Source organism: Pseudomonas sp. MF08875 (genome assembly GCF_059862525.1).
Genome location: NZ_JCBCUW010000028.1, coordinates 1 through 56137 on the forward strand (window position 1 = coordinate 1; position 56137 = coordinate 56137).

Sequence of the window (56137 nt, forward strand, 5' to 3'; positions counted from 1 at the left end):
GTTCGCGGCGTGTCTGCTTGCGCTTGCCGGCGTATTCGAAATCGGAAAAGCTCATCTGGCTCATAGGCGGCTCGGATCAGGTGGTCAGGCGTATTTCAGCACATTTGAAAACTTGTTCGGAGATTCCCTAAGCATAAGCAATCACAGGGTGGCGCTATGAAAATCGACGCACATGCAGCCGAACATACTCCGGTCTACCCGGCGAATCTTCGCAGGAGACGTTGTTATCTAGTCATTAGCGGGGATGTGAAGCGGCTAAGCGATGACGGTATGGCGCTGGATCCTCGGAGTGTCGACCTGTCTGATAAAGGAGTTCGTCAGGCCCGAGAGCTCTCGGTGATGATGCAACATGTGGCTTTCGATCGGGCTGTGTGCTCCGATTATTCTTGTGCTCGACAAACCGCAAATATCTTGCTGGACGAGCAGGAAAGCATGCTTGAGCAAGCTAAAGCGTTTAGCGATATAAAAGCAGGTTGCTTCAGTAAAATCACCCCACAGCACCCTGATGACCGAGTATGCCAGGCCTACGAAACCATAGGCGAAGGTGATGGCACATTTTTGGGGGGAGAGCATTGGGACAGCTTTGAAAATCGGGTGCTTGAGCAATTTTTTCGGCTCATTGGCGAGCCAGCATGGAGATCGCTTCTACTCGTCAGCCACGACGCGGTTGGCCGTGTGTTGCTGGCCTGGGCTATGGGTTCAGATCGTCATATCATGAGTTCTCTGAAGCAGGACTCTGCATGCCTCAATATCATTGACCTCGACGTAGTGGGTACTCAGGTATTGAAGCGACTGGTGCGAGGAATCAACATAACGCCCTACGACCTTTGCAAAATCGCCGACTCACAGACGGTATTGACGGTTAGCTGACCACACCCGCGTTACTTATTGACGTCCGGTTCAAACTTGGCCCAAGCACCGTTCTAAGGCAAGTAGCCTGCATCACAGCACAGATAAGCTTTGTCCACCTGCGGCTATGTTGCTCAAAGCCGGATATCCTCTGTTCCTTGGATAAGCGCTTCAATGTGCGTGCCCGTCGCGCGTTCTTCGTTGCTGAACCCGTCATAGTCGGCCAAGTTGGCAAGACGAATACAGGCCATTTGCTCGATTTGCAACACGCTGCGGCGGTAGGTTCTGAGTTGGCCAAACACCGAGTCCAACTGATCGAGGTGACGGCTCTGGTCGATCATATAAGCGCTAGCGGAAGGTTTGCCGTCATCCCCCAAATAGGCCACCACTTTCCAGAATGCTTTGGGGATTTTGACACCACGGTAAACACGGTCATCTTCAGCCAGCACCGGGCTTGTAAATACAGTGGCTCGGGCCTTCCAGCGCCGTGTATTGTCGAGAATGTACTCCTCAAGTTCCAACCAGGTCTTCTGGTTGAACGCGCTCATCTGCGGCGAGCAGTTAGTGAAGTGAAAAGTGTCGAGGTTGGCGATGGTCGCTTCTTCGCCCCTATAGGGTCTTGCCTGCGCACCAAATGGCCACGGTCCAGGCCGTTGCTCGCGTAGAGCTCGTTGCCCACCTGGGCGCTTATAGGCACACGACCATCATAGCATTCAGGCTAGGTCATTGATGGCCTTATCAAATCGCGAGCAGGATCAATATTTGACGACTTGCGCTTCTGCTAAGCTCGTATCCATAACGCTTCAAAGAGATGACTGCATGTCCTTCGTTGACGAGTTCGTTGCTGAGATACTGACCCTTCAGATCGCCCTGTATCACTCCCGTGCACGGTTGGAAGCGAGGACTGACAGCGAGGCTTTGCATGACCTCAGAATATCTGTGAGGCGCATCCGGAGCCTACTCCGACCGATGCGTTCGATTAGCGAAGTCATGGCGCTGAATAATGTTGCGGCGGAAGTCGGAAGGCTAACCACGCCGGCGCGCGATCTTGAGGTGTTGATTGAGGAGCTAGAGGAAAGGGGCTTTCCTGACCTTGCGCAGTTCCGCAAAGCGCACTTGGATTATGACTATTCAAAGATTCTAAAAAGCCCGGCCCTCAAGAATCTGTTCACTCAGTTGGATGAGTGGCCTTCAATCTTTCGCTTGGCTGAGATCAACGGCGGTTTGCAGCACGTCCAGTCTCAAATTGAAAAATCACTGACTAAGCAGATCGACCGATTGCATGCGGCGGTAGATGACGCTGAATCTGATCGGCACGAGTTGAGAATCCTGGTCAAGCGAACTCGCTACCTGACAGAGGCTTTTCCCAAGCTGTCACCGCTTTCGGGTAAGGCGGCAAGCTCTCTCAAGGCCCTTCAATCGGCCCTGGGTGCCTGGCACGACCATTATCAGTGGTGTCAAAAAGCATTGGTCGAATCAGATCTACACCAGCTGGAAGAGGTCTGGCGGCGATGCGCCGCGACGGCGCTCGAGAAAGCTGACGCTCAGTTAGCTGACCTGGAGAAATTGCTGCCAAAGTCCTCAGGCAAAAAAAAGCCGCCTAATGTGGCAGCAGAAAAAACAGCAGGCGTTGAATAGACGCAGTATTACGGCTGGAGGGTTACAAAGCGATGACGTTTTTTGATCTGGCAACGAATTCTCTTCAAGACACTTCAGCCATAGGTCTACTTATGCTGATAGGTAAAGGGTGGGCTGCATTTATGCGACCCTCCAGCCTTTTGACGAAGGCTTCGGCTTCGGCATAACTGTGAAACTTAACGCGCCATGCATTCATCCACACGAGCCAGTCTTCGGGCGTCTCTGCCTCTTCGATTTTGATCAGCATCACGAGAATCCTTTCATGAGGTATCGATTCTCAAGCGATACAGAGAATGAGTAACTAGGTTTCATTTGGCGGTTTCTCTCGGTGGTTCAATGCCCTTTCTGACGGACTCGGCATTCAATTCGAGCGTGGTGATACCACCGAGGGCGGTGCTGGAAACGCCGATGGATCCCCTCTGATCTATCCACATTGCTATCGACTCAATGGCGTCGGCAAGCGCGAGTTCGTTTTCGTGGAGGGTTTCAAGTATGTCCGGTAATTGGGGAGGGGCTGACATGTCGACATTTCCTCGGAGTGAACTGGAAGACTAGCAGCGTCAGGTAGGGTGTGCTTAATCATCAACCTATCCCTTGTAGGTGGTGCAGCCGAGAGTAATCGGCCCAAGACGTGTTGGCCACTTCGGACGTGGTACAGTCACTGGGTCTTGTTAGAAAAACGCCATAAATTTGTAGGTAGTGCCATAAAGCGTACTGCCCTTTGGAGACCGTTGTGACCAAGCTTCGTAATTATGATGGTGCCCCTGGGTGCTCTATAGAGGCCGCACTGCACATCATGGGTGGAAAGTGGAAGGGCGTAATCCTTTATCACCTGCTACTGGATGGCACACACCGTTTCAACCAATTGCAGCGACGTCTCACTGGAGTGCCGCCTAGGTTGCTGATCAAGCAGCTTCGGGATATGGAAGAAGACGGTCTCCTAGTGCGAACTGTCTACCCAGTAGTACCGCCCAAGGTCGAATACGCACTTAGTGATGAGGGCCGAAGCCTTGAGCCTTTTATCCTGGGACTATGTGACTGGGGAGATGCGTGGTTGAAGCGTCGGGGCATGACCACTGCCGCTCAGATGAGGGCGGACGAGCAGCCACCTGGCGGAAAGTCCGACATCGCCCCCATGATTAGCTAGAAGCTTAAGGCCAGTTGCTCGGCCTCTTGCAGTACGCTTAAGCGTACTATATGCAAATTTTTGCAGTATTTACGTTTTTATTATCTTCGATAGCCTTGTTCAAAACGCGTAGAGAGCAGAAGCACGTGCCCCGCGCATTCTTGAGCAAACTATTGGAGTATCTGAATTTTGGCCGCAAAACTTTTTGAACCCGTAACCATTGGTGGGTTAACACTTCGCAACCGAATTGCAATGTCTCCAATGTGCATGCACTCGGCAAGCGAAGACGGATGCGTCACTGATTTTCATACCGTGCATTACGGTGCTCGAGCATTGGGCGGCGCAGGGCTCGTTTTTTTGGAAACCACAGCCATCCTTTGCAACGGCGTTATTGGCCCCGGCGATATCGGTATCTGGGACGATGCACAAGTTGAGGGGCTGGCAAGGCTGGTCAAAACCATTCAACGCTTTGACGCCAAGGCAGGCTGTCAGCTGGGCCACGCAGGTCGTCAGTTGGGCGTTCCGGGGCCGTCTATTGCCCCATCGGCTATTCCGTTTACCAAGGATTCGCAAGTACCTCAGGCGCTCGACCTATACGGCATCAAAGGCGTCGTTGAGGCATTCCGCCAAGGCGCACGTCGCGCCCGCGAAGCTGGTTTCGATGTTGTAGAAGTACATACCGCACATGGCTACCTCCTGAACGAGTTTCTCTCTCCGCTGGCTAACCATCGCACCGACGAATATGGCGGCAGTCACGAGAATCGTTATCGTATCGTCCGAGAAGTAATTGACGCTGTTCGCTCCGAATGGAAAGGCCCGTTGTTTGTCCGTATTTCTTCGACCGATTACACCGAAGGCGGCAATACTCCTGAAGATTTCCTGATCTACGGCAAGTGGATGAAAGAGCAGGGAGTTGACCTCATCGACTGTTCATCGGGTGGCATTGCAATGGTCAAAGTGAACGCTTTTCCTGCCTACCAGGTTCCTGCGGCTGAATTGCTGCGTCGTGAACTGGGCATCATGACGGGGGCGGTGGGCCTGATCGAAAGTGGTCGTCAGGCGGAAGAGATCGTCCAGAACGGTAGGGCAGACATAGTGCTGGTTGGCCGAGATATGTTGCGAGATCCCTTCTGGGCTCGCACTGCCGCCGATGAGTTGCGCACAGCTATCCCTGTGCCTCCGCAATACACCCGCTACGGTTCGGTGTGGCAGCGCAGTCAGCCGCCGTTGCCAGCAGCTCCTTTGACCGAAAACTGATGCGCCTAAAAACATAAAGGCTTGTTAAATTTACCCCTGATGCGCCACGCAGCGTCAGGGGTTTTACGATCCGTTTCTGCTCAGGCGAGGCGGTCAATCTTAGTCTGTTCAGTTTTACTGGGTATAGCGCCATCTTCGAGATCGGGCTCCAGGGATATTCAGTGTTTGAGGCTGTCAGCAATTACAGGCGTACGGATTTTGACGTGTGGGTAAGAAAGTCCATCACAGCTCTGATAGGAACCGAGCGTTTCAAATCGTGGTGAACCACTAGCCAGACGTCCCTTGAAAAGGGTGCGCCGTCATATTCGATGCGTTTCAGTCCTGGTTGTGCATCGCCGAGAAATCTTGGTGATCCAGCAATCCCAGCTCCAGAGCATGCAACCACCAATTGACTACTAACATCGCTTAGATCACATCCAATTCGACGCTCGCCAGCAATGTTCAGAAGCCACTGCTGTTGCGGCAGATCCACAAATTGTGCGTCGTAAACGATGAATGCCCACCTGTCTGGACTATCAAAGAATGTGTAGTTGGGACTGGCATGCAAGGCATACGGAATATGGCCAATTTTGCGCACAACATCATTGGGTTCTTCGGGACGGGTCAGGCGTAATGCCACCTAGCTTCGCGTCGGCTCAACGATACCTGTTGAGGCTGTGCAGACATCTAAAGTGTGATTTCTGGATATTTGGCCCGGAATTCAGGCAAGCGATGGGCGAGCAAATGGGCTATCAATATCGTTTCCAGCTCAAATCTTTTGATTGTTTTCGCTGTGTCGTCAGTCTTTCCTCACTTGAGCTGCGTTGTGCCGCAGTTGGTCTAGGTAGTCAGCCCATTGTTGAGCCGCCTCCCGGCGCTGTACCAGCAGTTGCGCGCGCGCATACACAGCTCCCAACGCGCCTGGCATACGGTGGGATAACGACAGTTCGAGCACGATGGGGTCTATACCCAAGTGCTCGTGGGCAATGGTCCGGTAGGTAGCGCGAAAGCCGTGGGCAGTGATGTCGTACTCAGGCCAGATACGCTGGAAGGACTTGAGCATGGAGGTAGGATTAATGGGGCGGCCTGGATAGACCGGCGAGACGAACACCCAGCCTTTGCCGTCTTCATCCACCACGCGGGTTTTATGTAGCTCTCGTAACAGGACCAACGCTTGCTCAGGCAGCGGCACGATGTGTTTGCTCTTGTCCAGGTGCTTGGTCTTGCTCACCACATAACGCCAATCGGCGCCCACCAAGTCGACATCTTCCCAGCGCATCTGCACCAGTTCGCCTGGGCGAACCGGCAACATGACCAGCAGCCGCATTGCTGCGGCTACGCTGCCGTCGTTGCAGTCATCAAGGCGTAGAAGAAACCTGCCTAGGTCGGACGGCCTTTCGATCGCCGGGTTGCTGGTCACGATGTGGCGAATCTTCAACTCCTCAATGTTGCTGAGCGCCACGTTGCGCTCCACCCAGCCGCGACCTTCGGCAAATCCCAGAACGGCACGTATGATGGTGCGCACGCGCCGGGCCATGGCCATGGTCCGCTGGCGGCGCAACTCAGTGATGATCGTAGTGATGTGCTCCAACTTGATCTCGCTGATCGGTTTTTTGCCAATGGCAGGCAAGATGTGGTTGTTCAGCGCTCCGGTAAAGCCCGAGATGGATTTGGTCACCAGTTCGGCAGACTTGAATGCCAACCATTGCTCGGCCACGTAAGCGAAGGTGCGCTCTTCATTGAGCAACTGTGCCTCGATCTTGGCGGTCTTGGCCTTGAGCGGAGCGGTGTGGTTAGCCACGTCGCGGCGTGCGCCGCGGGCAATGTCGCGCGCCTCCTTGAGGCTAATCTCGGGGTAAGCGCCGATGGAGAAGCGGTTTTCCTTCCCATGCAGCCGATACTTCAATCGCCAAACCTTGGAAGGAGATTTGCCGACCTTACTCGACGCCCTCACCTCCAAGTAGAGGCCAGGAACTTCGCCATCGGCGTGTTTGCCAGGTTCGGTCAGTGACCGGATCAAGGCATCGCTGAGTTTTCGTTTGAAAACAACCGCATTATCTGGGCGCATCGGTGGGGGCATCGGTGGGGGCATCCTTTTTAAGGAACCGAAATTTGCCCCCAATTATGCCCCCATGAGTCGTGGAATCCATTGGATTTAGACAGGCGGCTATGGACTTAAATAACCAATAACTTTTTGTTATTAAACGGTTTTATGGAATTTAGTGGAATTCCGTTACAGGCTATCGGGGTCCCCAAAAAACATCTGAATCCGCGAACGCAGCCAGCGCTCACCGGGGTCGTTGTCCTGGGAACCGCGCCAGGCCATGTGCAGCTCGAAGCTGCGTACCGGCAGGGGCGGGTCGTCGGCGCGCAGGCCGCCGGCGGCGGTGAGGGCTTGTGCGGTGTAGTCGGGTACGGTAGCGAGGATGTCGGTGCCGGCCAGCAGGGTGCCCAGGCCGTTGAACTGCGGTACGGCGAGTACGACATGGCGCTTGCGGCCGAGTTTTTCCAGTTCTTCATCGATGAACCCGCTCAGGTCGCCGGCGAATGACACCAAGGCGTGAGGGCGGGCGCAGAAGTCGTCCAGGCTCAGGGCGCCGGGCACGCTGTCGGCACGCAGCATCTTGGGCAGGCTGCGGCGCAGGATCTTGCGCTTGGCGTTGGCCGGCAGGTCGGTGGTGTAGCTCACGCCGATGGAAATTTCCCCTGAGGCCAATAAGCCGGGCATCAGGATGTAGTTGACCCGGCGCACGACCAACACGATGCCCGGCGCTTCGGCGCGCAGGCGCTTGAGCAGCATGGGCAGCAGGGCGAACTCCACATCGTCCGATAGGCCAATGCGAAATACCGCGGTGCTGGTGGCCGGGTCGAACTCGGCGGCGCGGCTGACAGCGGTGGAAATCGAGTCCAGGGCCGGGGAGAGCAGGGCGAAGATTTCCACTGCTCGGGCGGTGGGTTCCATGCTGCGCCCAGTGCGCACGAACAGCGGGTCGTCGAACAGCCCGCGCAGGCGCGAGAGGGCCGCGCTGATGGCCGGTTGGCCGAGGAACAGTTTTTCCGCAGCTCGGGTCACACTGCGCTCGTGCATCAGTGTTTCGAACACAATCAACAGGTTAAGGTCGACTCGACGCAGGTCGTTACGGTTCATCGGGTGTCCTGGCAAAATCGGCCAAGCGTGGCGGTACGCTTGACGAGAGCTGCCCGTTGAGAACAACGGTCGGCGTGAATCTTACGGGCAAAGGCTGCTACTCTGCACCGGCTAATTCATTTTTCCTACGTTGATGGTTCTGTTTTCTGGTCTGTATGCGTCGCGGAATCGATGACAGACATGTCGACTATTAATAGCCACGGGTAGTCTTGGCCAGAAAGCCCGGATAAAGTTCAGGGCATTAGAGGTTACTTTTGACGAGGTTTGCGATGTCCCGCACGATCCGTTTTCACAAGTTTGGCGCAGCCGACGTGCTCAAATGCGAAGAGCATGCGCCCGCGTTGCCCGCACCGGGTGAAGTGCAGGTGCGTGTCGAAGCGATCGGCATCAGTTGGTACGACGTTCTCTGGCGGCAGAACCTGGCGTCTTCCCACGCCCGTTTGCCTTCGGGCCTGGGCCATGAAATGGCCGGGGTGGTGACGGCGGTCGGCGAGGGCGTCGAGGACTTGGCGGTGGGTGACAAGGTCGCCAGTTTTCCGGCCGAAAGCCCCAATGATTACCCGGTGTACGGCGAAGTGATCGTGCTGCCGCGCAGCGCCTTGACCCGTTACCCCGATGTGTTGAGCCCCATCCAAGCCAGCGTGCACTACACGCCGCTGTTGATCGCTTACTTTGCCTACGTTGACCTGGCGCGGGTCAAACCGGGGCAGTTCGCCCTGGTCACCGACGCCAGCCACTGTGCCGGGCCCTCCTTCGTACAACTGGGCAAGGCCCTGGGCGTGCGGGTGATTGCCGCGACCAAGACCGCCGAAGAGCGCGAATACCTGCTGAGCCTGGGGGCCGAGAAGGTCATCGTCACCGAAGAGCAGGACCTGCTCATGCAGGTCAACAAGTTCACCGACAACCGCGGCGTCGACGTGGTGTTCGATGGCCTCGGCGGGCCGCAGATGTCGATGTTGGGCGACGTCTTGGCGCCCCGTGGCAGCCTGGTGCTCTATGGGTTGCAGGGCGGTAACCAGACACCGTTCCCGGCCTGCGCGGCGTTCCAGAAGAACATCCAGTTTTTTGTGCACTGCATCGGTAACTTTACCGGCAAGCCGGAACTGGGCATTGCCCAGGACCAGGTGGCGCTGCAACGAGCCTTACGCGACATCAACCAGCTCACCGCCGACCGCGTGCTGGTGCCGCTCAAGACCACCGTGTTCGCCTTCGACGAGTTCGTGAAGGCCCACCGCTACATGGACGAGTGCCCTTGCCGCGAACGGGTGGCGCTGCACATCGTCGCACGCTGAAGGTGGTTCCCAGCGCCAGCGCCCGAACCTGCGGCGCTGGCGTTTTTTTGCTCGCAGTTTGGGGCCGCGTAGTTAGCTGACGTTGCGCCCCATCCTTATTATTTGATCCGCGCATCCGCGCATTGTCGTTAGTCTTGAAGGGCGAACGAGTGGGCGGGCCTTTGACGATCTATTAACGACAACTTTTTCATGCAGATATGCTGGTCTGAGTATCTGAACTGGTTTTTCGCGTAAATCTGTATCTTCCATTCATTAAGTAAGCCTTGATAATTGAATTATCACTTTCATCTCAAGGAATGAGTCATGACTGACGAGCTTGTTTTATATCGGCGCAGCACTGCTCTAGTTCGTGAAGAGCTTGCAGGGCAAGGGTTGCGGCCGAGGTTTAAGGAAATCATGGTGGGCCGGTTAGTTGGCTTGAGTGTGCGGTATAAGTGCTGTCTAAAAAACAATGTAATCATTGGTTGTAGGTTGTTGTAGGAATATTCTTAGGCAACTTTAGTTCCTTCCTGGTAAGGCTGCTAGTTTGGTGCAGTGTTAATATTTGGTAACTGAATGCCCCCCACCTGGGCGCACACTTTAACTTTAGCGGCAACCCACGACTCAAATCGAGGTTGTTCGCTTGCCACTGATATTTTGCAAATTCAGGTACATCGACCATGACTACTATTCACGATCAAGCCATGAACTATGTGTACCAGCAGGTGCTGCATCGCTTGCTGGGCTTCTTCTCCCGGGGTGAGCGCACCGCGTTGCAGCTGTTTATCCAGCGCCTGGTGGTCGAGGCCGGCGGGATGGAGCACATTGGCGGGCACAAGGTGCTGGTGACCCACTCCGGCACCCGCGAAAGCAGCTACACCCTGGCCTTCCTGCGGGCCGCCCAGTTGAGCATCGCCGGGCGCGCGCCCGCGACCTTCAACCTGCGGGTGGCCACCCTGCGTCATCCCGGCCAGGAGCAGGCGACGCTGAACAATATCCATCGCAGCTTCAGCGCATTGTTCGTCTACGACGATCCGCGGGTGGAAGTGTTGATGCTTGATGGTGCCGAGGTACTGGCGTTCAACCATCAGGCCCCGCTGTCGCCCCAAGGTCGTGAGTTGTACCGGCGCAATGTATTGATGAGCGGCCACCTGGCAGCCAGTGACCGGCACTTGGAAATGGGGGACAGCCATCGCCTGGCCTCGGGTAATTTTCTGGGCAAAGTGGCGTACTGGAACGAGGCCGTCGATACCCTGGTCAGCAGCCACAGCCCCCGTGAGCAGCGCCAGTACTTGCAAGCCTTTGTGGTGGCGGCGCGACAGCTTGGCCAGCGCGGCGAGAGCCGCGCAGTGCTGGACTTCGGTGATCTGTTCCGGGCCCTGAATGACTTTGGCCAGGACTACTATCGCCAGCTCTGCCCACAATTGAGCGAAACCTGCGACCACGCCCCTGGGCACTTCGAGGTACGCCGCCCGGTGTCCTACTTGGGCCTGCACGACTTGGTCAGCGAGAGCGAAGGGGCGCGTGAATCCCTGCTATGCGAGTTCCTCGGCATGCACTGGGACACCCCCTGCGAAAACCTCTACGCCAGCCCGCTGTTGATGACCCATGCCTATGGCTTGCAGGCGCGCTACGTCAATGGCTTGAGCTACGAAGAAGGGGTGCGTCAGTACCTGCAGTTGACCACGGTGCTGATGCGCAAGAAAAACCTCTGCGAGAACCTGATCCAGTTGACCTTGAGCGACTACAGCACTCCCGAGCGCATCGAAGATCGGCGCTTGCAGGCCGACCTGCTACTCAGCCAAAGCCTAGGCTTGAGCGAGGTGCAACTGGTGTGCCTGCTGTTCGCGCCGTTCGTCAATGGCGCGGCGGGCCTGGAGCGGTTCATGCGCGCCTGCCACCCGCAGATGTTGGTGGGCCTGGCAGAGGTGCATAAGGCGTTGCGCGGCGAGCCGGCGATGGACCAAGTGGTCCAGTGGCTGGGAGACGTCAGCGGTTTGCCACTGCCGTTGTTGGGCAAGCTGTACACCTTGCCTGCCCACGACAGCAACCTCCCGCCGCTGCCGGAAACTGGCGTGGCCCGGCACCTGGGTGAGCGTAGCGACGTGGCGCTTGAAGAGCCGATCGGGCGTTGAAACCCATGTGTAATGCCTGCAAACCGGCCCGGCTTCGTCAGGGATGGTTTTGCACCTGTGCTCCCTGGGCTGGCGGTGGTTGCCCATGAGAGGCGTGCGCCAGACGGACTTCGCCTATCAGGCGGTCTACCGTTACCTGACCAACCTCATCAGCGAAGTTGGCACCGATGCGCGGGTCAAGTTGCCTTCCCTGCGCCATTTGGCTGATCGCCTGAATGTCTCGATCTCAACGATCCAGTACGCCTATTCGCTATTGGAAAAGGAAGGGCGGGTGTATTCGGTGGCCAAGTCCGGCTATTACGCGCTCCCCGTCTCCACCTACAGCGCCTACAGCAGCGGCGCCGACTTATTGGAAATTCTCTACGTCAGCACACGCCGCCCCGACATGCTGGTGCTGTGCAACGACGAACCGGCCCTGCTGCAATCGCTGGACAGCCCCTTGCTGCTGCTCGAGCGCGAACTGGTGCGCCAATACCCGCGCCAGTCGCAAAGCCTGTCCCAACCGTGCGGCGAACTGGAACTGCGCACCGCCCTGGCGGCGCGTTACACCACATCGCCCCTGCGTTGCTGGCACGCCGACGACGTCTACATCGGCGCAGACCTGCGCGGGGTACTGGAAATCCTTATCAACGTGCTGGCCCTCAAGGGCGCCACCGTGTTGGTGGAGTCGCCCTGTGACTGGGCGATCCTGCGCCTGCTGCAAAGCGCCGGGGTGCAGGTGATCGAATTGCCCCTCAAGGACGACGGCTGCCTCGACCTGGCGAACCTGGTGCACCTGTTCGACATCCAGGACGTACGCCTGGTGCTCTTGTCCTCGGACATCAACATGCCCACCGGCGCCCGCATGCCGGTCAACGAGCGGCGGCGCCTGGCCCACCTGCTGGAGGTCAGTGGCTGCTGGGTGCTGGAAAACGACACCTACGGCGAACTGGCCTTCCAGCCGGCGCAGTGGCGCCTGCGCGACCTGGTCAGCGCCGATCGCCTGATCGTGTTCTCCACTTTCGAGAAAACCATCGGCCCGGAGGCGCCTTACGGCTACCTGCTGTCGCGCCAGTTGAGCGTCGAGCTGCAGCGCCACTTCCTGTTGCGGGCCTTTCGCCTGTCGCCGATCCGCCAAAAGGCGATCGCCCGCCTGTACGCCAATGGCCGCCTCGACCAGCACCTGTCGATCCTGCGGCGCATGCTCAAGGAACGTATGCAGCAAATGGTGCAACTGCTGCAAGAGCGCTTCGCCGATTCGCTGCAATGGTCGCTGCCGGCCGGTGGCGCCACGCTGTGGGTGCGCTCGGTGCGCCCGGTGGACGTGCGTCGGGTGTTCCAGCGCCTCCTCAAACAGCGCATTGTCGTGGCGCCGGGGGAGTTGTTCAGTATCTGCGGTTTCCACACCCAGAGCTTGCGCCTGAGCCACACCTACAGCGGCCCCCACAATTTGGAAGCGGCGTTGGGCAGCCTGGCCGACGCCCTGCGCCTGGAATGGCTGGACTGAACCGCCGGGTGCGGCAAAACAACTTGCAGGGCAGGGGATAGATACGGTCGCCGGGTGGTCAAAGTGCCAGTAAACTGCACGACTTTCCCCCGATCTCTCCTTTTCCCGAGGTTTTGCATGACAGTCAGTCCTTTGGCGGGCAAACCGGCACCAGCACATTTGTTGGTCGATATCCCGCGACTGGTGACGGCCTATTACACCGGCCAACCGGATGCCAGTGTGCCAACCCAACGCGTGGCCTTTGGCACCTCCGGCCATCGCGGCACCTCCTTTGAACTGAGCTTCAACGAATGGCATGTGCTGGCCATCAGCCAGGCGATCTGCCTGTACCGCCAGGCCCAAGGCATCGACGGGCCGCTGTTCGTCGGCATCGACACCCACGCCTTGTCCACGCCGGCCGGCACCAGTGCCCTGGAAGTGTTCGCTGCCAACGGCGTCACGGTGATGATCGCCGAGGGCGACGAGTACACGCCCACACCGGCCGTCTCCCACGCCATCCTGTGCTACAACCGCGGCCGCGTCTCGGGCCTGGCCGATGGCATCGTTATCACGCCGTCCCACAACCCGCCGCAGAGCGGTGGCTACAAGTACAACCCCACCAACGGCGGCCCGGCCGACACCCATATCACCAAGTGGATCGAGGCCAAGGCCAACGAACTGCTGGCCGCGCGGCTGGCCGGGGTCAAGCGCATCAGCTACGCCCAGGCCCTCAAGGCCGACACCACGCACCGCCACGACTACCTCAACACCTACGTGGCAGACCTGGCCAACGTCATCGACCTGGAGGCCATCCGCAACGCCGGCCTGCGTCTGGGCGTCGATCCGCTGGGCGGCGCCGGGGTGCGCTACTGGTCGGCGATTGCCGAGCACTATCGCCTGGACCTGGACGTGGTCAACACCAGCGTCGACCCGACGTTCCGCTTCATGTGCGTGGACTGGGACGGGCAGATCCGCATGGACCCGTCCTCCAGCCATGCCATGCAGGGCCTGATCGGCCTCAAGGACCGCTACGACGTGGCGTTCGCCTGTGACCCGGACCACGACCGCCACGGCATCGTCACTCCCAGTGGTGGCCTCTTGGCCCCCAATAACTACCTGGCGGTGTCCATCGACTACCTGTTCCAGAACCGCCCGCATTGGCGCGCCGATGCGGCCGTGGGCAAGACCGTGGTCAGCAGCGGCTTGATCGACCGCGTGGCTCGGCGCCTGGGGCGTCGCCTCTACGAAGTGCCGGTGGGGTTCAAGTGGTTTGCCGAAGGCCTGTTCGACGGCTCCCTGGGCTTTGGCGGCGAAGAAAGCGCCGGCGCCTCGTTCCTGCGCCGTGATGGCGGGGTCTGGAGCACCGACAAGGATGGCTTGATCCCGGCCCTGTTGGCCGCCGAAATGACCGCCCGCACCGGCCGCGACCCGAGCCAGGCCTACCGCGCCCTCACCGACGAGTTGGGCGAGCCCTTCGCCGTGCGCGTCGATGCCAAGGCCAACCCGCAGCAAAAAGCCCTGCTGGGCAAGCTGTCGCCGCAGCAGGTCACGTCCACCGAACTGGCGGGGGAGCCGATTCAAAGCATCCTCAGCCACGCCCCGGGCAACGATCAGGCCATTGGCGGTTTGAAGGTGATGACCGAAAACGGCTGGTTTGCCGCACGCCCCTCGGGCACCGAAGACATCTACAAGATCTACGCCGAAAGCTTCCTCGGCGACGCCCACCTCCAGCAACTGGTGCAAGAAGCCCAGGCCCTGGTCGATGGCGCGATCAGCGCGTAGGGGCAGGGCACCTCTGCATGCTTGCGCTCGGGCGCACAGCGGCCGTAAAAAACCGGCCAGGTGCTACACGCGAGGGGCGCTTTGCGCCCCCGCGCGGGCAAGCCCGCTTGCTACAACAACGGTGGCTAGGCGAGGTCGACCAGTACGACCTCGCTGTCTTGCAGCGCGGTGACGCGCAACACCCGCTCGTCTTCGATCGCCACCCCATCCCGGGCTTGAGCCCGTAACCCATTGACCTCGATTACCCCGGTGGCGGGCACCAGGTACGCCCGGCGCCCGGCGTCGAGGCTGTACTCGGCGCTTTCCCCGGCCTTGAGGTTGGCGGCCACCAGCCGTGCGTCGGCACGGATGCGCAGGCTCTGGTCATCGCCGTCCTTGCCGCTGGCCAGGGTCACAAACCCTTCGCGCAAGCCTTTGGGGAAAGGCTTGGCGCCCCACGACGGCGGCGAGCCGGCTTCGCTGGGCACAATCCAGATCTGGAAAATCCGCGTGGGCGTGGTTTCCAGGTTGTATTCGCTGTGGGCGATGCCAGTGCCGGCGCTCATCACCTGCACATCACCAGCCTCGGTGCGGCCTTTGTTGCCCAGGTTGTCGGCGTGGCTGATGGCGCCTTCACGCACATAGGTGATGATTTCCATGTCCCGGTGGGGGTGGGTCGGGAAGCCGCTGCCAGGGGCGATCACGTCGTCGTTCCACACCCGCAGGTTGCCCCAGTTCATGCGTTGGGGGTCGTAGTACTCGGCGAACGAAAAGTGATGATGGGCATCCAGCCAGCCGTGGTGGGCGCCGCCCAGGGAAGTGAAGGGTCGAAGTTGCAGCATGAGCGTCTCCTGTAGCGGCGTGCCAAAGGGCTGTCCGCGGTTGATGGGAGGCATCTTCCATCAGCCAAGCATCGATAAAAAGCGCAAAAAATCCGCTGAATCAATCTGGTTTGTCGATGTTTTTTTTGGCCAAACACTCAGTCGCCACCTTCAATGAATCGCCTAAGCCAATGAACCACAAGCATTTGACTAGAACTCACCAGCGAATGGCGCGACCATAGCGCCCCACCGCCTCACACCCAGGAGTCAGCGTGTCGCAGCACAACCCCCAACTTCCTCCCGAACTCGTGCCCCTGGCGCAAATGCCCCTGTTCAAACGCCTGATGGCCCGGTTTTTCGGCCATGGCCTGAGCCGCTTGCACGCCCAGCACCGCGCTTCGTGGCTGCACGGCCAGGCGGACGGCTTTCGCAGCGGCCACAGCGCAGGCGTGGAATACGGTTACCGCGAGGGGCACCAGGAAGGGCTGGAAGCGGGGCGCCAGGTGTTGTTGATCCGCGATTCGCGCTGCACAGAGCACCCGGCTCCTGGCGTGGACGATCACCTGTTCGACGACTGGCGCCTGCCCTTGGGGGCGGAGCTGAAAAAACGCATCAAGGCCGATGTGGCGCGGCAATTGCCCGAGCACAGCCAGCCCAGCGCCGCGCAGTGGAAAATGATCTTCAGCGACACGCCGTCCACCTCGGTAGTGGCCGGCGCGGGGGCGGGCAAATCAACGTCTCTGGTGCTGCGGGTGCTGGTGCTGCACCACTACCTGGGTTTCGAGCTCGATTCTCTGACCGTGGTGACCTTCACCCGTGAGTCGCGCAAGGACTTCATTCGCAAACTGATGGCCACCTTCGCCCTCTGGGGCCTGGCCCTGAGCCCGGCCCAGGGGCGCGACCTGGTGCGCACCTTTCACTCGCGCATCCTGCCCATGGTGCGCAGCCTGCCGGGGTTCGAGCGCTTGCAGGCGTTCGAGAACCTCAACGCCCGCGGCGGCGAGGAGGAGGCCGACAGCAACCCGTTCGACCTGCGTCTCAACGACACCCAGCGCCAGTACCTCAATGGCGCCTACCATCGCCTGTTCCAGAGCGAGGCGCGTTTTCGCGACCTCATCAAGCCGCTGTCGCGCCACGCCTTGCAGCTCAAGGAACTGGAGCGTGACCACCCGGACGTGCAAAAACGCGTGGCGGTGACCGAACTGGCGGCCCAGCGCGATGTGGAGCTGTGTGACAGCGTGGAAAACCTCTGGCGCCAGGCCAAGGCCTGGCCGATCAAGGGCATCGAAGCCAAGCGCCAAACCTTCCAGATTAACGGCGCTACTTTTCATTGCCACGGCTACTGCCGCGAGTTGGAGGCCTGGGTGATGCTCGGCTTCGATCCGGGGGAAAGCGCCCAACTGACGCGCCCCGGCGCCCGTCTGTCGGTGCGCGCGGAGTGGGCGGTTAAACGCACGCTGTTTCAAGCTTTCTGCGATAAACCTTTGATTTGGTTGGATAACTACCAATCAGGAAAACGTGTCTTAGCCACCCTGGGCGGCGATGCCAGCGCCGGGCCGGGTTTCGACTACAAGGTCAAGGGTGAGCTCAGTTCCGCGCCTTTGCTCGACTGCTTCGTAGCCGCCGCCAGTTTTATCGAAAACCTGGGGCTGGACGTGCCCATGGCCGTGGGCCGCATGCGCTTCGCCCAGGACGACCCGGACCGTTTCTTCTTCGAGGCCCTGAGCCTGTACTGGCGGGCCCTGGAAGACCACTTACTCGACCAGTCGCCGCCGATCATGTCCTATAACCGCATGTTCGCGCTGTTTAGCGAACATTCGCCGCAGAACTTCAAACTGCTCGGCGACGCCACCCTGCGGCCGTTGTCGCACCTGATGATCGACGAATTCCAGGACGTCTCGCCGCAGATCGTCTCGTGGCTGCGGGCCAGCCTGCGGGAAATCCGCAGCCGCGGCCCGGCCATGCACGTGGGGCGCGGCGCACAACGTTCGTCGCTGCTGTGCGTGGGGGACGACTGGCAGTCGATCTATGGTTGGCGCGGCAGTTCGCCCCAGTACTTCATGGCGTTCAACAAAGAGTTCCCGTCGCCTGCTACCACCCGGGTGATGCTCAGCGACAACTACCGCAGCCACCAGCACATCATCGATGCGGCAGAACACATCGTACGAGCGGCTGCGACCATCCCTGGGAAAAAGGCCAAGGCTTGCGGCGAACCCAAGGCCTTGGTGCCGGTCACCGTGCTGGAGCGCGATGGCCCGGCCCTGGCCCAGCGTTTGATCGAGCATTATCGCCAAGGCGATTCGATCTTGATGTTGTATCGAGGAATGAGCGATAAGCTATTGATTGAAGAGCATATTCAGTCTGTAGTTAATGTGGATTCTAGCTTGCCTCCCGAGCAGCGCCGCCTTAAACAGCTGACCTATCACAGCGCCAAGGGCCTACAGGCGGATGCGGTTTTTCTGCTGGGCGATTGCCAGCACTTGACCCGTTCGCCCTACAAGAACCAGGTGTACCCCTTGGCCGGCCTGGGCCGTGACGGCGACGCCGAGCCCTATGACAGCGCCCAGCAGGACGAAACCCTGCGCCTGGCCTACGTGGGCATTACCCGGGCGGTGAAGCACTGCTACTGGTATGTCGATGGGCCTGACGGGCGAGCTGCTCACCAGCCCAAGGCCTCGGACCGGGTGGCGGGGGATAAGCCGTTCTTCAATGACCTGCGGGGTGCAAAGGGCTGATGGGGCAGGCTGGGCTCACCCTGTGGGAGCGGGCTTGCCCGCGATGGCGATGTCTGATTCGACATACCTATCGACCGGAAAGCCCATCGCGGGCGAGCCCGACCCCACAACGACGCCGTCCTGCAATGTGATAAGTATTGTTTTAAATCAGTGGCTTAGCCAAAACTCTTAAGGCTCGATGGAGGTACAAAGCACTCAAGCTCAGCCTCGATGGCTTCGATGATCCGTTCCACATCGGTGGCGTTCATCACCGTCGCGCAAGGGATGCCGGCAATGGCGATCATGGTTTCGCCGCTCTCGCGGTCGAACAACCGGGCAATCAGGCTGCCGGGTGCGTCCATGCTGGCTTCGAAACCCACGGGGTGAAAATGCCAACGCATCAGCTGGCAAGCGTTGGGAAAGGTCACCTTGTTGGAAAACGTCTTGTTCATGGGGTGCCCACCTGTGTCATTGAGCGCTTCCTTTAGCTCGCGGTAGGAACGACAGGGCCTGCTTGGCCGTGCCCGTTGAGTGCTAACCCTAGCATCAGATTGCCGCTATTTAATCGGTTTTTTTAAACCCTTTCGCAATTGCCTGGCAAAAGTATGACGCGTGTCATGTATTTGTCGGGCAGGTGGCTGGAATAAGGTTTCCAGCCTTGGGAATGTCACGTTCGACCGTTCAAATGGAGCACCCCGTGGGTGCTGTCAATCAGCCTTGCGCACGGTGGCCACTTCGTCGGCCTTGACCCGCACTTTACGCCCGGAAATATCCTCGAACTCATAGAAACCGTCGGCGGTCTTGGTGTCCGGTACATCCCGGGTCAGGTACTGGGTGCCGTTCTGCAGGGTGACCACCGTCGGCGACGCACAACCGGCCAGCGCCGCCGTGGCGAGAACAGCCAGGGCCAGGGTCTTGATCTTCATGGATATGCCTCGTGCATGTGGAAAAACCATTGAGCATTGATGGCACTTTGTCCTGAAAAGTGTCAGAAAGTTCGCGGCGGCGAGGGAAAACTGTGAAGCCGTCCATCCATTTGGGTTTGCCAGGTACGGCGACAAACTGCTATCTGTATGTATAACCAGTATTCGACCCGTGGCGCTTTCGATCCGTGATGTCCAACCCTCTCGACCATCCGTTCTATTACCTGCACAACTTCCTGCAAGTGCTGGCCTGGCTGGAGCAGCGCTATGGCGACGTGCTCAGCGAAGCCGAGCGGCAATTCATCGCCGACTTCCAGCAATTGCCTCAACCGGCCCAGGGGTTGCTGGTGCGCATGGTGATGCGCAAGGGCGTGCACTTTCGTGCCAGCAAGCTCAGCTACAGCGAAATCGGCGACACCGCCACAGCCGTGGCGCCCTTGCTGGCCCTGGGTTGGGTCGATGAACAGGTGCCGCTGAGCCTGGCCGAGCTGTTCGAGGTATTGCTCAAACCCGAGATCCTCCAGTGCTTCAAGGAGGCCATCCCCCGGCCCAAGGGCAAAAAAAGCCAATGGCTGGCAGACCTGGAAGCTAGCTTCCACACCGCACAAACCTTCGGCCAATGGGCCCCGCAGGTGCAGGACCGGTTGTTTGGCCTGACCATCATGGCGCTGTGCGATCGCCTGCGGCTGATGTTCTTCGGCAACCTGCACCAGGACTGGTCCGAGTTCGTGTTGGCCGACCTTGGAGTGTTCGTCTACGAAAAGGTCGAATTTTGCAGCGAATCCCGGGGTTTGCGCTGCCGTGAAGACGTTGACGGCTACCTGCACCTGTACGAGCACCAGCGCCGCTTTGAAGAGGGCGCCTGCCTGGCGGAAGTGATCGAAGGGATAAACCGCTTGCACACCGCCAACCCCTGGCTGCAACGGCGCCAGGCCAAGTTGCTGTTCCAGGTCGGCCAGCACTGCGAGCGCCTGGCCGACTGGCCCGCCGCCGAGGCGCTGTACCGCGCCAGCAGTTACCCTGGGGCGCGGCTGCGCTTGATCCGCGTGCTAGAGCGCGGTGGCGAACCAGGCGCCGCGTTGGCCCTGGCCGAAGCCATCGCCGCCCAACCCCACAGCGGCGCCGAACAGCAGCAATTGCTGCGCACCTTGCCGCGCCTGCGGCGCAAACTGGGCGGCCCGCCCCAGCCGCGGCGCAAAACCCAGGCGGCCGAACGCCTGGACCTGTGCCTGCCCAGGAGCGAAGCGGGGCTGGCGGTGGAGTTCTGCGTGCAGGCTCACCTGGACGCTGCCGCCGCACCCGTGCATTACGTGGAAAACAGCCTTATCAACTCGCTGTTCGGCCTGCTGTGCTGGCCGGCGATTTTCGCCCCGGTGCCGGGGGCGTTCTTCCACCCGTTCCAGCGCGGCCCGGCAGACCTACTCAGCGAAGACTTCCATGAGCGGCGCAGTGAGTTGCTGCGCGCCTGCCTGGCGGAGCTGGACGATGGCCGCTATCTGGCCACTATCGGTGAACGCTACCGGCAGAAATTCGGCATCCAGTCGCCGTTCGTGTTCTGGGGCGCGCTCAGCGAAGCGCTGCTGGAGCAGGCCTTGGCGTGCCTGCCGGCTGAGCACCTGAAGCTGTGGTTCAATCGCCTGCTGCTGGATATCCGCGCCAACCGCGCCGGTATGCCGGACCTGATCCAGTTTTTCCCCGCGCAAAAAACCTATCGCATGATCGAAGTCAAGGGCCCCGGCGATCGCCTGCAAGACAACCAGCTGCGCTGGCTGGCGTTCTGCGAAGAACACGCCATGCCCGTGGCGGTGTGCTACGTGCAATGGGCGCCGGGGGCGCCATGAACTACAGCGTGGCGGTGCGCGCCCTGTGTGAATTCACCGCCAAGTGCGGCGACCTCGACCTGCGCTTCACGCCATCGCCCACGGCCCTGGAAGGCATGGCCGGGCACCGCACGGTGGCCTCGCGGCGGGCACCGGGCTATCAAAGCGAAATTGCTTTGGAGGGCCAGTACCAAGGCCTGCGGGTGCGGGGCCGGGCGGATGGCTACGACCCGCAGCAAAACCGCCTCGAAGAGGTGAAAACCTACCGCGGCGACCTGGCGGCCATGCCCGACAACCATCGGCAATTGCACTGGGCCCAGGCCCGGGTGTATGGCTGGTTGATGTGCCAGCAGCTGCAATTGCCCGACCTGCACCTGGCCCTGGTGTACTTCGATGTCACCAACGAGCGGGAAACCTGCTTGAGCGAACACTGCACGGCCCAGGCCCTGGAGGCATTCTTCAACCGCCAGTGCGCGGTGTTCCTGCACTGGGCCGCCCAGGAAAGCGACCACCGCGCCGCCCGTGACCGCGAAGCCGCCCACTTACGCTTCCCCCATGGCGATTTCCGCCCCGGCCAGCGCCACCTCGCCGAGTCGGTGTTCAAGGCTGTCAGCACCGGGCGCTGCCTGATGGCCCAGGCCACCACGGGCATTGGCAAGACCCTGGGCACGCTGTTCCCGATGCTCAAGGCCCTGGCGCCGCAGCGTCTGGACAAGGTGCTGTTCCTCACTGCCAAGACCCCGGGCCGGGCCCTGGCCCTGGACGCAGCGCAAGTGCTGTGCCACAGCCACCCGGCGTTGCCGCTGCGGGTGCTGGAACTGGTAGCCCGGGACAAGGCCTGTGAGCACCCGGATAAAGCCTGCCACGGTCAGTCCTGCCCCCTGGCCCGGGGCTTCTACGATCGGCTGCCCGCCGCCCGGCAAGCGGCCACCGCCAGCGGTTGCTGGGATCAGCCGGGGTTGCGGGCCATCGCCTTGGCGCATGAGGTCTGTCCCTATTACCTGAGCCAGGAAATGGCGCGTTGGGCCGACCTGGTGGTGGCGGACTACAACTACTACTTCGATTTCAGTGCCCTGTTGTTCGGCCTGGCCCAGCTCAACCAATGGCGCGTCGGGGTGCTGGTGGACGAGGCCCATAACCTGGTGGAGCGGGCGCGGCAGATGTACAGCGCGAGCCTCGATCAATCGAGCCTCGACCAGGTGCGGCGCAGTGCCCCCCAGGTGCTGAAAAAGCCTTTGCAGCGGCTGAACCGGGAATGGAACGCCCTGCACAAGGCGCAAATCGCGCCGTACCAGGCCTACCCCCAGGCGCCGGGCAAACTGCTGGCGGCGCTGGGCACTTGCGTGACGGCCATCGGCGACTACCAGAACGACCACCCCCAGGGCCTGGACAGCGCCCTGCAAGGGCTCTATTTCGAGGCGCTGCAATTTATCCGCGTGGGTGAGCTGTTCGACGGCCAGTTTCTGTTCGACATCAGCAAGCGCGACCTCAGCGCCAAGAAGAGCCTGTCGCGCCTGTGCCTGCGCAACGTGGTGCCGGCCGGGTTCATCGGCCCGCGGCTGAAAGCGGCGCGCAGTTGCGTGCTGTTTTCCGCCACCCTCAACCCTCGGCGCTATTACGCTGACCTGCTGGGCCTGCCCGCCGACACGGTGTGGATCGACGTCGAATCTCCGTTCAAGGCCGAGCAGTTGCAGGTGCAGGTCATCCGCCGTATTTCCACCCGCTATACCCACCGCCAGCAGTCCCTGGGGCCGATTGTCGAATTGATCGCCGAACGCTTTGGCCAGCGCCCGGGCAACTACCTGGCGTTTTTCAGCAGCTTCGATTACTTGCAACAGGTGGCCCAGCTACTGGCCGAGCGCTACCCCCATATCCCGTTGTGGCCGCAATCGCGGGGCATGGACGAGGGCCAGCGCCAGGTTTTTTTGCAGCAGTTCACCGCCAGCAGCCAAGGCGTGGGCTTCGCCGTGTTGGGTGGGGCGTTCGGCGAGGGCATCGACCTGCCGGGCGCGCGGTTGATCGGCGCCTTTATCGCTACCTTGGGGCTGGCCCAGGTCAACCCGGTCAACGAACAGTTGCGCCAGCGGATGACGGCAGTATTCGGTAACGGCTATGACTACACTTACCTCTATCCCGGCCTGCAAAAAGTGGTGCAGGCCGCCGGGCGGGTGATCCGCACGCCCGAGGACCAAGGCATGGTGATGTTGATCGACGACCGTTTTGCCGAACCCCGGGTGCGCCAGTTGCTACCCGATTGGTGGGCGGTTGACGTGGTCGGGTAGGGGGTCGATAGAAATTTCGTACATCGAGCGTCGAAAAAAGCCGATAGGCGGTGTAGGTTTGCCCGTCCAAGGCGTTTCGCCACTTTTTTCCTGCATCAGTCTCAGGGATGGGGTACATGCCACACGCAAGTTGCTTCCTGGCGGGCGACGACCCGCGTCGTCTCGGCGAAGGCCTGGTCTATCACGACCCGGCACTGGCGAAGGCCCCGGCCACCCATGTGCTGGTGGTGGGCGTGGCGGCATTGCGCTCGGCCAATTTTCCGCTTAACCTGACCACCGCCACCCTGTCGGCGCGTAACCTGGCCGACTGGTTCCTGGCCCCGGGCAAGGCGCGTTTCAGCAACGCTGGGCAGCCTCTGGGCAGCGTGGCGCTGTTGCTCTCGGAAACCACCCAACCCTCCCAAGCACCCCTGGCCACCTACGGCGGTGGCGAGGTGCCACGGGCCACCAGTGCCAGAGTCAAAGCAGCCCTGGGTAAATGGCTCAAGCGCCTGCACGGCCACCCGGACAACCTGGCGATCCTCTATGTGGCCAGCCATGGCCAGAGCCTGAACGGGCGCACCGCGTTCCTGTTGGAGGATTTCGGCAGTGCGCCGCAAAACGCCACCTTTGGCCTGGTCAATGTCGAGCAGTTGTTCGGCACCCTGGAGAACGCCTGGGCCACCCGTCAGTTGCTGCTGATCGACTGCTGCCGCAACGCCACGGACGTGAAACTGGCGGCTGAGGAAATGTTCGGCACGCCGTTGGTGGTCTTGCCGCGCGACCCCAAGGACCACGGCCAGCCGCGCAACCAATGGGGCATTTGCTCCACCACCCTGGGCCAGGTCGCCACGGGGCTGGCGGCGGGGCCGACGCTGTTCAACCTGGCCCTGCTCGATGCCCTCAACGGCGTGGCCAGCGACGTCAGCGCCGAAGGTTGGCCGGTGCGCCCCGGCACCCTGGTGGACCGGGTGACCCGCATCCTCGACCTGTACCGGCGCCCCGACGAGAGCGTGCAACTGCCGGCGGGGCGGATCAGCGGCAGTTTCGATATCACTTTGCCCGGGGAAAGCAGCGATGTGCCGGTGTACATCAGCCTGTACGACCCCAGCCTGTGGCCCGACAGCACCCTCACCGTGACGGTCGATGGCGTGGCCCAGGACACCATTGCCCACCAGGGCGGGGCCGGGCCGTTCTACCTGGCGCGTTATAAGGACCAAGCCGATGTTCGTGTCAGTGCCGAGCACGATGGCGAGTCCCTGGGCAGCAACACCGCCAGGGTTCGGGCGCCGGTGCTGTTTTTGCAGGTCTCACCGCCACGGGAAGACAAGCAACGGCCGCCCATGCTGGGCCTACAAAAATGGACGCCAACGCGCGATGACCTGTTCCAGGCGCTGAAATTCGGCACGGTCATTCGGCCCCGGGCCGGCGCGGGCAAGCCACCGCCGTCGTTGAGCGCCACCGTGCGGGTGGTGGGCGCGCTGTCCATGGGCCTTGACGAGGCTCGCCCCGCCAATGGCCATGCCACGCCAGCCTTCGACATTGGTCGCGAGCGCTCGAACACGGTCGCCTTGGGCGAGAACCAACTGGGGGACTTCGACAGCAGCGTGGCCCCGGGCACGCCGGTGTTCATTAAGGTCCGCCACGCCGACGGCTATGAGGAATACGCCGCCGTGCCCGCCCGCCAGCACATTGGCCCCTTGGGCGACAGCCGCTGGTGTGCCGAGGTGCGCATCGACCTGGGCGCGGCCCGTTACGAAGCGATGACCCGGGTGCATATCGACGACCGGCGCTGGAGCAAGCTGCTGGGCTGTGTGGCCGCCCGCAACTTTGTCGAGGGCGAAAAACTCCTCGACGAAGGCCTGGCCGAGGACGTCCTGGGCGCCATCCGCAACAAAGTCCTCAACAATGTGGCCGCCACCGCCGGGGCGCTGGTGGCGGTGGGGGCTGCCAGCCCGAAGGTGGAGGAGCACTGGGACCCCTGGCTGCGCAACCTGTGCCAGTGGTTCCCCGGGTTGCCCGACGGGCCGATCATCCTTGGCCGGCGCCTGATGAGCCGTGCCCGCAGCCAGGCACAGATCGACGAAGCCGGCGCCTGGTTCCTCGAAGGCTACCGCCGTGGCGTGCCCTATTACTCGCTGTCGCTGGACTGGTTGGCCCAGGGCCTGGAAAGCGTGCCCGGCAACAGCGCCGAACTCCTGGAAAAACGCCGCATCGCCCGGGAACTGTCGATCCGCGTCGACCCCGCCCGCACCTTTACCGTAATCCGTTTGCGCAACGCTGGAGCCTGAGCCCATGGCCACTTTCACCCTGACCTTGCACCCGGCGTCCGAAGGCGATGCCTTGATCCTCACCTGGGGCAAGGCCCCGGCCCTGCGCCATGCCCTGGTGGATCTGGGCCGTGGCGGCGACTACAAGCCCCTCAAGCCATTGCTGCAAGGCCTGGGGGAGGTCGAGCTGTTCGCGTTGAGCCACATCGACGCCGACCACATCGAAGGCGCCGTGAGCCTGTTCAAGGCCCCGGACCTGCCGTTCAAGGCCCGCGAGGTGTGGTTCAACGCCCGCGCCCAATTGCTGGCGGCCAATGCACGCCTGGCGCCGGAGCAACGGGTGCCGCTGGGCTCCAAACAGGCGGAAAAGGTCAGCGAGGGCCTGGCCGCCAGTGGTTGGCCGCTCAACAGCCGCTTTGCCAGCCGCGTGGTTTCGGTGGACAGCCCCGAAGGCGCGGCGCCGCTGACGTTTGCCGGTGGCCTGCAACTGACCTTGCTCTCGCCCACGGACCAGAGCCTGGCCAACCTGTTGCCGGTGTGGCTCAAGGAACTCATCCGCGCCGGCCTGCGCCTGGAAGATCTGGTGGCGCCGCCGCCACCGCCCGCTGACGGCCATGTGCACCTGGGCGGGTTGGACGTGGAAGCCTTGGCGGCGATGGACTTCAAACCCGATCAGACAAAGCCCAATGGTTCCAGCATCGCCTTCATCGCCCAATACAACGGCGCGCGGGTGCTGATGGCCGCGGATGCTTACTCCGATATCGTCGAGGCGTCCCTGCGCCGCCTCGGCGCCAGTGAAACCCAGCGCTACCGGTTGGCGTGCCTGAAAGTCGCCCACCACGGCAGCCAGGGCAACACCTCGCCAGGGCTGCTGGGCATCATCGACTGCACCTGCTTTGCCTTCTCCACCGACGGCTCGCGCCACGGCCACCCGGACCCGCAACTGATCGCCCGCATCCTCAAGGCCGACCCCCAGCGGCCCAAGACCCTGGTGTTCAACTTCCGCCAACCCCAGACCCTGTGCTGGAACGTGCCGGCGCTGATGCAGAAATGGAACTACCGTTGTGTCTTTCCCACGGTTGGGCAGGAGGGCCGCGTGGCGCTGGACCTGTTGGCGTGATACCTCTTACACCGCCAACCCCCCTGTGGGAGGGGACGCTGCCCGCGATGGCGGCCCCAAGATCGCCATCGCGGGCAGCGCCTGCTCCCACCGAGTTTGTGTCTATGATTGACTCTGTCGCCGCCCAAACCCTCGCCATCCTCACCACAGGCCTTTGCCCTCCATGACGTCCAACCCCCAGTGGATCATTTGCGAGCACTGTGACTCGGTCTACAGCCCGGTGCCCCTGGGCCAGGGCGAAATCGCCCGTTGCGTGCGGTGCGCGGCGATCCTGGAGCGGGGCGGGCAGATGAGCATCCAGCAACTGCTGGCGTTGTCTATCGGTGCGGCGCTGCTGTTCGTGCTCGCCAATGCGTTCCCGGTTATCACCATCAGCCTCAAGGGCCTGAGCAACCAGGCGACCCTGTGGCAATCGGTGCAGGCCCTGGCCCAGGGCGATATCAGCCCCATCGCCGCCGTGGCCGGGCTGACCATCATCCTCGCGCCCATGCTGCAAATCGCCTTGTTGTGCTGGCTGCTCAGCTACGCGCTGGTGGGCCGCGCCGCGCCGGGGTTCAAGGCGTGCATGCGCGCCCTGGAGCACCTGCGGCCGTGGAGCATGCTGGAGGTGTGCCTGCTGGGCATCCTCGTGGCGATCGTCAAGTTGGCCGGCATGCTCGACGTGCACCCCGGCCTGGGCCTGTGGGCGCTGGCGATGCTCACGGTGCTGATTATCCTGATCTCCGGCAAAGGCATCCGGCGCTTGTGGAAAGACCTGGAGGGCGTGATCCCGTGAACCTGCCGCCCTACGCCTCGCAACTGGGCCTGTTGCTATGCCACACCTGCGGCCAGGCTTGCCTGAGCGGCCAACTGCGCTGCCCGCGTTGCGACGCTATCGTCCACCGGCGCAAACCCGACAGCCTCAACCGTACCTGGGCGCTGTTGCTGGCCAGCCTGATCTGCTACATCCCGGCCAACCTGATGCCGGTGATGTTCACCGATATTTTTGGCAGCGGCAGTGAAAACACCATTTTCAGCGGTGTGCTGGAGTTCTGGCACGAAGGCGCCTGGGACCTGGCCGCGTTGATCTTTATCGCCAGCGTGGTGGTGCCATGCATGAAGTTCGTCGTGCTCGGCCTGTTGCTGGTGACCTGCCAGCGCCGCAGCCGCTGGGCCATGGCCGAGCGGGCGCGGCTGTATCGGCTGATCGAGGTGATCGGCTACTGGTCGATGCTCGACGTGCTGGTGGTGGCGTTGATTGCCGCGTTGGTGCAGTTCCGGTCCCTGAGCACCATCGAGCCCAGGATCGGCATTTTGTTTTTTGGTCTGGTGGTGGTGCTGACGATGCTGGCCGCCATGAGTTTCGATCCCCGATTGATCTGGGACGCAGAGGTTGAAGATGCCTGATACCCATACACCGCCCGCGCCGGGCAGCCCGGCGGTCAAGCGCCGGCGTTTCAACGTTTCGCTGGTGTGGCTGGTGCCCATTGTCGCGGCACTGGTGGGCCTGTCGATGGTGGTGCACAACGCGCGCAACGCCGGGCCGCAGATCACCGTGAGTTTTCTCACGGCCGAGGGCCTGGAGGCGAACAAGACCCAGGTCAAGTACAAGAACGTGGTGATCGGCAAGGTCACGGCCATCGCCCTGGCCGATGACCGCAGCCATGTGCAGGCGAGCATCGAGCTGGACGCCTCGGCCAAGTCCTTCGCCTCGCGCGATGCGCGTTTTTGGGTGGTGCGCCCGCGCATCGGCGCCAATGGCATCTCCGGGGTGGATACGCTGCTGTCCGGGGCCTTTATCGGCGCCGATGCCGGGGAATCGAGCAAGGCCCGCAAGGACTTCGTCGGCCTGGAAACCCCGCCCGCCATCACTTACGGCGAGAAAGGCAAGCGCTTCACCCTGCGCACCGACAACCTGGGCTCGCTGGACATTGGCTCCAGCGTGTATTACCGGCGTATCCCCGTGGGGCAAGTGGTGGCCTACCGGTTGTCTGAGGACGGTAAGGGTGTGGACGTGGAGATTTTCGTCCACGCCCCCAACGACCGCTTCGTCACCCGCGACACGCGGTTCTGGAACGCTAGCGGCATCGACGTCAGCCTGGCCGCCGATGGCTTGAAGGTGAACACCGAATCGGTGTCCTCGATCCTCGCCGGCGGCATTGCCTTCGTGGAGCCCAAGTACAGCCCCAACCCGGAGGTGGCGGCGGAAAATACCGCGTTTTCCCTGTTCGACGACCAGCAAAGCGCCATGGCCCCGGCCGATGGCCAGCCGCGCTACATCCGCATGCGCTTCGACCAGCCATTGCGCGGGCTGGTGGTCAATGCCCCGGTGGAGTTCCACGGGGTCAACCTGGGCCGCGTGGTCTCGGTGGACCTGGATTACGACGAAGTGAAAAAAACCTTCCCCACTATCATCGGGGCGGTGATCTACCCCACGCGCCTGGGCAAGGCCCACGCCAAGATGCTTGAACGCGGCGGCGCCGACGACGAGACGCGGGCCTCGCAATTGATGGCCGAACTGGTGGCCCGCGGCCTGCGCGCCCAGGCCCGCACCGGCAACCTGATTACCGGGCAGCTGTACATCGCCCTGGATTTCGACCCCAAGGCCAAACCGGTGCAATTCGACCTGGCCGCGCGGCCGGTGGAGATCCCCACGGTGCCCGGCAGCCTCGACAAGCTCCAGGAGCAACTGCAAGCGGTGGTGGACAAGATCAGCAAGCTGCCGATCGAGCAGATCGCCAGCAACCTCAACGGCAGCCTGGGCGAGATGCAAAAGACCCTCAAACAGGTCAATGGCCAGGTGTTGCCGCAACTGCGTGACACCCTGGAGCAAACGCGCAAGACCGTGGCCACGGCCAACGACAGCTTTGCCGAGGACTCGCCTCAACGCCAGCAACTGGGCCAGGCCATGGATGAAGTGCAACGCACCGCCCGTTCGGTGCGGGTGCTTACCGACTTCCTCGGCCGCCACCCCGAGGCGTTGATCCGGGGCCGCCTCAAGGACAACCAACCCGACGCTTATCAAGCGCCGTCTTCGACTTCCCGCCAGAGCGACCCGCAATGATGACCCGTTCCTTGACCCTGGCCGCCGCCCTGGCCCTGAGTGCGTGCAGTTCGGCGCCGACCCATTACTACACCTTGATCCCCGCCGCCCATGAAGGCGCGGTCGCGGCCCCGGCGCCGGGCTTTGAATTCGAGATGCAAAGCGTGCGCATCCCCGTGCAGGTAGACCAGCCGCAAGTGGTGGTGCGCCAGGGCGGCGGGGCCTTGGCGATCCTTGAAACCGAGCGCTGGAGCGCGCCCCTGGCCGATGAACTGCACGATGCCCTGGCCTTGCAGATGGAAAACAAGCTCGGCACCCGCGACCTCGCGGGCCTGGCCATTGCCCCGGGGCGCGAACGCCTGGCCCTGCGCACCGACGTGCGCCGCTTCGACTCGCTGCCGGGGCAGTACGCCCTGGTGGATGTGGTGTGGAGCCTGAGCCTGCGCGGCGATGGCCAGCCGCGGCGCACCCTGACGTGCAGCAGCACCCTGCGCCAGAGCGCCGGGGTGGGCATCGAGGCGTTGGTATTAGCCCACCAGCAACTGGTCGAGCAACTGGCCACGCGCATCGCCCACACGGCGCGGGCCTGGGTCAGTCAGCCAACGGCGGGATGTTCCTGAGGCGCCAGCCAACGGCCCTGCACCCATAGCAGGGCCATGGCCGCCAACGCTGCCAGCGCACCGAGCAGCGGCACCCAGGCCAGCCCCGCGAGGTGGATCAGCACGCCGCTGGCCGCACCGCCAATGGCGGTGCCCAGGTTGAACGAAGCGATGTTCAGGCCCGCCGCCACGGCGCTGTAGCGCGGGATGTAGTGGTTGGCCAGGCGCAGCAAACGCAGGGTGGAAAGGGTGACGATGGCGAAGAACAACACCCCCAGCAGCCCCACCAGCAGCAACATCACCCAGGGCTGCTCACGCCACAGGTACAGCCCCACCATGTCCAGGGCCAAGGCGCCCAGCGCCAGGTACAGGCAATGGGTCACCGAGTAGCGGTCGGCCCACTGGCCACCGAGCATATTGCCCAGAATCGAACAGCCGCCAAACAGCAGCATCGCCAGGCTAAGGGTGGCGTGGCTGACGGCGGTGATGTGCAGCAGGTACGGCGAGACAAAGGTAAAGAAGGCGAACGTCGCCACACTCACCAGCATCGCCAGGGCAGCTGCCATCAGCAGTTGCCGGTGCAGCGCAGCGCGTAGGCCGGCCAGCGCCCCGGCACCCGCAGGCGTGGCCGGCGCGCGGGGCATCAGCCACACCAGGCCCAGGCTGCTGAGCAAGCCCAAAGCGCCGATGGCGACAAACACCAGCCGCCATGACCAGACGCCGCCCAGGTAGGTGCCCAGCGGCACGCCGAGGGCCACCGACAGGGTCAGGCCCAACCACACCAGCGCCAAGGCCCGCCCGGACTGATCCGCTGGTACGCACTTGACCGCCACGTTGGAGGCCACGGCCATGAACACGCCGTGGGCCAGGCCAATGACAAAGCGGATGCCATGCAGGGTGAGCAGGTCCGGGGCGACGCCAATCGCCAGGCTGCCCAGGGCCAGCACGCCGAGGGTGGTCAGCAGCAGGGCCTTGTCGCTCCAGGCATGGGCCAGCGCCGTGAGGATCGGTGCGCCAATGGCCGCGCCCAAGGCGTAGGCGGCAATCGCTGAGCCGACCTCGGCCACCGGGGCGTGCAGGTCATCGGCCATCACCGACACCAACCCGGCCAATACAAACTCGGACAGGCCGAAGGCGAAGGTGCAGAGGGAAAAGAGGTAGATCACTGCAGGCATAGGGGGCTTCCGCAAGACAAAGGAATTGACTGTGCACACCGAACCTGTGGGAGCGGGCTTGCCCGCGATAGCGGCGGCCCTGGCGCTGGAGATTGAGTGGCTGTACCGGCCCCATCGCGGGCAGAGCCCCACAGGTTTCGCGCCCATAAGTTCGGCCTACAGAGTGGCCACCCGCGCCCGCTGCGGGAAATATTAAATAAGTGGCGTCTTGATACTTTTCAGCGTGGCGCCAGCACCAAGGCCCGCAGGGGCTCAAGCAAAGGCGAAGGGTTGCTGCGGGCCCAGCACATGAACAGGCTGATGCCCGGGTTGGGCTGGGCGCCGACCTGGGCCAGCGGGCGCAGCACCACATCGCTGCGGGCCACGGCGCTGGCGATGGAGGCGGGCACCAGGGCCACGCCGAAACCCCGGCCGACCAGGGCGATCAGGGTGTGCATCTGCGCTGCTTCCTGCACCACCCGTGGGTAAAACCCGGCGGCTTCGCACAGGCCGATCAGCTGTTGGTGAAAACCGCTGCCCAGAGGCTGGGGGGTGAATACAAAATCCTCGTCGGCACAGTCGCGCAGTTCGATGGGCGTGACGCCAGCCTTGGGATGCGTGGCGGGCAGGGCCAGCAGCAGGGGTTCGCGCAGCACCTCGACGCACTCCATCTGCTCACTGTCAAAGCGCACCTGGCGCAGAAACCCGATGTCCACCTCGCCGGCCAGCAGGGCCCGGGCCTGCTCTGCCGAGGGCATTTCCCGCAGCACCAGCCGCACCTGGGGCAACGCCTGGCGAAAGCCTTGCAGGCTGTCGAGCAAGGTGTCGTAGCACGCCAGGGACAGGGCGCTGACAGTGAGGGTGCCGGCCACGCCGCGGGCCACTTGCCGGGCGTGGTCGATGCCCAGCTCCAGGCCGCGCAGGGTGGTATAGGCCGTGTCCAGAAAGGCCCGGCCGGCCGGCGTCAGTTGCACGCCGGGTTTGCTGCGGATGAACAGCGCCACTCCGAGTTTGTCTTCTAGGCGGCTGATGGCCTGGCTTAAGGGCGGCTGGGCCATGTGCAGGCGAGCGGCGGCCTTGCTGAAATGCAGCTCTTGGGCGACGGCGATGAATTGGCGCAGCAGGCGGGTTTCGATCATGGCGCAAGGTCCTTCTTGGGGCGCGAAGGGCTGCCATCGTGCCACAGCCGCGCAAATGAGCGGGGATTTGCGCCCTGGATAAGGCTGTCGGGCGGGCCTCGGGGGGGGCATGGTGAGGCTTTGTCGCCAGTGGAGTGCCTGCCCGTGAGTACCATCCCCGAAGGTTTTGTCGCGTTGCCCCGCAGCAGCCCCTTGCTCGACCTGATCGGCCCGGTGTACTGCCGGGGCCTTGGGCTGCAACTGGAAGTCGGCCTGCTCATCGAGCCGCGCCACGCCAATGGCCGCGGCACCTTGCACGGTGGGGTGCTGGCGACCCTGGCGGACGTGGGCATGGGCTACGCCATGGCGTTTTCCAGCGACCCACCGCTGCCCCTGATAACCGCGAGCATGCACCTGGATTACCTGGGCTCGGTGAAAATCGGCGAATGGCTGAGCGTGCGCCTGGAGCACTCCAAGCGCGGCCGGCAAATGGCCTTCGCCACCGTGGTGCTGGAAGTCGGCGAGCGGACGGTGGCCCGGGCCAATGGGGTGTTTGCGGTGCCGTTAGAGGCTTGAACGCCTGCTCCCACAGCCGTAATCAAGCCAGCACAGGCAGGGCCTCTAGCGCCCGGCTCACGCCGCGCACGATCATCTCCACCTCGCGCTCATCCAGGGTCAGGGGCGGCAGCAGGCGGATGGTGGTGCCGCGGGTGACGTTTATCAGCACCCCGTGGTCGCGGGCGGCGATGAGCATCAGTTCGCGGCAGGGCCGGGCCAGTTCGATGCCGATCATCAAGCCTTGGCCACGCACCGCGACCACCTGCGGGTGCGCGCCCAGCTCCACCCGCAGCCGCGCCAGCAAGCGCCCGCCTTGAAGTTGGGCGTTGGCCAGCAGGCCTTCGTCCTCGATCACCTCCAGCACCGTGCACGCGGCGCGGCACGCCAACGGGTTGCCGCCGAAGGTGCTGCCGTGGCTGCCGGGGGTGAACAGGCTGGCCGCCGCTTCGCTGGCCAGGCACGCGCCAATGGGAATGCCATTGGCCAAGCCCTTGGCCAGGGTCACGACATCGGGAACGATGCCTTCGTGCTGGTAGGCAAACCACTGCCCGGTACGGCCCATGCCGCTCTGGATCTCGTCGAGCATCATCAGCCAGCCGTGGCGGGTGCAGTGTTCACGCACGGCCTTGAGGTAACCGGGCGGCGCCGGTTGAATGCCGCTTTCGCCCTGGATCGGCTCCAGCAGCACGGCGACGATCCGCTGGCCATACAACTGCGTGGCGTGCTCCAGTGCCGCCAGGTCGCCAAAGGGCAACTTGAGGAAATCCCCCGGTAAGTGGGCGAAACCCGGGCTTAGCGCCGGGCCGTCGCTGGCGGACAGGGTGCCGAGGGTACGGCCATGGAAGGCGTTCTCCATCACCACCACCAAGGGCGCGGCAATGCCTTTTTGCCTGCCGTGCAGGCGCGCCAGTTTCAGCGCGGTTTCGTTGGCCTCGGCGCCGGAGTTGTTGAAAAACACCCGGTCCAGGCCAGCGAGGCGGGTGAGTTTTTGCGCCAGGCGTTGCTGCCAGTCGATGGCGTAGAGGTTGGAGGTGTGCAACAGCAGGCCGACCTGTTCGCGCAGCGCCGCCACCAGTCGGGGGTGGGCGTGGCCGATGCCAGTCACGGCGACGCCGGCCATGGCGTCGAGGTACTCGCGCCCGTGTTGGTCCCACAGGCGCGTGCCCAGGCCATGGGTGAAGCTGATGGGCAGGGGCTGGTAAGTGTTCATCAGGCAAGCGTGGCTCATGTCGGCACTCTCCGCGGGTGATTGAGCGGGGTGCTTGCAGTATGGTTGGCCACATTGGCTGGATAAACATGGGCCGAGTTCAAACATTTTAAAGTCAGGGTTGATAATGGATCTGTTCCAGGCAATGACGGTGTTCGTCAAAGTGGTCGAGACCGGCAGCATGACCGCGGCCGCTCAGGAGTGCGGGCTGTCCACCACTATGGTCGGCAACCACTTGCGCGCCCTGGAGCAGCGCCTGGGGGTGAGCCTGCTCAGCCGCACCACCCGGCGCCAGCGCTTGACCGAATTCGGCCACGGCTATTACCAGCGCTGCCTGGAAGTGCTGGGCTTGGTGGCCGACTCCGAGCGCCTGGCCGAGCAAACCCAGGCCGCGCCCCAGGGCACCTTGCGCGTCACCGCCCCGGAAACCTTCGGCGCTACCTGCCTGGCCCCGGCCTTGAGCCGCTTCGTGGCGTGCTACCCGCAGGTGAAGGTGGACGTGACCCTGAGCAACCGGCGCATGGACCTGATCGACAGTGCCTTCGACGTGGCCCTGCGCCTGGGCAACCTGGAACCCAGCAGCCTGATCGCCCGGCCCTTGCGCGATTACACCCTGAGCCTGTGCGCCGCGCCGGCCTACCTGGCGCGCCGGGGCACGCCGCGCACGCCCGCGGATCTACAGGCCCACGATTGCCTGGCCTTCAGCTACCCGGCGGGGGATGACTGGGCCTCGGTGGAAAAACAATGGCGCCTGCACGGCCCCGACGGGGATATTTTGGTGCCGGTGGACGGTCCCATGGTGATGAACAGCACCGCGGGCCTGTACCACGCCGCGTTGGCGGGCATGGGCGTGGTGATGCTGCCCGATGCCCAGGTGGGCCATGACCTGCACAGCGGTCGCCTGGTGCGCCTGTTGCCGGACTACCGCTTGCCCAGCCGCGCGATGCACCTGGTGTACGCCCAAGACCGCTACCGTTTGCCCAAGCTGCGCTGTTTTGTCGAATTTGCCTTACAGGAGTGGCAGGGCAAGCGGCAAACGGCCTAGCGGTAAGCTTGAAGCTGCTTCTCTGGACTACGCTTGAAAAAAAATGAAATGGAGGTAGCCATGTTGATCCGTTCCCTGATGCTGGCCACGTGGGTGGCCGTTGCGGCTCCAGCCCTGGCGGCTGGTGACGACAATCCCCTGGCGATGGATCGCGGCAAGTCCCGGCCACTGGTCGTCATCGCTCGCGATAGCCTGGACCCGACCCTGATCCGGTTGGAGCAGGCGCTCAAGGAGCCGGCCAACCAAAGCGCCGCGAAGGAACGCAACCTGGTGCTCTACACCCTGGTGGGCATGACCGGCAAACGGGACGACAAGGCGCTGGACCCGCAAAGCACCATGGCCTTGATCCGTACCTTGAAGTTGGGCGCAGGCTCGAAGATCAAGGTGGTTTTACTGGGCAAGGACGGCGAGAAAAAACTCGAAGACGAAGGCGCCATCGAACTCAAGGACATCTTTACCGCCGTCGACCAACTCCCCGCCAGCGAAAAACAACTCACCGCCACCGTGGCGCCGCCCGCCGAAGCCGTGCCGGCTACGCCCGGCAAGCACACCAAACCGGCCAAGCCCGCCGCGCCGCCCAAACCCTTGGACGACTAACCCGCCAGCGCCTGCGGCCTGGGGCAGGGCAGCAGGCGCTCGATGGCGGCCGCCACCCAGTGTTCGATCAAGCCATCCTGATGCGGCACATGCTCTGTCAACCATGCCGGGGCGCTGTTGAGTAGCGCCGCGAGGGCATGGCCCGCGGCCCGCACCGCCGGGTCGTCCAAACGGGTCTGCTGGCCGAGCAGGCTGAGCAACTGGCCTTCGTAGGCGTCACGCAAGCGGGCCACTTGTTGTTGCTGCTCCTCATTCAGGCAAGGGCTGTCGCGCTCCACCAGGCGAAAGTGCAGCGGCAGCTCGCGGTGCAGTTGCACGTGGGCCTGGACGATGCGCGGCACCCGCGCCGCCATCGCCCCCGGCCGCTTGGCGATGCGCCGCAGGGCGGCCAGGCGTTCGTCGTAGAACTCCTCGATCAAGTCCAGCAGCAAATGCTGTTTGCTCGGGTAATGGTGGTACAGCGAGCCAGGTGCCAGGCCCAAGTGGCTCGCCAATTCCCGCATGCCGACCTGGCCGAACCCCTTGCTGGCGAACAGCTCCAGGGCTTTTTCCCGGCTTTGGGCAAAGCGCGCGCAGCGCTCAGCCATAGGCATGGAAACCACGCCCGCTTTTGCGCCCCAGGTAGCCGGCGGCGACCATTTCCTTGAGCAGTGGCGCAGGGCGGTACTTGCTGTCGTTGAAGCCTTCATAGAACGCCGCGAGGATCGCCAGCAGGGTGTCCAGGCCAATCAGGTCCGCCAGGGCCAGCGGGCCGATGGGCTGGTTGCAGCCCAGGCGCATCCCGGCGTCGATGTCTTCGGCGCTGGCCAGGCCTTCCTGTAGCACCAGGATGGCTTCGTTAATCATCGGCACCAGAATGCGGTTGACCACAAAGCCTGGGCGGTTGCCGGCGGTGATGGCGGTCTTGCCCAGGCGCGTGGACAGCTCCAGCGCCAAGGCGTGGGTGGCATCGCTGGTTTGCAGGCCACGGATCACCTCGATCAGGCCCATCATCGGCACCGGGTTGAAAAAGTGCAGGCCGATAAAACGCTCGGGCACGCTGACGCTGGCGGCCAACTGGGTGATCGACAGTGACGAGGTGTTGGAGGCGATCACACACTCGGTGCTGACCTGGGCGGCGATCTGTTGCAGCAAGCGCAGCTTGAGGTCGAGGTTTTCCGTGGCGGCTTCGATCACCAGGTCGGCGCCTTCCAGGCTGGTGTAGTCGGTGCTCAGGCGGATGCGCGCCAGGGCGGCGTCCTTTTGCTCGGCGCTGAGTACCTGCTTGGCCACTTGCCGGTCGAGGTTCTTGTCGATGGTGGCCAGGGCCCGTTGCAGCGCCGGTTCAGCGATGTCCAGCAGGGTCACGTCGAAACCGGCCGCCGCGCAGACTTGCGCAATGCCGTTGCCCATGGTGCCGGCGCCAATCACGCCGATGCGGTGTAGGTTCATCAGAAAGTCTCTTTTTTGTTCAGAAGGGGCGCGCCCCTTGGCGTACCATGGCCGCTTGCCATGCCGGGTGATGGCGCCAGTCTAGGTGCGTACGCGCTTCAGGCCTATGCCATAAGCAGTCACCCGGGATGACGCTTTTTGCCACTTTTTCCGCTCGCCGGGGGAGCGCCGCCGCCATGGACGAAAAAGACTCAGTCGCCCTGTATTTTGCCCAGATCATGCTCCACGCCTTGGGCGCGCAGCCCCAGCGCCTGCGCGCCGTACTGGCGCAAGCGGGAATCGATCCGGCGCTGTTGGGCCAGCCGCAGGCACGGGTGCCGGCCAGTGCTTTTGCGGCGCTGTGGCTGATCCAGATCGACGAATTGCAGGACGAGTTTTTTCGCCTTGACCGCCACGGCATGCCACCCGGTGCCTTTGCCCTGATCTGCCGCGCGCTGATCCAGGAACCCAACCTGGGCAAGGCCCTGGGCCAGTGCCTGGGCAACTTCGGCCTGTTTCTGCACGACTTTCGCGGCCAGCTCAGCGTGCGCGGCCCGCGCGCGGTACTGCGGGTACACAGCGACAGCGCCGACCCCGCGGCCCGGGGCTATGGCGACGAAACCTTTCTGGTGCTGATGATTAGCCTGCTGTGCTGGCTGGGCGGGCGGCGCATCAGCATCGACCGCGCCGCGTTCGCCCATCAGCGCGTATCCCTGCGCGACGACCCCTTGCTGTGGGGCACCCACCTGAGTTTTGGCGCCCCCTGCACCGAGATCGAATTCTCCAGCCATTACCTGGCACTGCCGGTGGTGCAGGATTTGGCCTCGCTCAAGGTGTTCCTGCGCAGCGCCCCACAGTGGCTGGTGGTCCGCTTTCGCAACCAGCAAAGCCTGGTGGCGCGGGTGCAACAGCGCCTGCGCGGTACCGCCTATGGGCAGTGGCCGACCCTGCCGGCCCTGGCCGCGGAACAACAAATGAGCCCCAGCACCTTTCGCCGCACCTTGGCCCGCGAACATGGCTCGTTCCAGCAGATCAAGGACGAAGTGCGCCGCAGCCTGGCGTTCGAGCTGCTGCGCCAAGGCACATTGAGCGTGAGTGAAATCGCCGAGCAGACCGGGTTCCAGGAGCCCAGTGCGTTCCACCGGGCGTTTCGTAAGTGGACCGGGCAGACGCCGGGGCGCTATCGGGCGGGGGCTTGAAGGGAAGGGTGGCTGTGTGGCTGTGGCTTTTGTGGGGGGCTTCCACATTCATCCCAGCCTTGACATCCCTGCGAGCGAACGGCATTGTCCGACAACCTGACTTATAAGAATAGAACCATGCTCGAACTCCAACGCCCCGATTCGCTGGTCATGCGTGTGGTCAGCGCGATCCGTGCCGAAATCGACTCCGGCCAATTGGGCCCCGAAGCCCGCCTGCCCACCGAACAGCAATTGGCTGAGCAGCTCAATGTCAGCCGCTCGGTGGTGCGCGAGGCGATTGCCCAGCTCAAGGCCGATGGTGTGCTGATCGCCCGCCGTGGCTTGGGTTCGTACATTTCCAAGACACCTGCCGGCACGGTGTTCCGTTTTCCCGAGCCGCAGGGCCGGCGCCCGGATTTGGCGCAGATGTTCGAGATGCGCCTGTGGATCGAAACCCAGGCTGCCGCCATTGCCGCCCAGCGCCGCGACGAGGATGACCTGCAACGCATGCAGCAAGCCCTGCAGCAAATGCATGACAAGCGCACCGACTTCGTTGCCGCTGCCGCCGCGGACGTGGCCTTTCACCGCGCCATCGCCGAGGCCAGCAAGAACGACTACTTCGTCGCCTTCCACGACTTTTTGCGCAGCCAGTTGGCCAGCGCCCGGCGTACCGCATGGGAAAACTCGGCCAGCCCCCAGGTCGGCGGCTCGGCCGACGCGGCCCGTGAGCACCAGGCCTTGTTCCAAGCCATCGCCGATGGCGACCGGCAAGCCGCCAGCGCCTGTGCCGACGCCCACCTGCGGGCCTCGGCCAAGCGCTTGAAGCTGGAACTGCCCGCCACCGATTAAGCCACCCCAAACCCCTGATAAACCCCGTGTGCCCTGGTACGCGGGTTTTTCATGAATGTATTAGTCTGACAACCTGATAACCAGACGTAACCGATCCAAGGTAACCACCATGATTTATGACTTTTGCATCATCGGCGGCGGCATCGTCGGCCTCGCCACCGCGATGGAGCTGCTGGACCGCCAACCCGGCGCTTCGTTGCTGCTGCTGGAAAAGGAAAGCACCCTGGCCCGGCACCAGACCGGGCATAACAGCGGGGTGATCCACGCCGGCATCTACTACGCGCCGGGCAGCCTCAAGGCTGACCTGTGCAAGCGCGGCGCGGCGGCGACCAAGGCGTTCTGCCTGGAGCATGGGATCAAGTTCGAGGTATGCGGCAAGCTGCTGGTGGCCTCCACGCCCCTGGAAATGCAGCGCATGCAGGCCCTGTACGAGCGCTCCCAGCTCAACGGGATGAAGGTCGAGCGCCTCGACGCCCAGGAGTTGCAACGCCGCGAGCCGAACATCGTGGGTTTGGGCGGCCTGTTCCTCGACGCCACCGGCATCGTCGACTACCGCCAGGTGTGCGAAACCATGGCCCGGGTGATCGTGCAAAAGGGCGGCGAGATTCAGCTGCAACGCACCGTCGAAGCCATCATCGAGGGCGGTGACCACGTCACCGTGCGCACCGCCCACGGCCAAGCCCTGGCAAAAAAACTGGTGGTATGTGGCGGCTTGCAGTCCGATCGCCTGGCGACCATGGCCGGGGTCAAGATCGACCACCAGATCATCCCGTTCCGGGGCGAATACTTCCGCTTGCCGGCGGCGAAGAACACCATCGTCAACCACTTGATCTACCCGATTCCCGACCCGGAGCTGCCGTTTCTGGGCGTGCACCTGACGCGCATGATCGACGGCAGCGTCACCGTGGGCCCCAATGCGGTGCTGGGCTTTGGCCGCGAGAACTACAAGAAGTTTTCCGTGAACTGGCGCGACGTGGCGCAGTACGCCAGTTTCCCGGGGTTCTGGAAAACCATTTGGCAGAACCTGGGTTCCGGCAGCGTAGAGATGAAGAATTCGCTGTTCAAGTCTGGCTACCTGGAGCAGTGCCGCAAGTACTGCCCGTCTCTGGAAATCGGCGATTTGCTGCCGTTCGAGGCGGGTATCCGCGCCCAGGCCGTGATGCGCGACGGCACCCTGGTGCACGACTTCCTGTTCGCCCAAACCCCGCGCATGTTGCACGTGTGCAACGCGCCATCACCGGCGGCCACTTCGGCGATTCCCATCGGCGCGATGATCGCCGACCGCATGTTCAAGGCCAACTGACACCCCGAACCCAGACCTTGCGCCGGCCCACCGCTGACGCAAGCCCCTACGCACCCTGTGCACATAACTATAAAGACGCATAAGGAAACACCCATGACGGCAATCACCGCCGCTGCCCTGGCAGCAGAGACCCCGCTACAAACCAAAAAACGCCTGCGTAAAGTCGCTGCGGCGACGATTTTCGGCTCCATGCTGGAGTGGTACGACTTCTACCTGTACGCCACCATGGCCGCCATCGTGTTCTCGAAGATCTTCTTCGATAACAGCGACCCGAAAACCGCCTCCCTGTTGGCGTTTTCCACCTTCGCCATCGGTTTTATCGCCCGCCCGTTCGGCGGCATTCTGTTCGGCTACCTGGGCGACCGCTTCGGCCGCAAACAGGTGTTGGTGGTGACGTTCTGCATGATGGGCGTGTGCACCACGCTGATCGGCCTGATCCCCAGCTACGCCTCCATCGGCATCTGGGCGCCCATCGTGCTGGTGGCGGTGCGCATCATCCAGGGCCTGGGCGCGGGCGCCGAGTTGTCCGGCGCGGCGGTCACCTCCTACGAGCACGCGGCCCAAGGCAAGCGCGGCAGCCAGGGTGCCTGGCCGGCGTTGGGCTTGAACCTGGGGCTGTTGCTGTCGTCGCTGACGGTGTACCTGCTGACCATCAACGGCAATGAGTTTTTGCTCAATGGCGGCTGGCGCATCCCGTTCATTTGCAGCATCGCCCTGGTGGGCGTGGGCCTGTGGGTGCGCAACAGCATCCCGGAAACCCCGGAGTTCGAGCGCAATAAAGAGCAGAACAAAGAAGCACATAAACCCCAGGTCTCGCCCCTCAAGGCGCTGTTCAAGAACGACCTCAAGGGCCTGGCCGTGGTGTTTTTCGTAGCGATTGGCTACAACGCCCTGAGCTACATCTTCAAGACCTTCTCCCTGGCTTACCTGACCCAGTTCAAAGGCGTGGATGTGCACGTCACCTCGTTGTCGGTGACCATCGCCAGCCTGATCGCCATCGTCGCGGTGCCCTGCTTCGGTTGGTTGTGCGACAAGTGGAGCAGCAAAATGGTGCTGATGCTGGGCGGGGTGTTTTCGCTGGTGTTCGCCTACCCGTTCCTGGCGCTGCTCAATACCGGGGAACCGCTGATGATCTACGTGGCCATCGGCATCGGCACAGGCATCCTCGCGCCGATGATGTTCGCGCCGCAGGGGTCGTTCCTCAGCCGCCAGTTCCCTACCGAGACGCGTTCGTCGGGCTTTGGCACCGGCCGGGAAATCGGCACCGCAGTGGCCGGCGGCCTCGCGCCGCTGGGCGCCTTGTCCCTGGTCGCGGCCTCGGCCACAAACTCCACCGATGGCGTGGTTATCATCCTGGCCATCGCCTCGGTGCTGGTGGTGGTGTTTGCCCTGTGCGACCAGGGCCGCAAGCACTCGGCGTTCAAGAACTAGCAAGCCTGTGTGGAGTGAGCCCCTGTGGGAGCGGGCCGGGCGGCGCTCCGCTTGCCCGCGATGGGGCCGGTCCAGGCGATGCATTTATCGCGGCGGGATTACCGCCATCGCGAGCACGGCTCGCTCCCACGGGTTCTGGTGTCGATCACCTATGTTGGCTGGCCCGCTTGCCCTGTGGGAGCGGGCCTTGCCCGCGATGGGGCCGGTCCAGGCGATGCATTTGTCGCGGCGGGAACACCGCCATCGCGAGCAGGGCTCGCTCCCACGGGTTCTGGTGTCGATCACCTATGTTGGCTCCTGTGGGAGCGGGCCTTGCCCGCGATGGGGCCGGTCCAGGCGATGCATTTATCGCGGCGGGAACACCGCCATCGCGAGCAGGGCTCGCTCCCACGGGCTCTGGTGTCGATCACCTATGTTGGCTCCTGTGGGAGCGGGCCTTGCCCGCGATGAGGCCGGTCCAGGCGATGCATTTATCGCGGCGGGAACGCCGCCATCGCGAGCAGGGCTCGCGCCCACGGGTCAGTGCACGATCTGCGCCAGAAACGCTTTGGCCCTTGGGCTTTGCGGGGCGTTGAAGAAGTCGTTGGGCGGGGCGTCTTCGATGATTTTGCCGCCATCGAGAAACAGCACCCGCTCGGCCACTTGCCGGGCAAAGCCCATCTCGTGGGTGACGCACAGCATGGTCATACCGCTGCCGGCCAGCTTCACCATCACATCCAGCACTTCGCTGACCATCTCCGGATCCAGGGCCGACGTCGGCTCGTCGAACAGCATGATTTTCGGCTCCATGCACAGCGCCCGGGCGATGGCCACGCGCTGTTGCTGGCCGCCGGAGAGTTGGCTGGGGTATTTGTCGGCCTGGCTTTCGATCCCCACTTTGTTCAGGTACATGCGCGCCCGCTCTTCGGCTTGCTTGCGCGACAGGCCGCGCACCGACATCGGCGCCAGGGTGCAGTTGTCCAGCACACTCATGTGGGGGAACAGGTTGAAGTGCTGGAACACCATGCCCACTTCGCTGCGCACCTGGGCGGCTTGGCGGGTGTTGTCCGAGAGGTCAGTGCCGTTGACCAGCAGGGTGCCTTTTTCGGCGATTTCCAGGCGATTGATGCAGCGGATCAAGGTCGACTTGCCCGAGCCCGAAGGCCCGCACAAGACGATGCGTTCGCCTTCGCGCACCTTGAGGTCAATGTCGTGCAGCACATGGAAGGCCGAATAGAACTTGTTCAGCCCGGCGATATCGACCACCACTTTGCGGGTGTCGGGGTGGGGCATCGCTGGCGTCTCCAGCAGGGCAGAGGGGTTAGGCATGCTCAGGTCTCCAGCGATCATTGGAAGCGGTCGGCGCGGTAAGGCGTCGGGTCGGTAAAAGGTGTGGCGCCGGTCATCATTTCCGCCAGCAGGCGCCCGCACACCGGGCCCAGGGTCAAGCCGTGGTGGGCGTGGCCGAAGTTGAACCACAGCCCCGGGTGCTCTGGTGCCGGGCCGATCACCGGGCACATGTCCGGCAGGCAGGGGCGCCGGCCCAGCCAGGGTTCGGCGTCGAGGCGTTCGCCCAGGGGGTAGAAACGCCGCGCCAGGGCTTCGCAGCGGCGCAACTGGATTTCATTGAGCGGATCGTCGCTGTCGGCGAACTCGATGCCGGTGGTCAAGCGAATGCCGCCCACCATCGGCGCCAGCACGTAGCCGCCAATCGGGTCGAGGACCGGGTGATGCAAATGGGTGCCGGGCAGGGCGGCGTAGTGCATGTGGTAGCCGCGCTTGATCGCCAGCGGGATCCTGTAGCCCAGGGGCTCGAACAGCGCCGGCGCCTGGGGGCCGAGGGCGATCACCGCTTCTTCGGCGCAGATCACGCCTTGCTCGCTGTCCACCTGCCACTGGCCGTTGTGCTGGCACAGGCTCAAGGCATCGCCCAGTACGAAGGTGCCGCCGCGTTGCTGGAACAGTTCGGCGTAGCCACGGGTCAGGCCACCGGGGTCGCTGACGGTTTTGGGGTCCAACCAGTGCAGGCCGCCGACGATATCGCTGTGCAGGCCCGGTTCCAGAGCGTGCATCTGTTGGCGGTCGAGCACGCGGTAGTTGAGTTGGTACTCGGCCAGGCCTTCGGCGTCGTGCCGGGCTTTGGCGAACGCCGCTTCGTCGTTGAACGCCTCGACCCAGCCGTCGCCCTGGATCAACGCGCCCATGCCGGCGGGCGTCGCCAGTTCATCGTGTTCCACCACGCAGCGCTGCACCAGCGGCAGCATGGCGCGGGTGGCGGCCGCCAGGCCCTTGGGCGAGGAGTGCTGCCAGTATTGCAGCAGCCAACCGGCGGCTTTGGGCAGGTGCTTGAGGCTGTAGCGCACGTCCGATTGCTGGTTGAGGCCGTAACGCAGCAGTTTGCTGATGTCCCGCGGGAACGAGTAGGGGATCACGCTGGCGCGTTCGATCAACCCGGCGTTGCCGTGGCTGGTGCCGTTGCCGGGGGCCTGGCGGTCCAGCAGCACCACGTTGCGCCCGCGGGCTTGCAGGTGCAGGGCGGTGCTGACGCCGACGATGCCGGCGCCCAGAACTAGGGTTTGACAGTGCATGGGGGAATCCTTGGTGCGCGGGCCGGCGTGGCGACCCCGCTCGGTTCAGTTCAAATGACGGCCCAGACGGCCTTCGATCAGTTTCAGGCTGCGGCGCACCACCTCGACAATAATCAGGTAGAGCACGGCGGCCCACAGGTAGATCTGGAAGTCGAAACTGCGCGAGAACGCCAGTTTGGTCACCCCCATCAGGTCGTAGATGGTCACAAGCGAAGCAATGGCGCTGGCCTTAATCATCAGGATCAACTCGTTGCCCAAAGGCCCGATGGCCACCAGCAACGACTGCGGCAGGATGATTTTGCGAAAGGTGGTCCAGCGCGACAGGCTCAGGGCCTTGCATGCCTCGCGTTGGCCCTGGGCCACGGCCAGCATCGCGCCGCGCAGGATTTCCGCCTGGTACGCCGCCGTGTTCAGGGTGAACGCCAGCAGGGTGCAGAACCACGCATCGCGGAAAAACCACCACAGCCCCAGGTCTTGCCACAGGCCCTTGAACGAACCGAGGCCGTAGTACAGCAAAAACAGTTGGGCCAGCAGCGGCGAGCCGCGGAAGAAGTAGATGTAGCCACCGGTGAAACCACGCAGCAGGCGGCTTTTCGACAGCCTGCCCAAGGCCAGCAGCAGCCCCAGGATCGCCCCCAGGGTGAAGGAAATCGCCACCAGTTTGCCGGTCACCAGCAGGCCGTCGATAAAGCGCGGGCCGTAGCGTTCCAACAGGTCGGGGTTGAGCAGCAGGTTGCGCACGTCATCGAAGGTCATGGCCGGGCACTCCGTTGATGGCGGCTGAAATACGACTCAAGGAAATGGAACAGGCGCCCGGACAACGCCGAGAAAAACAGGTAGCCGAAACACGCCACCAGGTAGAAGAACATCGGCTCCTTGGTCACGCTGACCGCCAGGTTGGTTTGGCGCATCAGGTCCACCAGGGAAATGGTCGACACCAGGGAGGTGTCCTTGAGCAGCGACAGCCAGTTGTTCGACAGCCCCGGCAGGGCGATGCGCGCCAGTTGCGGCAGGATCACCTTGCGAAAAGTCGTCGCCTTGGACAGGCCCAAGGCCGCGCAGGCCTCGAACTGGCCCTTGGGGATGGTCTTGAACGCGCCCAGCCAGATCTCGCTGGAAAACGCGGCGAACACCAGGCTGAAGGCGATCATGGCGGCGACGAAGGTGTTGATCTCCACCTGGCCTTCGTAGCCCATGGCGCCGAGGATCTTCTGCGCGGCGATCTGGCAGCCGTAGTAAATGATGAGCAGGGTCAACAGCTCCGGCAGGCCACGGAATACCGTGGAAAACACCGTCGCCATCGCCCGCGGCCAACGCTTTTTGGAGCGCGCTGCCAGGGCCACGCCCAGGCCCAGCGGCAAGCCGATGGGCACGCAACTGAGTGCCAGGGCGATGGTTACCAGGGCCCCGGCAAGCAACGCCGCGCCCCAGCCGCCGCTGGCAAACGATAACAAGGAAAACTGTTCGAACATGGTCGAACTCCTTCGCATACGCGGTATTGGGAGCACACGCCGGCCTTGTGCCTGTTCAGGCACGCAGTCGGGGTGTGGAAATGTGGGAGCGGGCCTGCCGGCGATTGCGCTGTACCTGGCACTCAGCGCCGGGGGCTAGCGGCCTCATCGCGGGCAAGCCCGCTCCCACAGGTGATCGTGGTCTCGATCAGTAGATATCGAACGCGAAATAGCGGCTGGAGATTTTCTTGTAGGTGCCGTCGGCGACGATTTCGTCCAGGGCCTTGTTCAGGCGTTCGCGCAGGGCATCGTCACCCTGGCGCACGGCGATGGAAGCATCGGCGGTGGTGCCCGCGACGTCGCCGAGGATCTTGCAGCAGTCCTTGCCGGCGGTTTCGACCCAGGCCAGCAGCGGGAACTTGTCGGCGATCACCCCGTCCACACGGCCAGCCGCCAGGTCACTGTTGGCTTCGTCCAGGGTCGGGTACAGCTTCACGTCGGCGCCGGCCTTGTCGTAGACGTCTTCGGCGTAGATGGCTTGGGTCGAAGACGCTTGGGCGCCCACGGTGCGGCCCTTGAACTGGGTCTGGGCGTCGGTGATGTCCGAGTCCTTGGCCACGGCCACCGACAACGGCGTGCGGTAGTAGTGGTTGGTGAAGGCGATTTTCTGTTTACGCTCCTCGGTGGCGATCATCGAGGCAACCACCGCGTCGTATTTCTTGGCAATCAGCGCCGGGATGATGCCTTCCCAGTCCTGGGCGACGATGGTGCACTCGACCTTCATGCGCTCGCACAGGGCGTTGGCGATATCCACGTCAAAGCCGTGCAGTTTGTTGTCGGAGTCCACGTAGTTGAACGGTGGGTAGGCGCCTTCGGTGGCGATTTTCAGGACTTCGGCCTGGGCGGTCGACAGACCGGCCACGACCAATGCGCAAGCACTTGCAAAGCGGACGACGTTTTTCATGTAGCACCTCGATTATTGTTTTTGAGCGGGTGACGATGTGTAGCCAACGAATTCGTTATGCAGGGCGGCGGTGGCTTCCAGGCGTTTTTCCACGTCCGGGCCCAGTTGCTTGCACACCTCATTGACCATCAGGTGCACCAGCGAAAGCATGGTGGCGGTGGATTCCCAGAACAGGTTGAACTCGGTGGGCACGCGAAACACCTCGTCGGCGTTCTGTTCGGCCCAGTCGCAGAAAGTGTCGGTGACCAGCGTCACCGCGATCCCGGCCTCGCGGGCCTTGCGGCACAGGGTCAGGGCGTGGCGCGAGTAGCGGCGGGCGTCGAACACCACCAGGGCACATTCCTGGGGCACGCTGAGCAGCACGTCGGCGAAATTGCCCGCGCAGCCGTCCACCTGGTGCACGCCGTCGCGCAGGTATTGCAGTAAGTGCACCATGGAGGCGGCGATGCCGCGTTCGGTCTGGAACCCGGCGACAAACACCTTGGGCCGCGTGGCCAGGCGTTGGCTGACCACTTGCCAGGCCGGGGTCAGGCTGTATTCGTAGACTTTGACCAGAGCGCCGACTTCCAGCTCGAAGCTGCGCGGCAGGCCCTGGGGGCTGTTGTTCGCCTGCTGGCGGAATTCTTGCAGGCGATCGCCCACCAGCCACGGGCCTTCGCCCAGGTCGGCCTTGAGGTCGTTTTTCAGCGCTTTGAAGTGGCGGTAGCCGATGGAGCGGCAAAAGCGCCCGACCGTGGATTCGCTCACGCCCAGTTTGGCGGCGATATCGGCCGAGGTCTGGAACGGCAGCTCATAGAGGTTGGCCAGCATGTAGCTGGCAATCGCCCGGCCCGACGCGGCGGCGGTCGACAAGCTGCTTTCAAGGCGTTGTTTGATAGGCTGGCTCAAGGCTGCTTCCTGTTGTTATTCAGCACTTGAGGCAGAAGGTGAATGTTTTCTGTCATTAAGTCAATGTTTGACAGCTAACTGGCATGACTGGATAGTCGAACCGCTGTAGCCCACTTCCAATAACAATGCACCGGAGCCTCAGAATGCCTTCATCCCCCGATACGGCCCACCTCAGCCTGGCCGAGCTGAGCCACTTGCTGCAACGCATCTTCCTGCGCCACGGCACCTCGCCGGCCGTGGCCCAGGTGCTGGCCGACAACTGTGCCCGCGCCGAGCGCGACGGTTCCCACAGCCATGGCGTTTTCCGCATCGCCGGTTACCTGTCGTCCCTGGCCAGCGGCTGGGTCGATGGCCAAGCGCTGCCGGTGGTCGAAGACGTGGCGTCGGGCTTCGTGCGCGTGGACGCCGCCAATGGCTTCGCCCAACCGGCCCTGGCCGCAGCGCGCGCGCTGTTGGTGGAGAAGGCGCGCAGCGCCGGGATCGCGGTGCTGGCGATTCGTAATTCCCACCATTTTGCGGCGTTGTGGCCGGATGTCGAGCCGTTCGCCGAAGAAGGCCTGGTAGCCCTGAGCGTGGTCAACAGCATGACGTGCGTGGTGCCCCACGGCGCCCAGCGGCCGCTGTTCGGCACCAACCCCATTGCGTTCGCCGCCCCCCGCGAAGGGGGTGACCCCATCGTGTTTGACCTGGCCACCAGCGCCATCGCCCATGGCGACGTGCAGATCGCCGCGCGCAAGGGCGAGCTACTGGCCCCAGGCATGGGCGTGGACAGCCTCGGCCAGCCTACCTGCGAGCCCAAAGCCATCCTCAATGGCGGCGCCTTGCTGCCGTTTGGCGGGCACAAGGGCTCGGCGCTGTCGATGATGGTGGAACTGCTGGCGGCGGCGCTGACCGGGGGCAACTTCTCATTCGAGTTCGACTGGTCCCAGCACCCCGGTGCGCAAACGCCCTGGACCGGGCAGTTGGTTATCGTGATCGACCCGAGCAAATCCGGCGGCAACAGCTTCGCCCAGCGCAGCGCCGAACTGGTCCGGCAGATGCACGCCGTGGGCCTGGAACGCCTGCCGGGCGACCGCCGCTACCGCACCCGGGCCAAGTCGCTGGTCGCGGGCATCCCGTTGCCGACGGCAGAACTGGCCAAACTGCGGGAGTTGGTCACCTAATCCACATACCTCAAAACGCCCCCTGTGGGGGCAGGCCTGCTCGCGACAGCGGTGCCTGAGGCGACAGCGGTGCCTGAGGCGGCAAAGGTGCTGGCTGGCATCGCGAGCAGGCTCGCTCCCACAGGACCTGGTGTCGATCACCTATGCTGGCTGGCCCGCTCCCCTGTGGGAGCGGGCCCTGCCCGCGATGAGGCCGGCCCAGGCAATGCATTTATCGCGGTGGAAATACCGCTATCGCGAGCAGGGCCCACAGCGTTGCTCCCACGGGTTGTGCCTACAGCGGGCGCACCAGCAGGGTCTCAAGCCTTGCCAGTGGCGGAGCCTCGCGGCTGCGGTCCAGGACGGTGAGGTTGATGCTCAGCAAGCGCGGGTCGGTGGCCGGTGCGATGCGTTGTTCGCAGCGCAGCAGCAAACGGCCCTGGTCGCAATCGACGCGGCTCAGGCCATTGGGCAGGCGCGCTTGCAGGCGCAGTTCGGCCATGCGGCTCTGGGCCGCGAGCAGGGCAATGGATCTGTCACGCAAGAGGCCGTTGCTCTGGGTCATCAGCCCCGCCACCCGCACGGCCGCGGCCATGGCCACGGCAATAATGGCCAGGGCCACCAGCACTTCGATCAGGGTAAAGCCAACTTGCCGGCGAGGGCGCTGCATGGGCATTCCAGGGCAGGGGAGAGCCTTGCACACTAGCCCCGGCCCTTGACCGCTTGCTGACCGAACCTCCCGAGGTTTTTCAATACCTCTGACATATCTTCTTGCAACACTTCGCGGCGAATCGAATCAAGCCAAGGAACGTCGAGATGGATATCGCACGCATCAACTCCCAGGGCCATGGGCGCCGCCAGCGCGGCTTTACCCTGATCGAAATCATGGTGGTCGTGGTCATCCTCGGGATTCTCGCGGCCATGGTGGTGCCCAAGGTGCTCGACCGCCCCGACCAGGCCCGGGCCACCGCCGCGCGCCAGGACATCGGCGGCCTGATGCAAGCCCTCAAGCTCTACCGCCTCGACCACGGCACCTACCCCAGCATGAGCCAGGGCCTCAAGGTGCTGGTGGAACGCCCCGCCGATGCCAAGAACAGCAACTGGCGCGCCTACCTGGACCGCTTGCCCAATGACCCCTGGGGCCGCCCTTACAACTACCTCAACCCCGGCGCTAATGGTGAAGTGGACATCTTTTCCCTGGGCGCCGACGGCCAGCCCGACGGCGAGGGCGTGAATGCCGATATCGGCTCCTGGCAGTTGTAGGGCCGGCCATGAAGCGTCCTACGCCAGCACCGGCCGGGCAGCAGGGCATGGCCATCATCAGCGCCTTGCTGATCGCCGCCGTGGTTGCGGTGATCGCCGGCGGTATGCTCAACCGCCAGACCCTGTTCACCCGCAGCCTTGAGGCCGAACAACAACGGGTCCAGGGCACCTGGCGCCTGCTCGGCGCGGTGGAGCTGAGCCGCCAGGTGCTGCGCGATGCCCGCCTCCAGGAAGCGGCGACCCGCCTCGACCAGCCCTGGGCCAGGCCCATCGTGTTGCAACAGGGCGCTGGCCCTTTCGCCGGGCAATTGCAGGACGAGCAGGGCAAGTTCAACCTGCGCAACTTGATGGCCAACCAGCGCCCGGACCCGCAAGAGTTGCAGAACTTCGAGCGCCTGTGCCAATTGCTCGGCGTCAGCCCGGCGGTGGGCCAGCGCATCAGCCAGCGGATCATTAATGCCTATCCCCGTGTTGCCAAGCGTGAGCCGGTGCCCGCAGCCCCCGTCAGTCCAGGTGCTCGCGCCACTTCACCCAACGCGCCGGCCAAACCCGAGCGGGCGCAATACAGCATGCTGCGCAGCCTCGATGACCTGCGTGGTGTCGAAGGGGTGGACGACGCCTTGCTGGCGCGCTTGGCGCCATACCTGACGATTCTGCCGGCCAACACCTGGGTCAATGGCAACACCGCCAGCGCCACGGTGCTGGCGGCGGTGGTGCCGGGGCTGTCGCTGGCCCGGGCCCAAGGTTTGATCGCAGAGCGCGACAGCGGCCAGTGGTTTATCAACCGGGGTGAGTTCGTCAACCGCTTGCGCATGCCGCACCTGGTGGTCGACGACGTGCGGGTCGGCATTACCAGCGAGTGGTTCCGCCTGCGCGGCCAGGCCCGCAGCGACCGGCGCCGGGTCAGCCTCGACGTGTTGTTGTACCGCAGCGAAGAGGCCATGCCCCGGGTGATCTGGTCGCGGGTGGGGGTATGAGCCTGTTGCGCATGGCCTTGCCGCCCCTGGCTGATTTGCAGGCCAACAGCGAAGTGACCTTCGCCTGGCTGGAGCGTAACGGCCAGGTGCGTGAGGAGGGCCGTTGCACCCTGGCCCAACTCGGCCAGCGCGCCAAGTTGCCCGCGCTGGAGGCCTACTTGCACCCGCAGGACAGCGTGCTCGCCAGCCTCGAACTGCCGCCGTTGCCAGCGGTCAAGGTCACGGCGGCGGTGCAGTGCGCGGTGGCGGGGCTGATCCTCGGCGCGCCGGCGCAGATGTTCATTGCCCATGGCCGCCGCGACGATCACGGCCGGGTGGCCCTGGCCTGGCTGCCCCGTGATGCGTTGGCGCGGCTCGGCGCCCTTTTGCGCCAGTGTGGGCTGACGTTGCGCGGCCTTTTCCCGGCGGCCTACGCCTTGCCGACAGTGGCCAGCGGCGCCCCGGTGGCGTGCCGCTGGGACGGCTACCTGCTGCTGCGCCACAGCCTGCTGCACGCCGAGGTGTACCCCGAGGCGGCTGACGCCGACCTGCTGACCCTTGCCGGCCCCGACGTGCAATGGTTGGGGGACGGTGCCCCGCAGGGCCTGCCCGCAGGCTTGCCCAGCCAGCAGCGCTGGGCTGGGCCGGCGCCGGGCTGGGGCTTGCACGCCGGGGTGCTGGGCCGTGGGCACGCGGCCCAAGGGTGGGGCAAGGCGTTGGCCTGTTGCGCCCTGGCGGTGGTGGTGTGGGCGCTGGGCTTGAACCTCTACGCCGCCCGCGAAGCCGCCCGGGGCCAACAGCTCAAGGCGCAGATCCACCAGCGGGTCAAGCAGGCCTTTCCCGAATTACCGGTGATCCTCAACCCCTTGCAGCAGGCCCGCCAGCAACTCGCCGCGCGGCAGAGCGGCGTAGCGGGCGAGGCCGGTTTCACCCCGTTGATCCAACACGCCGCCACGGCCATGCCGTTTATCGCCGCCAGCGTGCAAGAGCTGGTGTTCGAGAATGGCGAGTTGCAACTGACCCTGCTGGCTGACAGCCGTAAACCCGCCGACCACGCCTGGCAGGCCACCCTGGCCGAGGCGGGCATTCAGGCCAGTGCCAGCGACGCCGGCTGGACCCTGCGCCCCATGGCCGCCGCCCCAACCCCCGACGCCCCCAAGGAAGTGGACGATGAGTAAGGTTTCCTTCGCTGCACCCCAGGCGCGCCTGCGCCACCTCACGGCCCGCGCCGAGGCGTTCTGGCAGGCCCTGGCGCTGCGCGAAAAGCGCCTGCTGGCCGGTGCTGCCCTGGCCCTCGCGGCGCTGCTGGTTTGGAGCGTGCTGATCGGGCCGGCCCTGGCAAAACTCGCCTACTGGCAGGCCGAAACCCCCAAGGTGCGCGCCCAGGCCCAAGCCCTGGACGCCTTGCTCGGCGACCTGGGGCAGGGCGCCGGCCCGGGCCTGGAACAACAACTGCGCCAGTCCCTGCACGCCAGCGGCCTGGGCGAGCACTACCAACTCCAGCCGCCCGACTCTGGGAACCCGGCCTGGCAACTGACGTTCGACAAAGCCCCCGCCGATGCGGTGGTCGGCTGGCTGCTGGGCAACCCTCGGCAACTGTCCCTGAACGTCATCGAGGCCCGCTTGCAGCGCGGCGCGGCGCTCGATGACACGCGCAGCACATTGTCCGGAACCGTACGCATGGATCAGGCGCCTGGCGCTAAGGAAGCTTCATGAAGCAGTCAGTTTTGCGCCGTCAGTACCGCAAGGTCGCGCCCGTGTTCCTCTTGGCGCTGGCCGCATGCAGCAGCAACCCGCCCACGCCGCAACCGCCCTTGCTGGTGGACAGCGAACTGGGCCGGCCCCTGGCCAATACCCAGCGCAGCGGCGACGCCCTGGCCGACCGTTTGCGCAACCAGTCGGACCTGGCGCCCAAGCCCCGGGTGCAGCACCCCATCAGCCAACCCGGGCGCAGCCGCGCGGCCAGCAACGCCCCGGCTCCGGCGCGCAACCCGTTGGGCGAGCAACCGGTGCAGCTCAATTTCGTCGAGGCCGATATCCAAGCCGTGGTGCGCGCCTTGTCCCGTTCCACCGGCCAGCAGTTTCTGGTGGACCCACGGGTCAAGGGCAACCTGACCCTGGTGTCCGAGGGCCAGGTGCCGGCGCGCCAGGCCTACGACATGCTGCTGGCGGCGCTGCGCATGCAGGGCTTTAGCGTGGTGGACGTCGGCGGCGTCGCCCAAGTGGTGCCCGAGGCCGACGCCAAATTGCTGGGCGGGCCGCTCTACAGCGCCGACCAACCGGCCGGTAACGGCATGCTGACCCGCACCTTCCGCCTGCAATACGAAAACGCGGTGAACCTGATCCCGGTGCTGCGCCCCATCGTCTCGCCCAACAACCCGATCAACGCCTACCCGGGCAATAACACGGTGGTCATCACCGATTACGCAGAAAACCTCGAGCGGGTGGCGCGCATCATCGACGGCATCGACACTCCCAGCGCCATCGATACCGATGTGGTGGCGGTGCAGAACGGCATCGCAGTCGATATCGCCGCCATGGTCTCCGAGTTGCTCGAAGGCCAGGGCAACGACCCGACCCAAAAAATCACCGTGCTCGGCGACCCGCGTTCCAACGCCATCATCATTCGCGCCGGCAGCCCGGAGCGCACCGAGCTGGCGCGCAACCTGGTGTACAAACTGGACAACGCCCAGAGCAACCCCAGCAACCTGCACGTGGTGTACCTGCGCAACGCCCAGGCCGGCAAACTGGCCCAGGCCCTGCGCGGCTTGCTCACCGGCGAAAGCGACAGCGGCCTGAGCGACGATGCCCGGGCCAAGCTCGGCGCCATGGGCGCCACCACCGGCGCCAGCCAGAGTGGCGGCCAGAACGGCAGCAGCCCACCGCCCGCGGGCACCCCGGCCAGCAGCGGCTATGCCCAGGGCGCCAGCGCACCGGGCAGCAGTGGCGGGGCGACGGCCAATGAGCAGAGCGTGGCGTTCACCGCCGGCGGCGTGACCATCCAGGCCGACGCCACCACCAACACCTTGCTGATCTCCGCCCCCGACCCGCTGTACCGCAACCTGCGCGAAGTCATCGACCTGCTCGACCAGCGCCGCGCCCAAGTGGTGATCGAAAGCCTGATCGTGGAAGTCAACGAAGACGACGCCAGCGAATTCGGCGTGCAATGGCAAACCGGCAACCTGGGCGGCAAAGGCGTGATCGGCGGTGCCAACCTGGGCGGCAGCGGCATCAATACCGGCGGCAAGACCAGCCTCGACGTGCTACCCGGCGGCCTGAGCCTGGGGTTGGTCAACGGCACTGTGGACATCCCCGGCGTGGGCAAGGTATTGGACCTCAAGGTGCTGGCCCACGCCCTCAAGGCCAAGGGCGGCAGCAACGTGCTGTCTACGCCTAACCTGCTGACCCTGGACAACGAAGCGGCGAGCATCTTCGTCGGCCAGACCATCCCCTTCGTCACCGGCAGCTACGTGACCGGGGGTGGCGGCACCAGCAACAACCCGTTCCAAACCGTGCAGCGCGAAGAAGTGGGGCTCAAGCTCAACGTGCGCCCGCAGATTTCCGAGGGCGGTACGGTCAAGCTCGACATTTACCAGGAAGTCAGCAGCGTCGATGAACGGGCCACCGCCGCCTCCAGCGGCACGGTCACCAACAAACGGGCGATCGACACCAGCATCCTGTTGGACGACGGCCAGATCATGGTCCTCGGCGGCCTGCTCCAGGACGGCTACAGCCAGAGCAACGACGCCGTGCCATGGCTGGGCACTCTACCGGGCATCGGCGCACTGTTTCGCAACGAAAAACGCGCCATCAACAAAACCAACCTGATGGTCTTCCTGCGGCCCTACATCATCCGCGACAGCGCGGCGGGGCGCGGTATCACCCTCAACCGCTACGACTTCATGCGCCGCGCCCAGGGCGGCCTGCAACCGGAACGCAGCTGGGCCATGCCCGACATGCAAGCCCCGCAACTGCCCAACGCCGCCCAAGGCGTACCGCCCGCCACCCCGGTGCGGGCAACCCTGCGCGCGGTGCCTGCCCCATGACCGCCCCGCTTGCTACGCCAACCCTGACGAGGGCCGCGAGATGAGCGCCTTACCCTACGCCTGGGCCAAGGCCCAACGCATCCTGCTGGGGGCAGACGAGCAGGGCGCGGTGTTGACCATTTGCCCGTCCACACCGGGCTGGAGCATCGGCGAAGCGCGGCGCCAGTTCGGCCCGGCGCGGCTGGTGCGGGTGCGCGACGACGAACTCGACGGCCTGCTCGCCAGCGCCTATGCCGACACTGGCAGCGCCGCGGCAGTGGTAGGCGCGGCCGAGAACGAGGTGGACCTCGACCGCCTGATGCAGGACATCCCGGAAATCACCGACCTGCTCGACACCCAGGACGGTGCCCCGGTGATCCGTATGATTAACGCCTTGCTCAGCCAAGCCGCGCGGGACGAGGCCAGCGACATCCATATCGAGCCCTACGAAACCCACTCGGTGGTGCGCTACCGCGTCGACGGCACCCTGCGCGACGTGGTTTCGCCGCGCAAGGCATTGCACGGCGCGCTGGTGTCGCGGATCAAGATCATGGCGCAACTGGACATCGCCGAAAAACGCTTGCCCCAGGATGGCCGCATCGCCCTGCGCGTGGCCGGGCGGCCCATCGACATTCGTGTGTCCACCGTGCCCACCGGCCATGGCGAGCGGGTGGTGATGCGCCTGCTGGACAAACAGGCCGGGCGCCTGCAACTGGAAACCCTGGGCATGGACGCCCAGGTACTGGGCAAACTCGATGGCCTGATCCGCCAGCCCCACGGCATTGTGCTCGTCACCGGCCCCACCGGCAGCGGCAAGACCACCAGCCTCTACGCCGCCCTGGCGCGCCTGGA

General features: G+C 63.6%; 51 protein-coding genes and 1 pseudogene (1 of these 52 cut by a window edge). 31 read left to right on the forward strand and 21 right to left on the reverse strand.

Annotation, left to right across the window (positions count from 1 at the left end; all coding sequences use genetic code 11):
- Nucleotides 1-156: 156 nt before the first annotated feature.
- On the forward strand, nt 157-870 hold the full coding sequence (locus AC19YT_RS17155; RefSeq protein ID WP_096143108.1) for a histidine phosphatase family protein: 714 nt from the start codon (nt 157-159) through the stop codon (nt 868-870).
- A 113-nt stretch (nt 871-983) separates the two neighbouring features.
- Here AC19YT_RS17155 and AC19YT_RS17160 read toward each other — a convergent pair.
- Nucleotides 984-1558 (reverse strand): annotated as a pseudogene (locus AC19YT_RS17160) (DNA/RNA non-specific endonuclease); the annotation flags it as partial.
- A 110-nt stretch (nt 1559-1668) separates the two neighbouring features.
- Here AC19YT_RS17160 and AC19YT_RS17165 point away from each other — a divergent pair.
- Nucleotides 1669-2487: a CHAD domain-containing protein gene (locus AC19YT_RS17165; protein WP_096143109.1), complete on the forward strand. Its 819-nt coding sequence runs from the start codon at nt 1669-1671 to the stop codon at nt 2485-2487.
- A 64-nt stretch (nt 2488-2551) separates the two neighbouring features.
- On the opposite strand, the gene AC19YT_RS17170 is transcribed toward AC19YT_RS17165, so the two are convergent.
- Both AC19YT_RS17170 and AC19YT_RS17175 read right to left on the reverse strand, forming a co-directional pair.
- Nucleotides 2552-2734, reverse strand: a complete 183-nt coding sequence (locus tag AC19YT_RS17170) for a hypothetical protein (RefSeq protein WP_096143110.1) — start codon at nt 2732-2734, stop codon at nt 2552-2554.
- A gap of 61 nt (nt 2735-2795) precedes the next feature.
- A complete protein-coding gene (locus AC19YT_RS17175) occupies nt 2796-3008 on the reverse strand; it encodes a hypothetical protein (protein ID WP_070413572.1) in 213 nt (70 codons plus the stop codon).
- Nucleotides 3009-3283: 275 nt separating this feature from the next.
- Between AC19YT_RS17175 and AC19YT_RS17180 the strand changes: the two genes are divergently transcribed.
- The gene (locus AC19YT_RS17180) at nt 3284-3634 is read left to right on the forward strand and encodes a winged helix-turn-helix transcriptional regulator (RefSeq protein ID WP_153332835.1); all 351 of its coding nucleotides are present in this window, start codon (nt 3284-3286) and stop codon (nt 3632-3634) included.
- Nucleotides 3635-3802: 168 nt separating this feature from the next.
- Nucleotides 3803-4870: an NADPH dehydrogenase NamA gene (gene namA / locus AC19YT_RS17185; protein WP_096143111.1), complete on the forward strand. Its 1068-nt coding sequence runs from the start codon at nt 3803-3805 to the stop codon at nt 4868-4870.
- A gap of 181 nt (nt 4871-5051) precedes the next feature.
- On the opposite strand, the gene AC19YT_RS17190 is transcribed toward namA, so the two are convergent.
- The 3 genes from AC19YT_RS17190 to AC19YT_RS17200 form a co-directional block, all read right to left on the reverse strand.
- Nucleotides 5052-5489, reverse strand: coding sequence for a LysR substrate-binding domain-containing protein (locus tag AC19YT_RS17190; RefSeq protein WP_096143112.1), 438 nt, complete (start codon nt 5487-5489; stop codon nt 5052-5054).
- A gap of 159 nt (nt 5490-5648) precedes the next feature.
- Nucleotides 5649-6917 (reverse strand): tyrosine-type recombinase/integrase, encoded by a 1269-nt coding sequence (locus AC19YT_RS17195; RefSeq protein ID WP_096143113.1) that lies wholly within the window; start codon nt 6915-6917, stop codon nt 5649-5651.
- 165 nt (nt 6918-7082) lie between these two features.
- Nucleotides 7083-7997, reverse strand: coding sequence for a LysR family transcriptional regulator (locus tag AC19YT_RS17200; protein ID WP_500610682.1), 915 nt, complete (start codon nt 7995-7997; stop codon nt 7083-7085).
- Nucleotides 7998-8266: 269 nt separating this feature from the next.
- On the opposite strand from AC19YT_RS17200, the gene AC19YT_RS17205 reads away from it, so the two are divergent.
- The 4 genes from AC19YT_RS17205 to pgm all read left to right on the forward strand — a co-directional run bounded on the left by AC19YT_RS17205 (nt 8267) and on the right by pgm (nt 14650).
- Nucleotides 8267-9289: a zinc-dependent alcohol dehydrogenase family protein gene (locus AC19YT_RS17205; protein ID WP_095109751.1), complete on the forward strand. Its 1023-nt coding sequence runs from the start codon at nt 8267-8269 to the stop codon at nt 9287-9289.
- 659 nt (nt 9290-9948) lie between these two features.
- The gene (locus AC19YT_RS17210) at nt 9949-11403 is read left to right on the forward strand and encodes a hypothetical protein (RefSeq protein WP_500610683.1); all 1455 of its coding nucleotides are present in this window, start codon (nt 9949-9951) and stop codon (nt 11401-11403) included.
- An 85-nt stretch (nt 11404-11488) separates the two neighbouring features.
- Nucleotides 11489-12889, forward strand: coding sequence for an aminotransferase-like domain-containing protein (locus AC19YT_RS17215; protein ID WP_095109749.1), 1401 nt, complete (start codon nt 11489-11491; stop codon nt 12887-12889).
- 117 nt (nt 12890-13006) lie between these two features.
- Entirely contained in the window at nt 13007-14650 is a 1644-nt protein-coding gene (pgm, locus tag AC19YT_RS17220; RefSeq protein ID WP_095109748.1) for a phosphoglucomutase (alpha-D-glucose-1,6-bisphosphate-dependent), read from the forward strand.
- Nucleotides 14651-14775: 125 nt separating this feature from the next.
- Here pgm and AC19YT_RS17225 read toward each other — a convergent pair whose 3' ends face one another.
- Nucleotides 14776-15471: a pirin family protein gene (locus tag AC19YT_RS17225; RefSeq protein ID WP_095109747.1), complete on the reverse strand. Its 696-nt coding sequence runs from the start codon at nt 15469-15471 to the stop codon at nt 14776-14778.
- A gap of 251 nt (nt 15472-15722) precedes the next feature.
- Here AC19YT_RS17225 and AC19YT_RS17230 point away from each other — a divergent pair, with 251 nt between their 5' ends.
- Nucleotides 15723-18185, forward strand: coding sequence for a UvrD-helicase domain-containing protein (locus AC19YT_RS17230; protein WP_500610684.1), 2463 nt, complete (start codon nt 15723-15725; stop codon nt 18183-18185).
- 155 nt (nt 18186-18340) lie between these two features.
- Here AC19YT_RS17230 and AC19YT_RS17235 read toward each other — a convergent pair whose 3' ends face one another.
- Together AC19YT_RS17235 and AC19YT_RS17240 are read right to left on the reverse strand one after the other, a co-directional pair.
- The gene (locus AC19YT_RS17235) at nt 18341-18616 is read right to left on the reverse strand and encodes a DUF1652 domain-containing protein (protein ID WP_500610685.1); all 276 of its coding nucleotides are present in this window, start codon (nt 18614-18616) and stop codon (nt 18341-18343) included.
- Nucleotides 18617-18871: 255 nt separating this feature from the next.
- Nucleotides 18872-19090 carry a YgdI/YgdR family lipoprotein gene (locus tag AC19YT_RS17240; RefSeq protein ID WP_095109744.1) on the reverse strand — a complete coding sequence of 73 codons (219 nt, stop codon included), beginning with the start codon at nt 19088-19090 and terminating at the stop codon, nt 18872-18874.
- A 188-nt stretch (nt 19091-19278) separates the two neighbouring features.
- On the opposite strand from AC19YT_RS17240, the gene AC19YT_RS17245 reads away from it, so the two are divergent.
- From AC19YT_RS17245 to AC19YT_RS17280, 8 genes are all read left to right on the forward strand, one after another.
- Nucleotides 19279-20928, forward strand: a complete 1650-nt coding sequence (locus AC19YT_RS17245) for a VRR-NUC domain-containing protein (protein WP_256576608.1) — start codon at nt 19279-19281, stop codon at nt 20926-20928.
- A complete protein-coding gene (locus tag AC19YT_RS17250) occupies nt 20925-23189 on the forward strand; it encodes an ATP-dependent DNA helicase (protein ID WP_500610686.1) in 2265 nt (754 codons plus the stop codon). Before AC19YT_RS17245 ends, AC19YT_RS17250 begins: the two co-directional genes overlap by 4 nt.
- A 116-nt stretch (nt 23190-23305) precedes the next feature.
- Nucleotides 23306-25459, forward strand: coding sequence for a caspase family protein (locus AC19YT_RS17255; RefSeq protein ID WP_500610687.1), 2154 nt, complete (start codon nt 23306-23308; stop codon nt 25457-25459).
- A gap of 4 nt (nt 25460-25463) precedes the next feature.
- Nucleotides 25464-26558, forward strand: a complete 1095-nt coding sequence (locus AC19YT_RS17260) for a ComEC/Rec2 family competence protein (protein WP_095109741.1) — start codon at nt 25464-25466, stop codon at nt 26556-26558.
- A 163-nt stretch (nt 26559-26721) separates the two neighbouring features.
- Nucleotides 26722-27333, forward strand: coding sequence for a paraquat-inducible protein A (locus tag AC19YT_RS17265; protein WP_095109740.1), 612 nt, complete (start codon nt 26722-26724; stop codon nt 27331-27333).
- Complete coding sequence (locus tag AC19YT_RS17270; protein ID WP_095109739.1) at nt 27330-27944, forward strand: paraquat-inducible protein A; 615 nt, start codon at nt 27330-27332, stop codon at nt 27942-27944. The genes AC19YT_RS17265 and AC19YT_RS17270 overlap by 4 nt, the downstream gene beginning before the upstream one ends.
- Complete coding sequence (locus AC19YT_RS17275; protein ID WP_500599746.1) at nt 27937-29601, forward strand: PqiB family protein; 1665 nt, start codon at nt 27937-27939, stop codon at nt 29599-29601. The genes AC19YT_RS17270 and AC19YT_RS17275 overlap by 8 nt, the downstream gene beginning before the upstream one ends.
- A complete protein-coding gene (locus tag AC19YT_RS17280) occupies nt 29598-30200 on the forward strand; it encodes a PqiC family protein (protein WP_500610688.1) in 603 nt (200 codons plus the stop codon). Before AC19YT_RS17275 ends, AC19YT_RS17280 begins: the two co-directional genes overlap by 4 nt.
- On the opposite strand, the gene AC19YT_RS17285 is transcribed toward AC19YT_RS17280, so the two are convergent.
- The gene (locus AC19YT_RS17285; RefSeq protein ID WP_500599750.1) at nt 30176-31354 is read right to left on the reverse strand and encodes an MFS transporter; all 1179 of its coding nucleotides are present in this window, start codon (nt 31352-31354) and stop codon (nt 30176-30178) included. The genes AC19YT_RS17280 and AC19YT_RS17285 overlap by 25 nt on opposite strands.
- Before the next feature lie 218 nt (nt 31355-31572).
- Nucleotides 31573-32472 carry a LysR family transcriptional regulator gene (locus tag AC19YT_RS17290; protein ID WP_500610689.1) on the reverse strand — a complete coding sequence of 300 codons (900 nt, stop codon included), beginning with the start codon at nt 32470-32472 and terminating at the stop codon, nt 31573-31575.
- 144 nt (nt 32473-32616) lie between these two features.
- On the opposite strand from AC19YT_RS17290, the gene AC19YT_RS17295 reads away from it, so the two are divergent.
- Entirely contained in the window at nt 32617-33027 is a 411-nt protein-coding gene (locus AC19YT_RS17295; RefSeq protein ID WP_500610690.1) for a PaaI family thioesterase, read from the forward strand.
- A gap of 22 nt (nt 33028-33049) precedes the next feature.
- Here the strand turns inward: AC19YT_RS17295 and AC19YT_RS17300 are convergent, their stop codons facing one another.
- Nucleotides 33050-34237: an acetylornithine transaminase gene (locus tag AC19YT_RS17300; protein WP_095109734.1), complete on the reverse strand. Its 1188-nt coding sequence runs from the start codon at nt 34235-34237 to the stop codon at nt 33050-33052.
- A 106-nt stretch (nt 34238-34343) separates the two neighbouring features.
- Here AC19YT_RS17300 and AC19YT_RS17305 point away from each other — a divergent pair, with 106 nt between their 5' ends.
- Both AC19YT_RS17305 and AC19YT_RS17310 read left to right on the forward strand, forming a co-directional pair.
- Complete coding sequence (locus AC19YT_RS17305; protein ID WP_095109733.1) at nt 34344-35261, forward strand: LysR family transcriptional regulator; 918 nt, start codon at nt 34344-34346, stop codon at nt 35259-35261.
- Nucleotides 35262-35321: 60 nt separating this feature from the next.
- Nucleotides 35322-35858 carry a DUF4174 domain-containing protein gene (locus AC19YT_RS17310; protein ID WP_095109732.1) on the forward strand — a complete coding sequence of 179 codons (537 nt, stop codon included), beginning with the start codon at nt 35322-35324 and terminating at the stop codon, nt 35856-35858.
- Here AC19YT_RS17310 and AC19YT_RS17315 read toward each other — a convergent pair.
- Both AC19YT_RS17315 and AC19YT_RS17320 read right to left on the reverse strand, forming a co-directional pair.
- Complete coding sequence (locus tag AC19YT_RS17315; RefSeq protein WP_176465128.1) at nt 35855-36451, reverse strand: TetR/AcrR family transcriptional regulator; 597 nt, start codon at nt 36449-36451, stop codon at nt 35855-35857. The two genes, AC19YT_RS17310 and AC19YT_RS17315, sit on opposite strands and share 4 nt — an antisense overlap.
- Entirely contained in the window at nt 36438-37289 is an 852-nt protein-coding gene (locus tag AC19YT_RS17320; protein WP_095109730.1) for a 3-hydroxybutyryl-CoA dehydrogenase, read from the reverse strand. Before AC19YT_RS17320 ends, AC19YT_RS17315 begins: the two co-directional genes overlap by 14 nt.
- Before the next feature lie 176 nt (nt 37290-37465).
- On the opposite strand from AC19YT_RS17320, the gene AC19YT_RS17325 reads away from it, so the two are divergent.
- The 4 genes from AC19YT_RS17325 (at nt 37466) to AC19YT_RS17340 (ending at nt 42029) form a co-directional block, all read left to right on the forward strand.
- Nucleotides 37466-38467, forward strand: a complete 1002-nt coding sequence (locus AC19YT_RS17325; protein ID WP_095109729.1) for an AraC family transcriptional regulator — start codon at nt 37466-37468, stop codon at nt 38465-38467.
- A gap of 117 nt (nt 38468-38584) precedes the next feature.
- Entirely contained in the window at nt 38585-39295 is a 711-nt protein-coding gene (locus AC19YT_RS17330) for a FadR/GntR family transcriptional regulator (protein ID WP_095109728.1), read from the forward strand.
- A 109-nt stretch (nt 39296-39404) separates the two neighbouring features.
- On the forward strand, nt 39405-40598 hold the full coding sequence (gene lhgD, locus AC19YT_RS17335) for an L-2-hydroxyglutarate dehydrogenase (RefSeq protein WP_500610691.1): 1194 nt from the start codon (nt 39405-39407) through the stop codon (nt 40596-40598).
- Nucleotides 40599-40691: 93 nt separating this feature from the next.
- Nucleotides 40692-42029, forward strand: a complete 1338-nt coding sequence (locus AC19YT_RS17340; protein WP_095109726.1) for an MFS transporter — start codon at nt 40692-40694, stop codon at nt 42027-42029.
- Between the two features lie 519 nt (nt 42030-42548).
- On the opposite strand, the gene AC19YT_RS17345 is transcribed toward AC19YT_RS17340, so the two are convergent.
- The 6 genes from AC19YT_RS17345 to AC19YT_RS17370 form a co-directional block, all read right to left on the reverse strand.
- Nucleotides 42549-43301 (reverse strand): amino acid ABC transporter ATP-binding protein, encoded by a 753-nt coding sequence (locus AC19YT_RS17345; RefSeq protein WP_500610702.1) that lies wholly within the window; start codon nt 43299-43301, stop codon nt 42549-42551.
- Between the two features lie 53 nt (nt 43302-43354).
- On the reverse strand, nt 43355-44596 hold the full coding sequence (locus tag AC19YT_RS17350) for an NAD(P)/FAD-dependent oxidoreductase (RefSeq protein ID WP_095109724.1): 1242 nt from the start codon (nt 44594-44596) through the stop codon (nt 43355-43357).
- Nucleotides 44597-44641: 45 nt separating this feature from the next.
- A complete protein-coding gene (locus tag AC19YT_RS17355) occupies nt 44642-45352 on the reverse strand; it encodes an ABC transporter permease (RefSeq protein ID WP_500610692.1) in 711 nt (236 codons plus the stop codon).
- Nucleotides 45349-46068 (reverse strand): ABC transporter permease, encoded by a 720-nt coding sequence (locus AC19YT_RS17360; RefSeq protein ID WP_095109722.1) that lies wholly within the window; start codon nt 46066-46068, stop codon nt 45349-45351. Before AC19YT_RS17360 ends, AC19YT_RS17355 begins: the two co-directional genes overlap by 4 nt.
- Nucleotides 46069-46255: 187 nt before the next feature.
- Nucleotides 46256-47011, reverse strand: coding sequence for a transporter substrate-binding domain-containing protein (locus AC19YT_RS17365; protein ID WP_095109721.1), 756 nt, complete (start codon nt 47009-47011; stop codon nt 46256-46258).
- A gap of 12 nt (nt 47012-47023) precedes the next feature.
- The gene (locus tag AC19YT_RS17370) at nt 47024-47899 is read right to left on the reverse strand and encodes a MurR/RpiR family transcriptional regulator (RefSeq protein ID WP_500610693.1); all 876 of its coding nucleotides are present in this window, start codon (nt 47897-47899) and stop codon (nt 47024-47026) included.
- A 143-nt stretch (nt 47900-48042) separates the two neighbouring features.
- On the opposite strand from AC19YT_RS17370, the gene AC19YT_RS17375 reads away from it, so the two are divergent.
- A complete protein-coding gene (locus AC19YT_RS17375; protein WP_500610694.1) occupies nt 48043-49062 on the forward strand; it encodes an Ldh family oxidoreductase in 1020 nt (339 codons plus the stop codon).
- 274 nt (nt 49063-49336) lie between these two features.
- On the opposite strand, the gene gspI is transcribed toward AC19YT_RS17375, so the two are convergent.
- Nucleotides 49337-49711 (reverse strand): type II secretion system minor pseudopilin GspI, encoded by a 375-nt coding sequence (gene gspI, locus AC19YT_RS17380; RefSeq protein ID WP_095109718.1) that lies wholly within the window; start codon nt 49709-49711, stop codon nt 49337-49339.
- Nucleotides 49712-49857: 146 nt separating this feature from the next.
- Between gspI and gspG the strand changes: the two genes are divergently transcribed.
- The 6 genes in view from gspG to gspE are tightly spaced (at most 40 nt apart) and all read left to right on the forward strand, a layout consistent with a single transcriptional unit that may run on beyond the window.
- On the forward strand, nt 49858-50304 hold the full coding sequence (gene gspG, locus AC19YT_RS17385; RefSeq protein ID WP_095109717.1) for a type II secretion system major pseudopilin GspG: 447 nt from the start codon (nt 49858-49860) through the stop codon (nt 50302-50304).
- A gap of 8 nt (nt 50305-50312) precedes the next feature.
- Nucleotides 50313-51281: a type II secretion system minor pseudopilin GspK gene (gene gspK, locus AC19YT_RS17390; RefSeq protein WP_500610695.1), complete on the forward strand. Its 969-nt coding sequence runs from the start codon at nt 50313-50315 to the stop codon at nt 51279-51281.
- Nucleotides 51278-52438 carry a type II secretion system protein GspL gene (gene gspL, locus AC19YT_RS17395; protein WP_500610696.1) on the forward strand — a complete coding sequence of 387 codons (1161 nt, stop codon included), beginning with the start codon at nt 51278-51280 and terminating at the stop codon, nt 52436-52438. The genes gspK and gspL overlap by 4 nt, the downstream gene beginning before the upstream one ends.
- Nucleotides 52431-52976, forward strand: coding sequence for a type II secretion system protein M (locus AC19YT_RS17400; RefSeq protein WP_500610697.1), 546 nt, complete (start codon nt 52431-52433; stop codon nt 52974-52976). The genes gspL and AC19YT_RS17400 overlap by 8 nt, the downstream gene beginning before the upstream one ends.
- Nucleotides 52973-55306 (forward strand): type II secretion system secretin GspD, encoded by a 2334-nt coding sequence (gene gspD / locus AC19YT_RS17405; RefSeq protein ID WP_500610698.1) that lies wholly within the window; start codon nt 52973-52975, stop codon nt 55304-55306. The genes AC19YT_RS17400 and gspD overlap by 4 nt, the downstream gene beginning before the upstream one ends.
- A gap of 40 nt (nt 55307-55346) precedes the next feature.
- A protein-coding gene (gene gspE, locus AC19YT_RS17410; protein ID WP_095109712.1) for a type II secretion system ATPase GspE crosses the window boundary here: on the forward strand, nt 55347-56137 show its 5' portion. Its footprint extends 628 nt past the window's final position; 791 of the gene's 1419 nt are visible here — the first part of the coding sequence; it begins with the start codon at nt 55347-55349; the stop codon falls past the right edge of the window.

What these genes read in the sequence shown, in the direction of transcription:
- AC19YT_RS17155 (WP_096143108.1), top strand. Translation starts at nt 157, where the DNA reads ATGAAAATCGACGCACATGCAGCCGAACATACTCCGGTCTACCCGGCG.
- AC19YT_RS17165 (WP_096143109.1), top strand. Translation starts at nt 1,669, where the DNA reads ATGTCCTTCGTTGACGAGTTCGTTGCTGAGATACTGACCCTTCAGATC.
- AC19YT_RS17170 (WP_096143110.1), bottom strand. Translation starts at nt 2,734, where the DNA reads ATGCTGATCAAAATCGAAGAGGCAGAGACGCCCGAAGACTGGCTCGTG.
- AC19YT_RS17175 (WP_070413572.1), bottom strand. Translation starts at nt 3,008, where the DNA reads ATGTCAGCCCCTCCCCAATTACCGGACATACTTGAAACCCTCCACGAA.
- AC19YT_RS17180 (WP_153332835.1), top strand. Translation starts at nt 3,284, where the DNA reads ATGGGTGGAAAGTGGAAGGGCGTAATCCTTTATCACCTGCTACTGGAT.
- AC19YT_RS17195 (WP_096143113.1), bottom strand. Translation starts at nt 6,917, where the DNA reads ATGCGCCCAGATAATGCGGTTGTTTTCAAACGAAAACTCAGCGATGCC.
- AC19YT_RS17200 (WP_500610682.1), bottom strand. Translation starts at nt 7,997, where the DNA reads ATGAACCGTAACGACCTGCGTCGAGTCGACCTTAACCTGTTGATTGTG.
- AC19YT_RS17205 (WP_095109751.1), top strand. Translation starts at nt 8,267, where the DNA reads ATGTCCCGCACGATCCGTTTTCACAAGTTTGGCGCAGCCGACGTGCTC.
- AC19YT_RS17210 (WP_500610683.1), top strand. Translation starts at nt 9,949, where the DNA reads ATGACTACTATTCACGATCAAGCCATGAACTATGTGTACCAGCAGGTG.
- AC19YT_RS17215 (WP_095109749.1), top strand. Translation starts at nt 11,489, where the DNA reads ATGAGAGGCGTGCGCCAGACGGACTTCGCCTATCAGGCGGTCTACCGT.
- pgm (WP_095109748.1), top strand. Translation starts at nt 13,007, where the DNA reads ATGACAGTCAGTCCTTTGGCGGGCAAACCGGCACCAGCACATTTGTTG.
- AC19YT_RS17225 (WP_095109747.1), bottom strand. Translation starts at nt 15,471, where the DNA reads ATGCTGCAACTTCGACCCTTCACTTCCCTGGGCGGCGCCCACCACGGC.
- AC19YT_RS17235 (WP_500610685.1), bottom strand. Translation starts at nt 18,616, where the DNA reads ATGAACAAGACGTTTTCCAACAAGGTGACCTTTCCCAACGCTTGCCAG.
- AC19YT_RS17240 (WP_095109744.1), bottom strand. Translation starts at nt 19,090, where the DNA reads ATGAAGATCAAGACCCTGGCCCTGGCTGTTCTCGCCACGGCGGCGCTG.
- AC19YT_RS17245 (WP_256576608.1), top strand. Translation starts at nt 19,279, where the DNA reads ATGTCCAACCCTCTCGACCATCCGTTCTATTACCTGCACAACTTCCTG.
- AC19YT_RS17250 (WP_500610686.1), top strand. Translation starts at nt 20,925, where the DNA reads ATGAACTACAGCGTGGCGGTGCGCGCCCTGTGTGAATTCACCGCCAAG.
- AC19YT_RS17255 (WP_500610687.1), top strand. Translation starts at nt 23,306, where the DNA reads ATGCCACACGCAAGTTGCTTCCTGGCGGGCGACGACCCGCGTCGTCTC.
- AC19YT_RS17260 (WP_095109741.1), top strand. Translation starts at nt 25,464, where the DNA reads ATGGCCACTTTCACCCTGACCTTGCACCCGGCGTCCGAAGGCGATGCC.
- AC19YT_RS17265 (WP_095109740.1), top strand. Translation starts at nt 26,722, where the DNA reads ATGACGTCCAACCCCCAGTGGATCATTTGCGAGCACTGTGACTCGGTC.
- AC19YT_RS17275 (WP_500599746.1), top strand. Translation starts at nt 27,937, where the DNA reads ATGCCTGATACCCATACACCGCCCGCGCCGGGCAGCCCGGCGGTCAAG.
- AC19YT_RS17280 (WP_500610688.1), top strand. Translation starts at nt 29,598, where the DNA reads ATGATGACCCGTTCCTTGACCCTGGCCGCCGCCCTGGCCCTGAGTGCG.
- AC19YT_RS17285 (WP_500599750.1), bottom strand. Translation starts at nt 31,354, where the DNA reads ATGCCTGCAGTGATCTACCTCTTTTCCCTCTGCACCTTCGCCTTCGGC.
- AC19YT_RS17290 (WP_500610689.1), bottom strand. Translation starts at nt 32,472, where the DNA reads ATGATCGAAACCCGCCTGCTGCGCCAATTCATCGCCGTCGCCCAAGAG.
- AC19YT_RS17300 (WP_095109734.1), bottom strand. Translation starts at nt 34,237, where the DNA reads ATGAGCCACGCTTGCCTGATGAACACTTACCAGCCCCTGCCCATCAGC.
- AC19YT_RS17305 (WP_095109733.1), top strand. Translation starts at nt 34,344, where the DNA reads ATGGATCTGTTCCAGGCAATGACGGTGTTCGTCAAAGTGGTCGAGACC.
- AC19YT_RS17310 (WP_095109732.1), top strand. Translation starts at nt 35,322, where the DNA reads ATGTTGATCCGTTCCCTGATGCTGGCCACGTGGGTGGCCGTTGCGGCT.
- AC19YT_RS17315 (WP_176465128.1), bottom strand. Translation starts at nt 36,451, where the DNA reads ATGCCTATGGCTGAGCGCTGCGCGCGCTTTGCCCAAAGCCGGGAAAAA.
- AC19YT_RS17320 (WP_095109730.1), bottom strand. Translation starts at nt 37,289, where the DNA reads ATGAACCTACACCGCATCGGCGTGATTGGCGCCGGCACCATGGGCAAC.
- AC19YT_RS17325 (WP_095109729.1), top strand. Translation starts at nt 37,466, where the DNA reads ATGGACGAAAAAGACTCAGTCGCCCTGTATTTTGCCCAGATCATGCTC.
- AC19YT_RS17330 (WP_095109728.1), top strand. Translation starts at nt 38,585, where the DNA reads ATGCTCGAACTCCAACGCCCCGATTCGCTGGTCATGCGTGTGGTCAGC.
- lhgD (WP_500610691.1), top strand. Translation starts at nt 39,405, where the DNA reads ATGATTTATGACTTTTGCATCATCGGCGGCGGCATCGTCGGCCTCGCC.
- AC19YT_RS17340 (WP_095109726.1), top strand. Translation starts at nt 40,692, where the DNA reads ATGACGGCAATCACCGCCGCTGCCCTGGCAGCAGAGACCCCGCTACAA.
- AC19YT_RS17345 (WP_500610702.1), bottom strand. Translation starts at nt 43,301, where the DNA reads ATGCCCCACCCCGACACCCGCAAAGTGGTGGTCGATATCGCCGGGCTG.
- AC19YT_RS17350 (WP_095109724.1), bottom strand. Translation starts at nt 44,596, where the DNA reads ATGCACTGTCAAACCCTAGTTCTGGGCGCCGGCATCGTCGGCGTCAGC.
- AC19YT_RS17355 (WP_500610692.1), bottom strand. Translation starts at nt 45,352, where the DNA reads ATGACCTTCGATGACGTGCGCAACCTGCTGCTCAACCCCGACCTGTTG.
- AC19YT_RS17360 (WP_095109722.1), bottom strand. Translation starts at nt 46,068, where the DNA reads ATGTTCGAACAGTTTTCCTTGTTATCGTTTGCCAGCGGCGGCTGGGGC.
- AC19YT_RS17365 (WP_095109721.1), bottom strand. Translation starts at nt 47,011, where the DNA reads ATGAAAAACGTCGTCCGCTTTGCAAGTGCTTGCGCATTGGTCGTGGCC.
- AC19YT_RS17375 (WP_500610694.1), top strand. Translation starts at nt 48,043, where the DNA reads ATGCCTTCATCCCCCGATACGGCCCACCTCAGCCTGGCCGAGCTGAGC.
- gspI (WP_095109718.1), bottom strand. Translation starts at nt 49,711, where the DNA reads ATGCAGCGCCCTCGCCGGCAAGTTGGCTTTACCCTGATCGAAGTGCTG.
- gspG (WP_095109717.1), top strand. Translation starts at nt 49,858, where the DNA reads ATGGATATCGCACGCATCAACTCCCAGGGCCATGGGCGCCGCCAGCGC.
- gspK (WP_500610695.1), top strand. Translation starts at nt 50,313, where the DNA reads ATGAAGCGTCCTACGCCAGCACCGGCCGGGCAGCAGGGCATGGCCATC.
- gspL (WP_500610696.1), top strand. Translation starts at nt 51,278, where the DNA reads ATGAGCCTGTTGCGCATGGCCTTGCCGCCCCTGGCTGATTTGCAGGCC.
- AC19YT_RS17400 (WP_500610697.1), top strand. Translation starts at nt 52,431, where the DNA reads ATGAGTAAGGTTTCCTTCGCTGCACCCCAGGCGCGCCTGCGCCACCTC.
- gspD (WP_500610698.1), top strand. Translation starts at nt 52,973, where the DNA reads ATGAAGCAGTCAGTTTTGCGCCGTCAGTACCGCAAGGTCGCGCCCGTG.